This window comes from Streptomyces sp. NPDC053542, from assembly GCF_044544685.1.
In the GTDB taxonomy this organism is placed as follows: Bacteria; Actinomycetota; Actinomycetes; order Streptomycetales; family Streptomycetaceae; genus Streptomyces.
Genome location: NZ_JBITXL010000013.1, coordinates 167,566 through 211,553, shown reverse-complemented (window position 1 = coordinate 211,553; position 43,988 = coordinate 167,566). Strand labels below are relative to the sequence as shown.

The 43,988-nt window shown below is 69.4% G+C and carries 39 protein-coding genes (1 of these 39 running past the window's edge); 17 read left to right on the top strand and 22 right to left on the bottom strand.

Annotation, left to right across the window (positions count from 1 at the left end; all coding sequences use genetic code 11):
* Positions 1-549: 549 nt before the first annotated feature.
* Positions 550-2,943 carry a Helicase associated domain protein gene (locus ACIGXO_RS31635; protein WP_399793724.1) on the top strand — a complete coding sequence of 798 codons (2,394 nt, stop codon included), beginning with the start codon at positions 550-552 and terminating at the stop codon, positions 2,941-2,943.
* Positions 2,944-3,103: 160 nt separating this feature from the next.
* Here ACIGXO_RS31635 and ACIGXO_RS31630 read toward each other — a convergent pair whose 3' ends face one another.
* Entirely contained in the window at positions 3,104-5,266 is a 2,163-nt protein-coding gene (locus ACIGXO_RS31630; RefSeq protein ID WP_399793722.1) for an ATP-binding protein, read from the bottom strand.
* Positions 5,267-6,487: 1,221 nt separating this feature from the next.
* Between ACIGXO_RS31630 and ACIGXO_RS31625 the strand changes: the two genes are divergently transcribed.
* On the top strand, positions 6,488-7,321 hold the full coding sequence (locus ACIGXO_RS31625) for a PIG-L family deacetylase (protein WP_399793720.1): 834 nt from the start codon (positions 6,488-6,490) through the stop codon (positions 7,319-7,321).
* Positions 7,322-7,642: 321 nt separating this feature from the next.
* Here the strand turns inward: ACIGXO_RS31625 and ACIGXO_RS31620 are convergent, their stop codons facing one another.
* The 4 genes from ACIGXO_RS31620 to ACIGXO_RS31605 form a co-directional block, all read right to left on the bottom strand.
* Complete coding sequence (locus ACIGXO_RS31620; RefSeq protein WP_399793717.1) at positions 7,643-7,924, bottom strand: hypothetical protein; 282 nt, start codon at positions 7,922-7,924, stop codon at positions 7,643-7,645.
* A 16-nt stretch (positions 7,925-7,940) separates the two neighbouring features.
* Complete coding sequence (locus tag ACIGXO_RS31615; RefSeq protein ID WP_399793714.1) at positions 7,941-8,366, bottom strand: hypothetical protein; 426 nt, start codon at positions 8,364-8,366, stop codon at positions 7,941-7,943.
* 60 nt (positions 8,367-8,426) lie between these two features.
* Complete coding sequence (locus ACIGXO_RS31610) at positions 8,427-8,606, bottom strand: hypothetical protein (RefSeq protein WP_399793712.1); 180 nt, start codon at positions 8,604-8,606, stop codon at positions 8,427-8,429.
* Between the two features lie 748 nt (positions 8,607-9,354).
* Complete coding sequence (locus ACIGXO_RS31605; RefSeq protein ID WP_399793710.1) at positions 9,355-9,744, bottom strand: nuclear transport factor 2 family protein; 390 nt, start codon at positions 9,742-9,744, stop codon at positions 9,355-9,357.
* A gap of 104 nt (positions 9,745-9,848) precedes the next feature.
* Here ACIGXO_RS31605 and ACIGXO_RS31600 point away from each other — a divergent pair, with 104 nt between their 5' ends.
* Entirely contained in the window at positions 9,849-10,427 is a 579-nt protein-coding gene (locus tag ACIGXO_RS31600; RefSeq protein WP_399793708.1) for a TetR/AcrR family transcriptional regulator, read from the top strand.
* 766 nt (positions 10,428-11,193) lie between these two features.
* On the opposite strand, the gene ACIGXO_RS31595 is transcribed toward ACIGXO_RS31600, so the two are convergent.
* Positions 11,194-11,643 carry an SUKH-3 domain-containing protein gene (locus tag ACIGXO_RS31595; RefSeq protein ID WP_399793706.1) on the bottom strand — a complete coding sequence of 150 codons (450 nt, stop codon included), beginning with the start codon at positions 11,641-11,643 and terminating at the stop codon, positions 11,194-11,196.
* A gap of 448 nt (positions 11,644-12,091) precedes the next feature.
* On the opposite strand from ACIGXO_RS31595, the gene ACIGXO_RS31590 reads away from it, so the two are divergent.
* From ACIGXO_RS31590 to ACIGXO_RS31565, 6 genes are all read left to right on the top strand, one after another.
* On the top strand, positions 12,092-12,289 hold the full coding sequence (locus ACIGXO_RS31590; protein ID WP_399793745.1) for a hypothetical protein: 198 nt from the start codon (positions 12,092-12,094) through the stop codon (positions 12,287-12,289).
* Between the two features lie 23 nt (positions 12,290-12,312).
* Positions 12,313-12,705 carry a hypothetical protein gene (locus ACIGXO_RS31585; protein ID WP_399793704.1) on the top strand — a complete coding sequence of 131 codons (393 nt, stop codon included), beginning with the start codon at positions 12,313-12,315 and terminating at the stop codon, positions 12,703-12,705.
* A 614-nt stretch (positions 12,706-13,319) separates the two neighbouring features.
* Positions 13,320-13,523 carry a cold-shock protein gene (locus tag ACIGXO_RS31580; protein WP_399793702.1) on the top strand — a complete coding sequence of 68 codons (204 nt, stop codon included), beginning with the start codon at positions 13,320-13,322 and terminating at the stop codon, positions 13,521-13,523.
* Between the two features lie 337 nt (positions 13,524-13,860).
* On the top strand, positions 13,861-15,336 hold the full coding sequence (locus ACIGXO_RS31575; RefSeq protein ID WP_399793700.1) for a DEAD/DEAH box helicase: 1,476 nt from the start codon (positions 13,861-13,863) through the stop codon (positions 15,334-15,336).
* Positions 15,337-15,442: 106 nt separating this feature from the next.
* Positions 15,443-15,760, top strand: a complete 318-nt coding sequence (locus ACIGXO_RS31570; protein WP_399793747.1) for a hypothetical protein — start codon at positions 15,443-15,445, stop codon at positions 15,758-15,760.
* A gap of 45 nt (positions 15,761-15,805) precedes the next feature.
* A complete protein-coding gene (locus ACIGXO_RS31565) occupies positions 15,806-16,117 on the top strand; it encodes an SCO5918 family protein (protein WP_399793698.1) in 312 nt (103 codons plus the stop codon).
* A 715-nt stretch (positions 16,118-16,832) separates the two neighbouring features.
* On the opposite strand, the gene ACIGXO_RS31560 is transcribed toward ACIGXO_RS31565, so the two are convergent.
* Together ACIGXO_RS31560 and ACIGXO_RS31555 are read right to left on the bottom strand one after the other, a co-directional pair.
* The gene (locus ACIGXO_RS31560) at positions 16,833-17,177 is read right to left on the bottom strand and encodes a MerR family transcriptional regulator (RefSeq protein WP_399793696.1); all 345 of its coding nucleotides are present in this window, start codon (positions 17,175-17,177) and stop codon (positions 16,833-16,835) included.
* A gap of 727 nt (positions 17,178-17,904) precedes the next feature.
* A complete protein-coding gene (locus ACIGXO_RS31555; protein WP_399793694.1) occupies positions 17,905-18,360 on the bottom strand; it encodes a DUF6192 family protein in 456 nt (151 codons plus the stop codon).
* A 938-nt stretch (positions 18,361-19,298) separates the two neighbouring features.
* Between ACIGXO_RS31555 and ACIGXO_RS31550 the strand changes: the two genes are divergently transcribed.
* Positions 19,299-19,742, top strand: a complete 444-nt coding sequence (locus tag ACIGXO_RS31550; protein WP_399793692.1) for a hypothetical protein — start codon at positions 19,299-19,301, stop codon at positions 19,740-19,742.
* 138 nt (positions 19,743-19,880) lie between these two features.
* A complete protein-coding gene (locus ACIGXO_RS31545) occupies positions 19,881-20,054 on the top strand; it encodes a hypothetical protein (protein WP_399793690.1) in 174 nt (57 codons plus the stop codon).
* Between the two features lie 553 nt (positions 20,055-20,607).
* On the opposite strand, the gene ACIGXO_RS31540 is transcribed toward ACIGXO_RS31545, so the two are convergent.
* On the bottom strand, positions 20,608-20,832 hold the full coding sequence (locus ACIGXO_RS31540) for a hypothetical protein (RefSeq protein ID WP_399793689.1): 225 nt from the start codon (positions 20,830-20,832) through the stop codon (positions 20,608-20,610).
* Between the two features lie 106 nt (positions 20,833-20,938).
* Entirely contained in the window at positions 20,939-21,133 is a 195-nt protein-coding gene (locus ACIGXO_RS31535) for a hypothetical protein (protein ID WP_399793686.1), read from the bottom strand.
* Between the two features lie 585 nt (positions 21,134-21,718).
* Between ACIGXO_RS31535 and ACIGXO_RS31530 the strand changes: the two genes are divergently transcribed.
* Positions 21,719-22,036 (top strand): hypothetical protein, encoded by a 318-nt coding sequence (locus tag ACIGXO_RS31530; protein WP_399793683.1) that lies wholly within the window; start codon positions 21,719-21,721, stop codon positions 22,034-22,036.
* 603 nt (positions 22,037-22,639) lie between these two features.
* Here ACIGXO_RS31530 and ACIGXO_RS31525 read toward each other — a convergent pair.
* Positions 22,640-22,780 (bottom strand): hypothetical protein, encoded by a 141-nt coding sequence (locus ACIGXO_RS31525; protein ID WP_399793681.1) that lies wholly within the window; start codon positions 22,778-22,780, stop codon positions 22,640-22,642.
* A 496-nt stretch (positions 22,781-23,276) separates the two neighbouring features.
* Here ACIGXO_RS31525 and ACIGXO_RS31520 point away from each other — a divergent pair, with 496 nt between their 5' ends.
* Complete coding sequence (locus ACIGXO_RS31520) at positions 23,277-24,620, top strand: endo-1,4-beta-xylanase (protein ID WP_399793679.1); 1,344 nt, start codon at positions 23,277-23,279, stop codon at positions 24,618-24,620.
* On the opposite strand, the gene ACIGXO_RS31515 is transcribed toward ACIGXO_RS31520, so the two are convergent.
* From ACIGXO_RS31515 to ACIGXO_RS31495, 5 genes are all read right to left on the bottom strand, one after another.
* Positions 24,615-25,595 (bottom strand): acetylxylan esterase, encoded by a 981-nt coding sequence (locus ACIGXO_RS31515; RefSeq protein WP_399793677.1) that lies wholly within the window; start codon positions 25,593-25,595, stop codon positions 24,615-24,617. The genes ACIGXO_RS31520 and ACIGXO_RS31515 overlap by 6 nt on opposite strands.
* A gap of 115 nt (positions 25,596-25,710) precedes the next feature.
* Complete coding sequence (locus tag ACIGXO_RS31510; RefSeq protein ID WP_399793675.1) at positions 25,711-28,104, bottom strand: glycoside hydrolase family 3 N-terminal domain-containing protein; 2,394 nt, start codon at positions 28,102-28,104, stop codon at positions 25,711-25,713.
* An 8-nt stretch (positions 28,105-28,112) separates the two neighbouring features.
* Positions 28,113-28,934 carry a carbohydrate ABC transporter permease gene (locus ACIGXO_RS31505; protein ID WP_399793672.1) on the bottom strand — a complete coding sequence of 274 codons (822 nt, stop codon included), beginning with the start codon at positions 28,932-28,934 and terminating at the stop codon, positions 28,113-28,115.
* A complete protein-coding gene (locus ACIGXO_RS31500) occupies positions 28,931-29,818 on the bottom strand; it encodes a carbohydrate ABC transporter permease (RefSeq protein ID WP_399793670.1) in 888 nt (295 codons plus the stop codon). The genes ACIGXO_RS31505 and ACIGXO_RS31500 overlap by 4 nt, the downstream gene beginning before the upstream one ends.
* 31 nt (positions 29,819-29,849) lie before the next feature.
* Positions 29,850-31,157: an ABC transporter substrate-binding protein gene (locus ACIGXO_RS31495; protein ID WP_399793668.1), complete on the bottom strand. Its 1,308-nt coding sequence runs from the start codon at positions 31,155-31,157 to the stop codon at positions 29,850-29,852.
* 141 nt (positions 31,158-31,298) lie between these two features.
* Here ACIGXO_RS31495 and ACIGXO_RS31490 point away from each other — a divergent pair, with 141 nt between their 5' ends.
* Positions 31,299-32,327 (top strand): LacI family DNA-binding transcriptional regulator, encoded by a 1,029-nt coding sequence (locus tag ACIGXO_RS31490; RefSeq protein WP_399793666.1) that lies wholly within the window; start codon positions 31,299-31,301, stop codon positions 32,325-32,327.
* 648 nt (positions 32,328-32,975) lie between these two features.
* On the opposite strand, the gene ACIGXO_RS31485 is transcribed toward ACIGXO_RS31490, so the two are convergent.
* Complete coding sequence (locus tag ACIGXO_RS31485) at positions 32,976-33,767, bottom strand: SDR family NAD(P)-dependent oxidoreductase (protein ID WP_399793664.1); 792 nt, start codon at positions 33,765-33,767, stop codon at positions 32,976-32,978.
* A 163-nt stretch (positions 33,768-33,930) separates the two neighbouring features.
* Here ACIGXO_RS31485 and ACIGXO_RS31480 point away from each other — a divergent pair, with 163 nt between their 5' ends.
* A complete protein-coding gene (locus ACIGXO_RS31480; protein ID WP_399793662.1) occupies positions 33,931-34,545 on the top strand; it encodes a TetR/AcrR family transcriptional regulator in 615 nt (204 codons plus the stop codon).
* A 154-nt stretch (positions 34,546-34,699) separates the two neighbouring features.
* Here ACIGXO_RS31480 and tpg read toward each other — a convergent pair whose 3' ends face one another.
* The 5 genes from tpg to rph form a co-directional block, all read right to left on the bottom strand.
* The gene (gene tpg, locus ACIGXO_RS31475) at positions 34,700-35,257 is read right to left on the bottom strand and encodes a telomere-protecting terminal protein Tpg (protein ID WP_399793660.1); all 558 of its coding nucleotides are present in this window, start codon (positions 35,255-35,257) and stop codon (positions 34,700-34,702) included.
* A gap of 8 nt (positions 35,258-35,265) precedes the next feature.
* Entirely contained in the window at positions 35,266-37,407 is a 2,142-nt protein-coding gene (gene tap / locus ACIGXO_RS31470; protein ID WP_399793658.1) for a telomere-associated protein Tap, read from the bottom strand.
* Between the two features lie 14 nt (positions 37,408-37,421).
* Complete coding sequence (locus ACIGXO_RS31465) at positions 37,422-37,805, bottom strand: hypothetical protein (RefSeq protein WP_399793656.1); 384 nt, start codon at positions 37,803-37,805, stop codon at positions 37,422-37,424.
* A 177-nt stretch (positions 37,806-37,982) separates the two neighbouring features.
* A complete protein-coding gene (locus ACIGXO_RS31460) occupies positions 37,983-38,354 on the bottom strand; it encodes a VOC family protein (RefSeq protein WP_399793654.1) in 372 nt (123 codons plus the stop codon).
* 31 nt (positions 38,355-38,385) lie between these two features.
* Entirely contained in the window at positions 38,386-41,130 is a 2,745-nt protein-coding gene (gene rph, locus ACIGXO_RS31455; protein WP_399793652.1) for a rifamycin-inactivating phosphotransferase, read from the bottom strand.
* A 612-nt stretch (positions 41,131-41,742) separates the two neighbouring features.
* On the opposite strand from rph, the gene ACIGXO_RS31450 reads away from it, so the two are divergent.
* Together ACIGXO_RS31450 and ACIGXO_RS31445 are read left to right on the top strand one after the other, a co-directional pair.
* Complete coding sequence (locus tag ACIGXO_RS31450; RefSeq protein ID WP_399793650.1) at positions 41,743-42,570, top strand: endonuclease/exonuclease/phosphatase family protein; 828 nt, start codon at positions 41,743-41,745, stop codon at positions 42,568-42,570.
* A gap of 233 nt (positions 42,571-42,803) precedes the next feature.
* Positions 42,804-43,988 carry the 5' portion of a lipase family protein gene (locus ACIGXO_RS31445; RefSeq protein WP_399793648.1) on the top strand. It continues 282 nt past the right edge of the window, so 1,185 of the gene's 1,467 nt are visible here — the first part of the coding sequence; the start codon lies at positions 42,804-42,806; its stop codon lies beyond the right edge, outside the window.

The window sequence follows — 43,988 nt, the reverse complement described above, 5'->3', positions numbered from 1 at the left end:
CCCGCGGAGCGGGTACCCCAGCGCTGGCGCGCTGGGCAGTGAAACGACTCCGCTAACGCTCCGTCAAATTCCCGCGCAAGCGCGGGAATTGAATTCCGCAAGCGGAATTCTGAAAGGAATCAATTCGCGCAAGCGCGAATTGATGGATCCCCGCAAGCGGGGATCCTGACGGCTGGCTGCGAGGGAGGATGCATCGCGTCCGTACCCGTGTAAACCCTGGAATTCCGGGCCACACCCCCATCGAGCCTCGGGGCCCGGACCGGTGCCGGCACCCACCCGAAGAGAACCGGCTCCGCTGCGCTCCGCCTCTGAGGCGCGTACCCCACTCGAGACCCTGAGACACCCAACAGTATGCACCTCAACGTCCCATCGACGCGCGTGAACTGGTAGTGCGTCACCCCAACGATCCAATCTCGCCGAATCGGATTCACCATAGCTGATGCAGTGTGTAGAGTTTGGTACCACACTGCATCACCACCCCGAGCCCGCATCACACCCCGGGAACCCTTCGCTGAATGCGCTTCTCATTCCCTCTAAGGAGTACGGGAAATGCCCGTGAAACTGCGTGACCATCAGGTCGAGGCCGTAGATGCCATCGTGCGCGGCCTCGACATTCCGCCGGGCAAGAGGATTCCCCGCGATGGCCTGCGCGGGCAGGTCATCGCTGCGTGCGGGACGGGCAAGACCATCATCGCTGCCTCCACGGCGCGGCGTCTGGTGCCGCACGGCCGGGTTCTGGTGCTGGTGCCGACGCTGGATCTGCTGACCCAGACGGTGCGGGCCTGGCGCGAGGTCGGGCACACCGGGCCGGCGGTCGCGGTGTGCTCCCTCCAGGACGACGGTGCGCTGTGGAGCATGGGCGTACGCGTCACCACCAGCCCCGTTCAGCTTGCCCTGTGGCACGGCCAGGGGCCGGTGACCATCTACGCCACCTACGCCTCCCTCGGTGTCCTCGCCGAAGCCTTCGAGGGCACCTACGGGCAGCAGCTCGCGCCCGTGGACCTCGCCTGTGTCGACGAAGCCCACCGGACAAGTGGCTCGCTGGGGAAGGCGTGGGCGGACATCCACCACCAGGACGTCATCCCCGCGGTGCGCCGGCTGTACCTGACGGCGACACCGCGGATCTGGCAAGAGCGAGGGCCGTCCGAGGAGCAGCGGGAGGGGTTGCGGCGGGATCCGCTGCCCGAGGAGCTGGCGGCCTCCATGGACGACGAGAGCATCTTCGGGCCCGTGCTGTACCGGCTCACCCTGGCCCAGGCGGTGTCCCGCGGCCTACTGGCGCGATACCAGATCATCGTGGTCGAGCTCCAGGACCCGGTGGTCACGCCGGAGCGGTTGTGGGGTGAGCAGCGGTATGAGGAGGAGGTGCGCGGGGAGCGGCTCGGTGCGTTGCAGGCGGCGATGTTGCGGACTGCGGCGGAGCATCAGCTGCAGACGATGATCACGTTCCATCACCGGACGATCGAGGCGCAGGCGTACGCCGAGGGGTTGCCGGCGGTGGCGGCGAAGCTGCATGCGGATGATCCGCAGAAGTACCCGCGGCGGATCTGGGCGGACTGGCTGTGTGGCGAGCACGAGGCCGAGCACCGGCGGCGTGTGCTGGGTGAGTTCGCGACCCGGGCCGGACGGGCGTTCCTTTCGAATTGTCGCGTTTTGGGGGAAGGTGTTGACATTCGAGCGGTAGACAGCGTTGCCCTCCTAGATCCCAGAGGCGCGCCGCACGACATCGTGCAGGCCATCGGCCGGGCGCTGCGGCAGCAGCCGGGTGAGGGGAAGCTCGCCTCGCTCATCGTCCCGGTGTTCCTGGCGCCCGGGGAGCGGCCGGAGGACATGTTCACCTCCGGCAGTTATCACCCGTTGATCAAGGTATTGCAAGGGCTGCGTGCTCATGATGAAGAGGTCATCGAGCTTCTTGCCATTCCCCAGGAAAATCAGAAGCGGGTCGTGGATCCGTCTGTGAGTATCGGGCCGGCGCCGGAGGAAGGGGAAGAGGAATCCCGTCTTCTGCTGCGATTTGCCGCGCCGCGGGACCCGGTGATGGTCGCGGAATGGGTCTCCTTCAACGTCATCGACACCGAGCGGCAGGACTGGGCGCGGGGCTACGCCGCGCTGAGGCGGTTCGTGGAGCGGAAGGGACACGCGCGGGTGCCGTATGACCACAAGGAGCCGCCCGGGCCGTATCCGCTGGGACAGTGGACGGCGGAGCAGCGACGCGCGTACGGGGCCGGGACCATGTCGGGTGCGCGGGCGGAGCGGTTGGAGAAGCTCGGGATGGTGTGGGACGCGGCGGATGCGGCGTTCGAGGAGAACCTTGCCGCGGCGAGGGTGTACTTCGAGCAGCATCGCACGCTCGCCGCGCCGCGGCCGGCCACCGCGCTGGACCGTCCGGTGGGGCAGTGGCTGTCGAACATGCGCCGCCCGGGTGCACTGGACGGGCATCCCGAGCGGGCCGCCGCCTTGGCGGCGATCGATCCGGAGTGGAACCCGGCGTGGCCGGTCGACTGGCAGCGGCACTACGCCGCCGTGCGGGAGTGCCTGGCCGGCGGGGCCCGGGTGGAGGATCTGCTGCCCGGTGTCACCGTCAGCGGCGCTGACATCGGGCGGTGGCTGGCCCGGCAGCGCGAGCACACCACTTGGAGCAAGCTGTCGGCCGGGCAGCGCGAGCGCCTGGAGCAGCTCGGCATCGAACCGCTCCCCGCGCCCAAGGCGGTCGGGAAGGGCCGTAAGGGCGGTTCTGGGGCGTTCGAGCGGGGGGTGGCGGCCCTGGCGCAGTACAAGGCCCGTACGGGCTCTGTGACCGTTCCCAGGGCTCATGTGGAGGTGCTGGGGGACGGTAGGGAGGTGAAGCTCGGCATCTGGTTGTCGAACACCAGGAGCCGGCGTGCCAAGCTCGCCGCCGACCAGCTCGCGCAGCTGGCCGACCTCGGGTTGGAGTGGGCGTAGGCGTTGCCGAGGATTGTGTCCCGGTCATCGAGATGCTGCGGTGGGCTGGAGCGCCTTCGATGCAGTGGCGCATCGCGGCGGGGTCGTCTTTGGGGAGCGCTGGGGTGGGTTCTTCGGTGGCGTGGGGAGGGATCGGTGGATGGGGCTTGGGGGGGCGGGGTCAGCCGGTGGGGTCGGGCTGTGCGGGGGTGTGTGATGGGGGGCCGGGCGGGGTGAGGGCTTCGGCGATGCCGGTGTCGGGGGCGGTGGTGCAGCCGGTGTGGAAGGCGGCCTGGTAGGCGTCATCGCCGATGAGGCGGCGGGCCGTTTTTTCGCACGCGGTGCGGGCTGCGATGAGTTCTGGTGAGCCCAGTTGGGGGGTGCCGACGGTCTGCCAGATCTGGTGGGCCAGGCCGAGGATGCGGGCGCCTTGCTCGGCGTGCCCGGAGGCGATGGTGGCGGAGGCGAGTAGGTCGAGGGTGATGGCGATGCCGGTGCTGTCGTGCAGGCGGTGTTTTCCGGCGATGGCGCTGCGGGCGTGGGTGGCGGCTTCCTCGGGCCGTTGTCGTCCCTGGGCGGCCAGGGCGCAGATGTAGTCGCCGTAGGTGCGTACCCAGGTCTCGCCGTGTCCGGCGCACTCGTCGCGTCCGGCGGCGGCAGCCGCCGCGGCGTCGGCGAACCGGCCGAGGTGGATGAAGGCGTAGGCGCGGGTCATCCAGGCCAGGATCCAGGCGGCGTCGTACCGTCCGGCTGTCGGCCGGGTGTGCAGTGTCGCGTCGAGCATCTCCACGGCCGGGGCGGGTCGGCCGCTCAGTGCGAGGCTGGCGGCCGTCAGGAAGGCGGCGGCGACCGGTGCGGTCTGGTCGGCCTCCGTTGCCACGGCCGTGCGGAAGGCTTTGGCGTAGTGGAGGCTGGTTTCGGTGTCGCCTTGGCCGTAGGCGGCCATTCCGCAGGCCCACAGGGCCTTGGCGTGGACCGGTCCGGGCGTCGTTTCCCGCGCCAGTGCCCGCTGCAGGTAGTGCTGCCCTTCCTTGCCGAAGCCGCAGGCGTGCCAGAAGAACCACAGCGTCCCGCCGAGCTCCAGCGCGGCCGGTGGGTCTTCCTCGGCGAGGCAGTGGTCGAATGCGGCACGGAGGTTGGCGTGTTCGGCGACCATCCGTTCGTACCAGGTGATCTGGTCGGGTCCCATCCAGGCGTCCTCCGCCTGGTGGGCCAGGTGCAGGTAGTGGGTGAGGTGTCGGCGTCGCACTGCCCGTTCCTCGCCCAGGCCGCGCAGCCAGTGGGCGCCGTATTCGCGCAGGGTGTCCAGCATCCGGTACCGCTCCTCGGCCCCGGTGGGCACCCAGGTCAGGATCGACTTCTCCGCCAGGGCGGTCAGCAGGTGCGGGACCTGGTGGGCGGGCAGGTGCTCGTCGGCCAGCACCTGGCGCGCCGCGGCGGTGCCGATGGTGCCGGCGAAGACCGACAGCCGCGCCCAGGCCAGGCGTTCGGCCGGGGTGCACAGCTCGTGACTCCAGCCGATCGCGGTGCGCAGCGCCTGGTGCCAGGGGGGTCCCTCCCCGCTCGAGCGGAGCCGAGAGCTTGGGGGCGGGGTGGCGCCCAAGTCCTCGCCGTTGGTGTTGCCGAGGATGGCGTAGCGGTCGTCCAGCTGCTTGTTCAGCTCGGCCGGGGGCATCTCGCGCAGGCGGGCCGCGGCCAGTTCCAGGGCGAGGGGCAGTCCTTCCAGGCGGCGGCACAGGGTGGCCAGTTCGGTGCGGTTGGCGTCGGTGATGGCGAAGCCGGGCACGGTCTGCGCGGCTCGGTCGGCCAGCAGCACCACCGCGTCCGCCGCCTCGTCGGTGTCGGTCTCGGGGAGCGGGAGCGGGTCGAGGCTGAGCATCTCCTCGAGGTGCAGGCCGAGCGGGCGGCGGCTGGTGGTCAGGATCCGCAGGCCCGGCGCGACGGTCAGCAGCGTCGCCGCCGTCTCCCGGCAGTCCTGGAGGAGGTGTTCGCAGGTGTCCCACACCAGTAGCAACTGCCGGGCCGCGAGGTATTCGGCGATCACTTCGATCATCGGCCGGGTGGTCTGGTCGGCCAGCGGCAGCGCCTCGGCGATCGCGTACGGCAGCGTGCTGCCGTCGCGCAGTGGGGACAGTTCCACCCACCATGCCCCGTCCGTGAAGCCCGGCTGCAGCTCGGTTGCCGCCCGCTGCGCCAGTCGGGTCTTGCCCACGCCCCCGGCCCCGGTCACGGTCACCAGCCGCGACCGTCCGCACAGCCGGGTCACCTCGGCCAGCTCCGCCCGCCGCCCGACCAGCCGGCTGGTTTCGTCGGGCAGGTTGCCCACCCGGCGCTCTGCTGCCATCGCGACCACCTCCCTTCCGATCCCCTGCGGTCTTGGGGTCTGCGGGTCTCGGTGGTAGCAGAGGGCCGGGCCCCTCCGCAGGGCTTCGGCCGTTTCGCCGCGGTCCCGCCCCGGGAGTGGGAAAGTGCTGCCTGCCTGCCTGCCTGCTTGCCCGCAACGGCGGACAAGCATGGGTTCGTTCGGCCCCTGCTGCTCATCCCACCGAGCTTGCCGCCGGTGTGCAGCACCGTCAGCACGACCTCGGCGATCGGTTTCCCTCCGGGCAGCACGTGTGATGCTGTGCTGCGCCGGTGCGCCGGTGCGCCTGCCAGGGAGTCGGTGGCGGGTCCGTTGCCGGAGGAGCTGGTGGCGTCGATGGATGAGGAGAGCGTTTTCGCCTGGTCCGCCTCACGGCGCCGGGCGTCGGCCGCCTGTACCGCGTCGGTGCAGGGCTGCTCGGCTTCGTACGGGCTCTGTGATTGTCCCCAGGCCCACGTAGAGGCGTTGGGGGGCACTGGGACGGAGACGGCAGCGCAGCGGTCGAGGTCCGGCTGGGGGTGTGGCTGTCCAACGCCAAGGGCCGGCGCACGAAGTCACCGGCGACTAACTCGCCCAACTCGCCGGCCTCGGGCTGGACTGGGCGTAGGAGTCGCCGGGGTGTCTGTACCCCTGGGTCACAGTTCTGGGCGACGGTGGCAGGCGTAGCAGTGGCCAGGCGGAAGATTTTGCCCGGTCGCTGCTGTCTGCGGTCCTCTTCGCAGCCCAAGGGTCGAGTGAGCCGCGGTTGACCAGGCGCGTCGGCGTCCTGGCGTCGGCGGTTCGGCCGTCATCGAGTGGAAGGCGCCGCATGGCCGTTCATCTTCCAGGTAACGGTCGGCACGGCCTGCTGTATCGGCCTGCTGTATCGGCGTGCTGTTCGAGGACATGACGGGGCGCCGGCTGTCGCTGAGGCGCACTGATCGCTGGCGCCGGACGGGAAGTCGGATCCGACGTGGCGCTCAGACGTGAAGGTCGCCTGTACCTCGTTCGCGTGGAAACGCCGACACCCGGAAGGCAGGCCACGGGCGCGCCGGGAACAGCCGGCCCGATCGGCACTGTTGCATCAGCCGAGGCACCGACACCGCACGGACGGGGAACACGGAGACCGCAAGGTCGTCCGCCCCGCCAGGAACCGGGCCTCGGGATCGCGGAACGCCCGCCGCACACTCGGGCCACGACGGATTTCTGCAGGAGGACTGTTTCATGACCGACCGGCCCTTGACGCTCATGGCCGTGCACGCCCACCCCGACGACGAGGCCACCTCGACCGGAGGGATCCTCGCGCGGTACGCGGCGGAAGGCATCCGCACGGTTCTCGTGACATGTACCGACGGCGGCTGCGGTGACGGACCGGGAGGCGTCAAGCCGGGCGACCCCGAGCACGATCCCGCGGCCGTCGCCCTGATGCGCCGCCAAGAACTTCGGGAGAGCTGTGACGTCCTGAAGATCAGCGACCTGGAAATGCTGGACTACGCCGATTCCGGGATGATCGGCTGGCCGAGCAACGAGGCCCCCGGATCCTTCTGGCAGACCCCCGTGGCAGAAGGCGCCGCCCGACTCGCGGAACTCATGCGCCATTACCAGCCCGATGTGGTCGTCACCTACGACGAGAACGGCTTCTACGGCCACCCCGACCACATCCAGGCCCACCGCATCACGATGGCGGCGCTGGAGATGACCGCGCTGACACCGAAGGTGTACTGGACGACGATTCCCCGCTCGGGCATGCAGCGGTTCGGCGAGATCCTGCGCGAGTTTCATCCCGACATGCCCGAGCCGGATCCTGCCGAGACCGCCGCGATGGCCGAGATCGGCCTCCCCGACGACGAGGTCACCACGTGGGTGGACACCACCGCATTCAGCGGCCAGAAGTTCGACGCCCTGGCCGCGCACGCCAGCCAGGGCGAGAACATCTTCTTCCTCAAGATGGGCAAGGAGCGGTTCGGCGAGCTGATGGGCATGGAGACCTTCGTACGCGTCAAGGACACCACCGGCGCGCCCGTACCCGAAAACGACCTCTTCGCCGGACTGCGCTGAACCACCCATCCGACCAAGGCCCAAGGACCGAGGACCGAGGACCGAGGACCGAGAAACCTCATCGGCCGCACGGCCCCGACCGCAGGCACCCGATTGGATCCTTCCCTCCCTCACCGACGCACAGACGACGCACAGATCTCCGGCGCACCGGCTACCTGACGTCGGACTCTTGACCCAGCCTCTTCCACACGGCGCGACGGACAGCGAAGGCCGGCGCGGGCGGCCCCGGAGCGGTAACCCCGCTCGCCGCTCGTGCCGCCCTGTGCAGGCGCAGGGCGGTACGCGTTGGCAGGTGGACCGGGGCTGGAGACCCGGGGGCGATCAGGCGTCCGCGGCCCGGGCGGCCGGCAGCTGGGCGCGGGTGCAGGTGGTCGAGCCGTCTTGCGGCGTGGTGCACAGCAGCTCGAACAGCCCGCGCGGCGGCTCCGGCGCTCCGGGGCCCGCCGCTGGGGCGGAGATGTCCTGGAGCAGGATGTCTTGGAGCAGGATGTCCAGGAGCTGGGCGAGGTTGTGGCAGCCGGTGCCGAGGTAGCCCCAGCCCCCCCGCAGCCTTCGCGCTCGGGTGCGAACCGCAGCTGACCGTCCTCGGTGCGGATCCAGCACGTATCGCCACTGACAGTCAGGGACGCGAGCGGCGACGTGGTGGGCAGACGCTGCAGTGCGAAGGTGAAGATGTCTTCGTCCTCGGTTTCCGGCGAGCGGCGCAGCGCCGGAACGCCGGAACGCCGGTGACCGGGGCGCGCATCAGGACGTCGGTTTCGGCGTCGCGGGCGTTGTCCAGCAACTGGTGCTCCAGAACGGTCGGAGCCTGTTCACGGTCGGCCGGCACCAGGCGTTCGGCCCATTGCCGGGCGGTGGCGCAGGAGGCGGGCCGTACGCTCACAGCCGCGCCGGTGTGCCAACCCTCGCCGCCGTCCCACCGCATAGCGAAATCGACGACGCGGTGCGCCAGGACGGCGCGACGCTCGGTGAGAGACAGCCACCCCGCCCGGCGCACCATCTCCGACGGCGCGGTCGGCTCCGCACGGCGCAGCTCGGCCGGCACCGCACCAAGCGCCAAGCACCAAGCACCAAGCACCAAGCACCAAGCACCAGATGAGCACCGTCACCCCCGTCGGTTCGCGTTCTTGCGCAGCTCGGCGATATGGCGGGTCATCGAAGCATGGTCGCGGTGACGGACATGCCGTGAGAGGTGCCAGCACAGTTCAGCGGCCGGTGAGCCGTCCGGCTCATCCGCGGCGAGCTGCACCAGCGCCGTGACCGGGTTGGTGACAGTTGGTGACATGGCAGGCCGGCACCACCACCGCCGGCGGCGCGCCGGGGCGCCACGCGGCGAGCGCGTCGCGGTCGCGCAGGGCAGAGAACCAGTACGGTGCCGTCTCCCCACGGTCCTTGTACGGGGCCGGGACGGCCGAAGAGGGGGCCTGTTCAGCGGCAACCGACAGACGGCGGATCGGGGCTGCGGGGCTGGGCGCGTGGCTCGCCGCAGGGCTCGCTGCGGGGCTCGCTGCGGCCGTGGCGTCCGCCGGCGTCAGTGGGGGGGGCGGTGGTCATCGCATCCTCGGTTTCTCCGGCCGAACGCGGCCGGATCGGTGACAGGTCCGGCCCGCCCGCGCGAGGCGTACGGGCCGGGACCACCGCGAGGAAGCACCCCTTGTCCGCGGTCTGACGGTCACCGCCGACGGGTGCCCGTTTTCTCTGGACCGGGCCTGGACCGGGCGGGTTGTCCGTGGCAGGAGCCACACTTCCTGGCGCCGGGTCAGAAGCTATGTCATAACCCTGATCTGCCGAGGGCTGCAGTGTGTGGGCCCAACGACTCAGTCTCAGAACGACTGCCGCCAACTCGGCTCCTGGGCAAACGCGTCGTCCTCTTCGGCGTCGTACGCCTCAGCCTCAGCCTCTGCCTCTGCCTCTGCCTCTGCCGTGATGCCTTCGCAGCGGCACTGCTCCAAGGAGGAGTCGAGAGCAAGGCAGTCGTCGTAGTGCCGTAGTGCCCCTCAGGCGACTTGCTTGCCCCGTCCAGCTGGGAGTCGTCAGACGAAGAAGGCGTTCATCCCGGGCACGTCGGAGAGGTAGGTCTCGATACTCGCGATCTTTCCGTCGCGGAGCCGGCAGACCGTGGCCAGGTATTCGTCCAGCACAGCGTCCTCCCGGTGCGCGGTGTTGTGCAGGGAGAGCGCCATGTTCTCCCTGCTGACCAGGAGATGCAGCAGCTCGAAGTTGAGGCCGTATGCGGCAATCCGCTGAGCGCGCTCCACCACTGCGTCGGCGCCGTCGGCTGTGCCGGAGATGGTGTTGTCGCCGGGCAGGGTCCAGGTGGCGTCGTCGTGCAGCAGGGCCCGGATGCCGTCCCAGTCACCCGAGACAAGGGCCTGGTGGAAGGTGCGCCCGAGGGCGAGGGAGGAGGCTTCGTTGGTGGACATGACATTCCCTTCGCAATGCTAAAAGCAGTGATCTCTGCTTTAACGCGACCGTAAGCCCCTGCCCGCTAAAGCGCAACTCTTTGCTTTAAGGTGGAGGGGTGAACGTGAACGCTGACGCACCGACGAAGCGGCCCGGCGGCCGCAGCAGCCACGTCCGTGCCGCCGTGTACAGCGCCGTGGTTGCGCTGGTGAGCGAGCGCGGCGCCGACCAGGTGACCCTCCCCGCCGTGGCCAAGCGCGCGGGGGTCAACTCCAGTACTCTCTACCGTCGCTGGGGTACGCTCGCCGCGCTCCTGGCCGACGTCGCCAAGCACCACGGCGACGCCGACGCGCCCCCGCTCGTCGGCGACCTGCGCACCGACCTTGAGAACCAGACGCTCTGGACACTGACGGAGCTCTCCCGGCCCGGCGGCATCGCGTTCTTCCGCGCCGAGGTCGCGCCCGACATCGACGAGAGGCGCGACGGACTGCGTGAATGCCTGCACAGGGTCAGTGAGCGCTTCCGCCCCGTCCTCGACGCGGCGCGGGAGCGCGGCGACGCGCCCCCGTCCCTGGAGCAGATTCTGGACCGGATCGTTGCGCCGCTCTACTTCCGGGTGGTCTTCTCGATCCCCGGTACGGATGAGGCGTACGTCCGTGGCCTTGTCGCGGAGCTGCTCGGGAAGCTCCAAATGGAGTCTTGAGCTTCGCTCGACTCCCCGCTCCAGCGGAACCCGCCCGGACCCGCACACACCTCGGGCTTGTTCCTGGCGACCTCCCGCTCGGCCTCCGACGGCCTTCGGGGCGCGCACCCGGGGCATCCCCGGCCATCGGTCATCTTCCTGATGACCTCGCCCTTGCCGCCGTAGTCCTTGAAGCGGGCCCGGGCGGGTACCCGGGCACGCGGCCCGAATCGAGCCCCGCGGCAGCGGCACCGTCTTCTTCGCCGCGGTCTTCTTCGCCGCGGTCTTCTTCGCCGCGGTCTTCTTCGCCGCGGTCTTCTTGCCGGCCGGTTTCCCGCCGCCGGTCTTCTTCGCTGCTTGCGCCCGCTTGATCGCCTCGCGCTGCGCCTTGCCGGGCCGCTTCTTCCGCTGCTGCCCGCAGGCCGCTTCGGCAGCGTTAATGATGTGCCGGGGTCTGTCCCACGGCGGATCGTCGGGCCGTGCGCGCACCGGCGGCCGCGCGCCACGCGCGCCGGGATACGGCGCATCGACGCGCATCACCACAACCTCGGTCACCCGGCCGCCGGCTCGTTGCCCCGTCCGAACCGAGGGACGTCGGCCGGGGCGAGATCACTACGAGGGCGGAGCAGCCGGAGCGGGCGCCGCCATCGGCCGGCCCCGTCCAGCGCAACGTCGGCGCTGATCCCGGCGACCAACTCGGGGCGGCGACGAGGGGGACGTCGGGATTCAAGCTCCTCCACAAGCGCGTCCTACTCGCCAAGTAACCCTGTCACCAGACATGTTCCGGCTACCCGTGACCCTCGTCGATCCTGCGGGGCAGCACGCCGAGGATCAGATTCTCGAGGGCGTGCGGCATTGCCCCGAAGCTGGCGACCCAGGTCTCGACAAGATAGATCTCACTACCCTCATCGATGCCGAGAAAGAATCGGCCATGATCGAGCTCACCGAGCGGAAAGAGCTCTCTGCCCAGCACGGCGCTCCACTCCGAGAACCGGTCCTCCTCTCCCCGCGCCAGCTCCGGGTCGAGTTCGAACGGCTCGCGGGCGCGGCTGATTCCCGGGCCCCCGATGCTGACGGTCAGCCCTCCGATCTCCTGGAGGAATGCCTCCGCAGCATCGTGCACAACGATGCCGACATCTTCGAACATGGACCGCCAGCCAGCCGTGCCGACCCGTCTGCCAGGCATCCATCCCGAAGCCTCCAGGACCTCAAGCACCTCCGGCGACCATTCGCTCATGACCGACCACCCCAGCTCCCGCCAACTTGAAGTAGGCGCGGTCGTCTCAGCAGTCGAGCCGAGTGAGTACAGCATGTGACCACACCACAAGAAGGGGACCAGAGCCCGTAGTGGACTAGAGCCCGTATGGACCAGTGGACCAGAGCTCGTTCCTGGGTGCACAGCCACCCGTCCAAAGCTCGCACGCGCTGCTTTTGTCCCCTGGCAGAGGCGTGCCGGCGCTGTATGCCTCTCCGGCGGTCTGGCAGTTGCCCCAGCCTCCGAAGGCCGGCCCGGTCGGCGGAGTCGAGGTGCGAACGGGACTTGGGGGAGGTAAGGGCAGGCGATACGCCCCAGGAGATGGCCTGCTCGATGCGTCAGCACGTACACGCTGCAATCCGGCCGGCGCGCCCTCCTCACACCCGAGATCTGAGCACGGCACGGCGCTGCCGCTGCGCTACAGCCCCAGATCCAGGGCGACATCCTCGCCGGGTTCAAGAAGGACCACACCACCGTTTTGTTCCTGCACTTCACCGACGCGGCCAAGGCCCGCGGCTGGCTGAAGGACCTCATTCCCAAAATCGCCACCACTGCCCAGGTCACCCACTTCAACGAGGAGTTCAGCACCCACCGCCGGGCCGGCGGGGCGTCGACCCAAAGCATCTGAAGGTCACCTGGCTGAACTTCAGCGTGACCTACCCCGGCCTGCAGATGCTCACCGGCAAGGAAGAGATCTTCGAGGACGCCCCGGCCGAAACCACGCTGGGCGTCTACCGGCAGGGCGCCGCCGCCCGCGCCGAGAGCAACGGCGATGTCGATGGCAGCGCTCCGGAACGCTGGTCCTACGGCGCCGGCGACGGAGTGCACACCCTCCACGGCGTGCTCACCCTGGCCTCGGACGATGACGAGGAACTCATCCACGTCATCGAAGCGCAGAAGAAGACCATCGCCCAGGCAGCCGGCACCGTGGTCTTCCACCAGCGCGGAGCCGTCCTCCCCGGAGACGCCCTGCAGGGCCTCCTGCGGTGCTGGACCGGAACCTGCACCACCTGCGGCCGCCCCCTGACCGGATCCAGAACCTAACGAAGCACTACTAGGGCCTCTCGTTCGGATCACGCCGGGCTCGCGGGCCCGGGCACCGCACCTCGCCGCGTTGTCGTCGGTTGCCGTGGCTTCTTCCCAAGCTCTCGGCTCCGTTCGAGCGGCGGCCTCGTCTGTTGTCCGGTTGTGCCCGGAAACTGCGCGCGCTCGGATTCGTCCTGCCTCGTGGCCCGCCTGGACCGACTTACGCAAATGCCCGTACTCGCCCCACCCAGCAGCAAAGTCCTGGTCAGGGCCTCGGAGGGTTGCGTGCGGAGGTGATTATCCGCTCTGAACGCGCTCGCCGCTCTTCCCGAAACGTTGCGCTTCAGATAATCAATATCTGTGCCCGCGGGATGAGGGTTTGGCGGGCCGCGTGGAGAGGGTTTTTATCCCGATGGTCGGGATGAAATTATTCGACGTACACAGGCCGTTGCGGCGTGCTACTGTCGGTCTCGGTTGCAGTTGTGGTTCCCAAACTTCAAGCCCCCCTGGTCGGATTCTGTGCCGTCGGGAGGGCTTTTGTATTCCGGTCTTTTCCGGTCGGGGCAATCATCGCGGCGACACGGGGTCCGCGCAGCGCGGATCCCGGTGTACTGCCCCAAAGGAGAGATGACATGGCTGCTGGTACTGTGAAGTGGTTCAATGCGGAAAAGGGCTTCGGCTTCATCGAGCAGGAGGGCGGCGGCGCTGACGTGTTCGCCCACTACTCGAACATCGCCGCCCAGGGTTTCCGCGAGCTGCTCGAAGGCCAGAAGGTAAACTTCGAGATCGCACAGGGCCAGAAGGGCCCGATGGCCGAGAACATCGTTCCCGCCTGACGCTGAATGCGACTTCGCAGCTGGGGCCCGCATCTTTCGGGGTGCGGGCCCCAGCTGCAAGCGTCTCCCGCGCCGGGTTCACCGGCGGGGTGCCTCATCGAGATTCGCACTCCCGCCGCGCACGGATCCTCCTGGCGGGCTGCAGGCGTACCCGTTCAGGGTTGCGCGCAGTCAATGCCTCGGCCCCCGCGGGTCCCCAAGCCGACATCTGCGCCGCACGGCGCTCCTGTCAGGCTCATTCGCATTTCGCATTCCATTCGGCTCATTCTTGCGATTCTCCATGCTGCTCATTTCTGCGGGAATTCCTTGATATGTGTCGTATCGAGGAAGGTTCCGCATGAACCGCACACGTATGAACGACCGATTCGCGCGCACCCGTAACGGCAGTGCCGAATCCGGTAGGGGCAGGAGCCGATTCGACTCATCAGCTCCGCGCCGTTCCGGTGGTCCCCGCAGTCGGCCTGTCGCTCCCCAGGGTGAGTTCGCTCTCCCCAGGACGATCACGCCGGCGCTGCCGGCCGCGGAGCACTTCGCCGATCTCGACATGCCCGAGCAGCTGCTGGCCGCGCTCGGCTCGGAGGGCGTGACCACGCCGTTCCCGATCCAGGGTGCGACACTGCCGAACTCCCTTGCCGGCCGTGACGTACTGGGTCGTGGGCGTACGGGTTCGGGTAAAACTCTCGCCTTCGGGCTGGCGCTGCTGGCCCGCACGGCCGGCCGGCGCGCCGAGCCCCGCCAGCCGCTGGGCCTGGTCCTCGTGCCGACGCGTGAGCTGGCGCAGCAGGTGACGGACGCGCTGGCTCCGTACGCCCGTGCGCTGAAGCTGCGGATGGCCACGGTCGTCGGTGGGATGTCGATCGGCAGGCAGGCCGGTGCCCTTCGCGGCGGCGCGGAGGTCGTCGTCGCGACTCCAGGGCGGCTGAAGGATCTCATCGAGCGCGGTGACTGCCGGCTGGATCAGGTGGGCATCACGGTGCTGGACGAGGCCGACCAGATGGCCGACATGGGCTTCATGCCGCAGGTCACCGCGCTGCTCGACCAGGTCCGCCCCGAGGGCCAGCGGATGCTGTTCTCCGCGACCCTGGACTGCAACGTCGACCTGCTGGTCCGCCGTTACCTGGCCGACCCCGTGGTCCACTCCGTCGACCCGTCCGCCGGTGCCGTCACGACCATGGAGCACCACGTCCTGCACGTCCACGGTGCTGACAAGCACACGGCCACCACGGAGATCGCCGCACGCGACGGCCGGGTGATCATGTTCCTGGACACCAAGCACGCCGTCGACCGCCTCACCGGGCACCTGCTGGACAGCGGTGTACGCGCCGCCGCTCTGCACGGCGGAAAGTCGCAGTCCCAGCGCACGCGCACGCTGGCGCAGTTCAAGACCGGCCACGTGACCGTGCTCGTCGCCACGAACGTCGCGGCGCGCGGCATCCACGTCGACAACCTCGACCTCGTCGTGAACGTCGACCCGCCGACCGACCACAAGGATTACCTGCACCGCGGCGGGCGCACCGCCCGCGCCGGCGAGTCCGGCAGCGTGGTCACACTGGTCACCCCGAACCAGCGCCGCGGCATGACCCGCCTCATGGCGGCCGCGGGCATCACCCCGCAGACCACCCAGGTCCACTCCGGCGAAGAGGCGCTGAGCCGCATCACCGGCGCCCAGGCCCCCTCCGGCGTCCCGGTCGTCATCACCGCACCGGTGGCCGAACGCCCCAAGCGCAAAGCTGCCTCCCGCGGCCGACGCCGGCCTGCTTCGGCGCCCCGGCGCAAGCCCGCGACGTTTTCCGCCACCAGCGCGGCGGCCTAGAACCTTCATGCTCGGGAAGCCGACCCATCGCTGTAGGAGACACCTTTTGATACCGGTTCAGGTGCAGCACCGCCCGACGGCACCCACCCCTATGGTGGTCGAGGCCATGAACGAGGTCGGACCGCAGGTCTGTGACGACATGACCGTCGAGGTGGCCCTGTCCGTCATGGCCGCCGCCCATACGGGGCATCTGCTCGTCTGCGACGCGGACGGCCAATGCACCGGCCTGGTCATCCAGGCCCAGCTCACCGCCGTCCGCGACGGCTGCGCGTACACGGACCGCGTCCGCCTGCGCGACATCCTCGGCGCCCCTCCTTTCACCACGATGACCGACGTGCATGCGACGCCCGGTCGTCGGCTTACGGCATCTCCCGTGACCGCCGAGCACGGCAGCGCTCCGGGCGTCCTGGCCTGCTCCCGCTGAACCATCCCGCCCGGTCGGACCGCCCCTTCTCCTCTGTGAGGCATCATGCGCTGTGTCATCGCCCGCTTCCCCTTCGACCTCACCAAGAGTGACGTGCTGCAATCGATGGAGGGCGCCGTGCCCGAGCCGGTCACCGGCGAGTCCGTGATCATCGGGCGGCGCACCTACCCCGCCAAGCAGGTGGGTGGGGTGATCACCGGGCAGGACCGCCGTGACTTCAGCGCCGGCGAAGTCGTCCGGGCTATGACCCGACTCGGCTTCACCTGCGTCGGCCTCCCCCAGCCGGCGGCCCCCACGCACACCCTCAGTCCCCTCCAGCGCGCTTCCGCGATGCTCGGCACCCCCCTGTCCGGCTGACCCACGGACAGGCGCAAGCAGCCACACCCGTCGGGGAAGCCACCCCCCTCCTCGGCCCCAGCGCGCTCGACCAGGCGTGTCTTGCCCACCCCGGTCAGCGTCACCAGCCGTCCTGTTCGCCCACATCCCGGCCGCTGTCGGACACGGCGTGGTCGTGTTCGACAAGTGGGCCTGGCGCCGGCCCGTCATTCATCGCTTCACCGGTCACCCCTGGGATGCCGGCCGGTGGCGCGTGGTGCCCCTCCCGAGCCCGGACAGTCGCATACCCGAGGGGGAAGCCGGGGCCCCATCACCGCGTATACGGCGATCGAGCAGACCTTCTCAAGCCTGCACGCCACACTCCGCACCGAAGAAACCTCCTCCCCGCCGAGATCAGGTTCCTGTACGAGAACACTCCGCGTATGAAGCACCAACCCCGCAGCCCCGCAGCCCCCGGCAGGAAGAAGCCTGCCGCATCTTCACCAGAGACTCACTCCCCGAGCTACCGCCGAGCACTACTACACCAGCCGATTCACCCTCGGCGATATGGACTTCACCCTGTCCAACCACTCCACCAACTACGGCACCTTCGCCGAAGCGCAGGCCGGAACGGCGAGGCGCAGCGACGGTCAGTTGCGCTGGTGCAGTGAGACGTCAGGTGGGTCAGCCGGCTGGCGGTTCGTTGCCCCGCGGAGCCACTGCACGAGAAGATCCTCCGACCGGAGGGGTTCTGCATTCAGGCCGGGGCCTCCGGCTGCGGAACGGCCGTGCGGGTACGCAGTTCCTCGTTGATGCGCTGGGCTTCTTCGAGCTGGTCTTCGAGGATGATGATGCGGCAGGCGGCTTCGATCTGGGTGCCGGCGTCGACGAGCTCCCGGGCGCGGGCGGCAATGCGCAGCTGGTAGCGGGAGTAGCGGCGGTGGCCGCCTTCGGAGCGCAGCGGGGTGATCAGGCGGTGCTCGCCGAGTGTGCGGAGGAAGGCGGGGGTGGTGCCGAGCATTTCGGCGGCCCGGCCCATGGTGTAGGCGGGGTAATCATCGTCGTCGAGCTTGTCGACGGGGTGGGTGCTGCGAGGGGGCATAGACCTCTTCTTCCGGGGATACGTCCGAGGGGCCCGGGTGCCGTACGGCACCCGGGCCCCGAGCGTTCAACACCATCTGCCGGCCTGCTTCATGCCGGCGTTCGTTTTCCGCTTGTCCGCCTGGGAGGGCGGAGCTGCGGGGATCGCGGATTCTTGACCGGGGACCACCTTCCGTTCCGGGGCCTGCGGTACCCGGGCGGACGCTTCCTCGCCCGGGCGATCCTGATGGTGTCTGCTCCTTACCTCATTCGGTGACAAGTTGCACTGCTCGTTCTTGCGGGTCGTGCATGCGGCCCCTGGTGAGCCGCTCGGCCCGGCAGCCAGCCACGGAACCCACCACTTCCGGCCCCGCCACTCCGCTGCCGTTCCGGTGCGCGGCAGGTCATCTCTGCCGCGCCCTCTTCGACTTGCTGAGTACGACGAAAACGCTACCTCCGCCACCCGCCCATGTCTACTGTCACCATCACAGATTTACTCCATCAGCAGGACAGACCAATCTGCCCCAGCCGCGTCCGGAACGCAGCCTCCCTCTTCGGCCACGCGATCCGCCACCGCACTCGGCGACTCCCCGCAACGAGCCGGTGAGGCTTACGCGGCCGTGCCGGCGCCGCCCTCATCGTCCCCGTTCTCGCCGTCCCCGTCCTCGCTCGCTCCGCTCCCATGGTTGTCGTGCAGCAGGCGGGCGAGTTCTTCGTCCATGTCGATCTCGTCTGTGACCGTGGTGTGCTCAACCCAGTCGCAGGCGGCGCGGAGCCGGGGCCACGTCCTGCGCGGTCACCTCCTGGACGTCCTCGGCCAGCTGCTCATCGCGCAGGGCCGGCACCAGGTCGTGCGTGGCAGTCAGGAGCTGGTGGCGGGCCTTCTTCCAGCCCAGGAACAGCAGCACCTTGTTCGTGGACCGGAGCGCCGGGGCGACAGGGGAGTTCGTCAGGGGATTGCAGGGGACGTCGTCGCTTGCGTCATCCGGCCACGCCTCTGCCTGGAGGTGGGCTCGGTGGAACAGTTCGCGGGCTCGGTCGTCGTGGGCGGCGTGGAAGGCGACCCCGGGGCGGCGCAGGAGGTCGGTCGCCACCTGCGCGGCGACCTGATCATCCACCGCCAGGTCGTGGATCGCCTCGATTTTTTCCTGCACGGTCTGCGGGTGTCCACCTGCCAGCCCATCTGCCGCTTGGCCGCATCGCACGTCCACCGCACCTCCCCGGTCCGTACCTCGGTGAGTGAGGCGAGACGGAGAGGGTGGTCATGTGTCCGTACTCCGAATCAGGAGGCTGACCTCTCGGAGCTGGCCGGCGATCGGCTTGGTAGTCCGGTTACAGCTTGCGGGTATCCAACAGCCGCACGAGTGAGGAGCGTTCAGCTTTCCATTTCGGGCTGCGGCGTCTGGCTCGTGAGCGCGCCTCCCGCGTCAGGAAGAGCAGCAGCCGCAGCGCGTGATCCAGCAGTTCTCGCAGGGCCTTTGAGTCGCTGCCGCCGGTGTGAGAGCGGCCAGGGCCTGCTGAGGAAAGCCGTGGTACTCCCGTCGCCGAGAGGGCTGCCCAGACGGCGGCATGCGTAAGGCGTCGGCGTGCAGTGGTTCCGGTCAAAACGCTCGCCTGCAGCCGCCACCCGCGGGCCGGCCGGTCTACCGGGACCACCCAAGAAGGATGGCGTCAGGCATGCGGCCCGGCTGCAGCATGCCGCGGCGGATTACCGTCCTGCCGTTTTGCCTCCCGTCCGCGGGCCCGTAAAAGTGGGCGGCTCTGGTCACCTACCGCGCGCACCGGTCAGTGATCGGGGCTCTCGTAGATGAGGAGAGGACGCCTGGAGCATGGCCCATCTCTTACCTCGCGCAGTGTTCCCCGACCGCCTCGTGCGCCTGGTGCTGGGGGCAGCCGGGCAGCTGACCACCCCGCTGCTCCCGGACGATTACCTGGCGTTGACCGATCCGCTGCTGTCGCGGCGCTGGCCGGCCGGGCGGGTGGAGGCGGTACGGGCGGAATCGGCGGAGGCATCGACTTTGGTGATCCGGCCCGGCCACGGCTGGCCGGATCATCATTCGAACCAAGCGGTACTCCCTCGGCTGTACGCCTGTACTGCCCGTGTGCAGCGCCGGCCTGCAGCGCAGCTGGTGAGGGCCCGACATTGCGGCCTGCCAACCGCTTCGACATCGTCGGCGGCGAAGGTGGACTCCTCGCGGCCGGCCTCGTCGGCGGCCTGACCAGAGGTGGCGCACACATCGCCATCGTCGACGACCCCGTCAAGGACATGGCGGATGCCGACTCCCCCACCATGCGCCAGCGAGCCTGGGACTGGTGGACCTCCGTCATCCAGACCCGCCTCGAACCGACCGGCGCCCTATGCCTGATCCAGACCCGCTGGCACGAAGACGACCTCGCCGGACGCTTCCTCGCCACCGAACGCGACGCCTGGTGCGTCATCGACCTCCCCGCCCTGGCCGACAGCCCGGACGCCCCCCTCGGCCGCGCATCCGGAGGGGCCCTGCGGCCCGAACGCTTCGACGCCGCCCACCACGCCAAGACCCGCAAGCGCGTCGGCGAAAGGTTCACGGTGTCGATGGTCTCGTAGCCGCATGGGTTGAACCGGTCAGCTCCGGCCGCGGCCGGAGCGGCCGCCCGTCCGGGCAGCCGCTCGCTGCCCTCGACCCCGCCAGGGCCGCGTCCTGCTGGTGGAGTCGGCCGGATCGCGGGGGCGGGGCGGGCGGCGGTGGTGAACTGGCGTCGCCGGCACCCCGACCTTCCCCTGGTCGCCGGCGGCACCGAGGTGCATCCCGTGTGCGACCGGCAGGCGGTCGTCGCCTGGCTCCTCGCCCGCGACGCCAACATCGCGGTAAGCCGTTGCTGGGGCGCCCTCGGCAGCCCCAGCAACGGCCCCAGGTGAGCTCCGCAGACCCGGCCCGAGCTCTCGCCGGGAAGAGCCGGATCAGGAAAGCCCGCCGGCAACCCGCTTCCCGGCAGCCCCGCGGTCGTGCCTGTACGCCTCGCTGTCTTCGGGTAGCGGCGACAGCGCGGGCGGGGAGCGGCTACCGCGGTCCCCGGCAGCGCGTCACCCCCTGTTGTCCTTGTTCCTGTTGAACATGTACTTGTTGTATTTAGTCGTGTCCGAGGATGCATTGCCGTCCCCCGGATCCTCGACCCCGCTTCCGCCGGTGTGTTTCACGTTGGGTTTCACATTCTCACGTTCGACTCCCCCCACTGATTAAGCAACCACTTCCTTCTTTCGGCGGTCGTCGTGTTTTCTCGGCGAATCAGATCGGACAGCTCCCTTGGGCCGTGGCAGGCCGTGATCTGATTAATCGAAGAGCCAACTAGGCCCATGCTGACCAGGTGACTCTGGATTTTCTCTGCCTGTTCATGGCTGCACCCAGAGGGGAGGCACCTCGAAAAATAGTCACTTTTCCCCTTCTCCCTGCCGAGTGCCTTGTTGGTTGCGGCTAGAGCAGCCCAGCCCGCGTTGTCCAGCCCCTACCGTCGGAGCCATCGCCGTCGGAGCCGTCGCCGTCCGCGTCGGAACCGTCACCGGCGTCACCGTCCGCATCACCACCGTCGAACCCGTTCCCAGCATCTCCTCCGCTGTCCCCGTCGAACCCACCACCGCCATCACCGTCGCCGCCATCGAAACCGCCGCCGTCTTCCCCGGTGTAGTCGTCGTCCGACATGAGCCCTCCCTTGAGGTGGCGTGTACGCATGAATGCCGCGTGGCGAGCCGGCCCATTGGCGGCCCGCCACACGGAGCGAATCAGGCGGCCGACGCCGCCAGCGGCATCAGCCGTTGATGGTGAACGAGCCGTCGAACGGCGCGGACTTCAAGCCGCCGAAGAACGACTGCGCGCCGCAGTTGATGCCTTCCTTGACCAGGTCGACGCGGAACTGGCCGTGCAGATGGGCGCCCGTGTAGGCGCCGTCGGTGACGGTGCCGTCGATGGTGGCGCTGTTGAACATCTGGCCGGAGATAGTCACCGACAGGGTGCTGCGCAGGGTCTTGCCTTTCTTGGTCTTCCACTCGATGGTGCCGGTGCGGGGGTGGGGACGTCGCCGCCCACCACGCAGGACATGGGGGCGTTGAAGGAGCCGTTGAACTTGGCCGTGGCGATTTCACTGCCGCCCGGGCTCATCCCGGTGCAGGTGCGGTCCTGCCCGGCGTACTGCACGTTGGTGTCGCGCGGGACGGGGAGCGGGAGCAGTCCCGGGGAGAAGGATGCCTGTCCGCCGGCCTGGCACGACACACCTGCGGCAGCAGCTGCTCCTGGTGCGGCGGCCTCCGCGGCAGGTGCCGACAGGCACGCGGCGGACGTGGCCGCCAGCAGGGCCAGGACACGGAGGGAGGTGACGGGTGGTCACGGATGTGGACGCACGGACAGACACGAGGTTTTCTCCCCAGGTCAGGGGAATGAGTTTCCCAGCGCCGGCACCAGGGCCGGTGGGATCACTTGTTCCGGCAGCACCGTCGTCCGCTACAGCCCACCACTGAAAAGCAAGCCCCGGACCACGACCGTCCAGACCAACACCTCCTATGGTCCCTGCCTCCTGTCCAGCCAGCCCAACGTGACCTCGGGCACCCGCACCGCTACGGTCACCGGCCAGCTCTCCTGCCAGGCGCTGCTCGCCCCCACGACAGTCGCCTTCACCATCACCTGGAATACCGGCCAGACCTCAACCGTCCGCGCCAACGTGCAGTCCAGCCTCGTGGAGGGTACGACCTTCGTCGTCCTCCTGACCGGGACCGTCACCGGCGGCCTGTTCAACGGCAGTACGTTCACGCAGGCCAACACCGGAGCCGCCGGCGGCATCCGTGATTGTCTGAGCGGCAGCGGTGACGGCCTCCCCGGCATCTACACGACCACCCTGCTCAGGATCGGCTGAGAAACCCCGCCGGCTGTGCTGCCGGTCTTCGATGAGGCCAGCGGGTCCGATGCGCCGGCCGTCGTCTGTTCCCAGGCGCCTTGACGTCGCTGCTGCGGGCGGCAACCTCCGCACCCCCCATGCATGCTCTTCCACAGCTGCCCGCACAGTGCGTTCGTCTCGTTCGGTACTCGTGTGAGTGACCGCCGAACACGTCATTCTCAGACCGCGGTGGAGGTCCTCAACTCAGGTACCGGTTTTGTGGGGCTGGGTGCCACGGCTTCTGCCGTTCTGTGGCGCTTCTGGCTCACCTCCCCCGAAGTCGAACTGCTGGGTGGCAAGGAGAGCCATGTCGCGGTGGGTTTCGATCGCGGTGCATAGGGCGGCAGCCAAGACATCGGGCGGGAGTGCATCGCCCTGGGGGGGGTGGCGGTGCCGGCGAAAAAGCGGCGGTCGGTGGTCTTCGGTGGGGCGGTGGGCAGCTGGTGGTCGGCATCTGCCGTTCGGTGACAGCCGGGCGCTCGAAGAGGGTGTGAGTGCTGGGGGCGTCGAGGGCGGCGCAGGCGGTGACGTACTGGGCGAGGGCGGAGAAGAGGTGGACTCCGCTGGGGTCCCAGTCGGAGATCACGAAGATGTGCACGGTGCGGTGGTCGGCGGCGGCTGCGCGCTGGGCGGCGGCGCGTTGCCGGTGACGCTGTTGAAGCCGGAGTGTGAGTAGACCGGTATGCCGTAGGGGTCGGCGGCCGCGGCCGGCTGCGGCACCATCCCGGCCGTCTCCGGCCACGCGTCAGGACAGGCCGGCTGTCCGGCCTGCCGGTCCAGCCGGAAGGCTTCGGCCGCCTGCCGCTGGGCGGTGCGGAACTCCTCCGGGCCGTGGTCGGCGATCGGTGCGGCGACGGACTCGGTGTCATCCCGCAGGGTCCCCGAGGGATGCGGCCGGAGCGGCGGGCCATGCCGAGGGCTTCGAACAAGCGCTTGTGGGTGCGCTCCTCCTTGGTCGGCACCGGCCCCGGGGAGAACGGATTCGAAAACTTTCGACTGTTCATCGGGATTGTTTCGAAGGCATATTGTGCCCCAGGATCTGTGCAGGCTCCTGGCCCCCTGCTTGAAGCTCCGCACTGGCAGCCACTGGGCATGCCCCACCATGCTCACGTTCGGTTTCTGTACTGGCTGCATTGGCAGGTGCATGCCATCCGGCAGGAGGCAGGCCCCCGCTCCTCACCGAAAGTTCTCGACCCCTCACTGTAGAAAGAGGTCAGTCATGAACAGCAGAGCCTCCGGCATCGCCCGCCGGGTCCTGGCGCTCAGTACGACGGGGATGCTCGCCGCGACGGGCGTCGTCGCACTCTCCGGCTCGGCGCAGGCCGCGAGCACCCTCGGTACGGCGGCTGCCGCCCAGGGCCGCTACTTCGGCACGGCGGTGGCCGCGAACCACCTCGGGGAATCACCGTATGTCAGCACGCTGGACGCCGAGTTCACGTCCGTGACACCGGAGAACGAGATGAAGTGGGACGCCGTCGAGAGCTCTCGCGGCACCTTCACCTTCGACGCCGCGGACAGGATCGTCTCGCACGCCCAGGGCAAGGGCATGAAGGTCCGCGGCCACGCCCTGGTCTGGCACTCCCAGCTGCCCGGCTGGGTGGGCGGCCTGTCCGCCACTGACCTGCGTAGCGCCATGAACAACCACATCACCGAGGTCATGCAGCACTACAAGGGCACGATCCACTCCTGGGACGTCGTCAACGAGGCGTTCCAGGACGGCAGCAGCGGGGCGCGGCGCAGTTCTCCCTTCCAGGACAAGCTGGGCAACGGCTACATCGAGGAGGCGTTCCGTACCGCACGGGCCGCCGATCCCAACGCCAAGCTCTGCTACAACGACTACAACACCGACGGCGTGAACGCGAAGTCCAATGCCGTCTACGCCATGGTCAAGGACTTCAAGCAGCGCGGCGTCCCCCTCGACTGCGTCGGGTTCCAGAGCCACTTCAACAGCGATTCCCCCGTGCCGGCGGACTACCGGCAGAACCTACAGCGCTTCGCCGACCTCGGGGTCGACGTGCAGATCACCGAGCTGGACATCGAGGGCTCCGGCTCCGCACAGGCCACCAGCTACGGCAATGTGGTGAAGGCATGCCTGGCGGTGTCCCGCTGCACCGGCATCACCACGTGGGGCATCACGGACAAGTACTCCTGGCGCAGCAGTGGTACACCGCTGCTCTTCGACGACAACTACGGCAAGAAGCCGGCGTACTACGCCGTGCTGTCCGCGCTCGGCGGCACGAGCGGCGGCGGGGGCACCCGTACCTGCACCGTCTCCTACGCGAAGCAGGAGGAGTGGGGTGACCGCTACAACGGCAAGGTGACCGTGACGGCCGGCCCGTCCGGGATCAGCGGCTGGAGCGTGCCGGTGACGGTCGCCTCCGGGCAGAAGGTCTCCGCCACCTGGAACGGCACGCCGAGCTGGGACAGCACCGGCAACGTCATGACGATGGCGCCGAAGGGCAACGGCAGTCTCGCGGCCGGTGCGTCGACCAGCTTCGGGTTCACCGTCATGACCAACGGCAACACCGCGCCGCCCACTGTCGGCGCGTGCACCGCTTCATGACGCGCGCCGCACCACCCGCAGGCGTGCGCGCAGGAACCGCAGCGCCGCCTCGTCGTCATCGGCAGCACCGCCTTCGTGGCCGTTGTACCGCCAGACGTCGATCTCCTTGGGGCCGCCGTACTCGTGGTAGGCGGCGAACACCGTCGAGGGCGGCACGATGTCGTCCATCAAGGCCACCGAGAAGCGGGCCGGCACGCGGGCCCGGCGGGCGAAGTTGACCCCGTCGAAATAGGCAAGCGTCCGGTGCACCTGGTCCTCGCGGTCGCGATGGACGGCCAGGTAGTCGGCTATCTCGCGGAACGGGGCGGCATCGGTGACGGTGACGGCGCGCGGGAAGTCGCACAGGAACGGCACATGGGCGACGACCGCGGCGAGGTCGGGGACGAGGGCCGCGACAGCCAGTGCCACTCCCCCGCCCTGGCTCCGCCCGAGCACGGCGACGCGTCCGGGATCGACCGCGCGCAGGCCCCGCGCGGCGTCCACGGCACGGACCGCGTCGGTGAACAGGCGCCGGTAGTAATAGGTGTGCGGGTCCTCGATACCGCGCGTCATCATCCCGGGCACCTGCGGACCCGCGGCGCAGCTGTCCGGGGTGTCGCCGCGGGACCAGCCGGAGCCCTGGCCGCGGGTGTCCATGTGGAAGTGGGCGAACCCGGCGCCGGCCCACAGCAGGTTCTCCAGGGCGTGGCCGCGCCCGCCGCCGTACCCGACGTACTCGACGACGGTGGGCAGCGGCCCGCTCGCCCCGTGCGGCAGGCGCAGCCACGCCTTGACGGGCTCGCCGCCGTGACCGGGGAAGGTGACGTCGTAGGTGTCGATGGCGGTCAGGCCCGTGTCGACCGGGTTCAGTGCCGCCTCGGCGGGACGTGTTCCGGCCTCGCTCAGGGTGTCCTGCCAGAACGTTTCGAAGTCGGTGGGGTTGCGCTGGCGGCTGCGGTAGGTCCGGAGTTCCGGCTCGGGAAGGTCGTGGTGCACGGTCGTCTCCTCGGTGGCATGGGCATGTGCCCGGCCGCCGGTCGGTCCGGCAGCCGGGCACCTGACGTTGCGTGGGTAGGTCCTCGCCGTGCCTGACGTTGCGTTGGGTGGGTCCTCACCGTGCCTGACGTGGCGTCACGCGCAAGTCCGGGTGCAGCCGGCGCCGGTGGTCCACCGTGCGCACCGGGCCGGTGAGCCGGACCCGGGCCGTCAGGCGGGCGTCCGTGCTGGAGGCGCCGAACCGCAGTTCCAGGTCGCCCGGTTCGACGATGCGGTGTCCGTCGCGGCCGGTGAAGGACGCCAGGTCGGCGGGGACGGTGGCGCGTACCTCCGCCGCCTCGCCCGGCGCGAGGTCGAGGCGTACGTACCCGATGAGGCGCTGGAGGGGCTGGACGACGGAGGCGACGGGATCGTGCAGGTACAGCTGGACGACCTCGGTGCCCGGCCGCTTCCCGGTGTTGCGCACGGTGCAGGCCGCCTCGAACTCGCCCTCGGTATCGGCCTCTTCGTGCGCGATGACGAGTCCGGACCAGTCGAAGGTGGTGTACGTCAGTCCGTGGCCGAAGCCGAAGGCGGGGGTGGGGTCGATGCTGGAGACCTCGGTGGAGTGGCCGAGGCGGGGTGCGAGGTAGGTGGAGGGCTGCGCACCCGGGAGCCGGGGCACGCTGACGGGGAGCCGGCCCGTCGGGGCAACGCGTCCGCTGAGGACGGAGGCGAGGGCCGTCGTCCCCTCCTCGCCGGGGAAGAACGTCTGGACGACGACGGCGGCCTCGGTCGCCGCACGGCCCAGGGCGTACGGCCGGCCGGCGAGCAGGGTGACGACGAGCGGGGTGCCGGTGTCCAGCAGCGTGTCGAGCAGCTGCTGCTGTACTCCGGGCAGGGCCAGGGAGCCGGCGTCGCAGCCCTCGCCGCTGCTGCCGCGGCCGAAGAGACCGGCCCGGTCGCCGAGTGCGGCGATCACCAGGTCGGCGCCGCGGGCCAGCTCGGCGGCCGCGGCGAAGCCGTCGGTGCCGCTGCCGTCGACGGTGGTACCGGACGCGGTGACGATCTCGCTGTCCGGGAACTCGGCGGCCAGTACTTCGCGCAGGGTGGGCAGTTCGATGCCGGCGGGCACCTCCGGGTGCTGGCTGCCCACGTGCACGGGGAAGGAGTAGCAGCCGAGGACCGCCGTCGGCGTGTCGGCGTTGGGACCGATCAGCGCGATGCGCGCCGGGGCCCGGCCGGGTCCGAGGGGCAGTGTGCCGTCGTTGCGGAGCAGGACGACGGCCTGCTCCGCGACGCGGCGGGCCAGGGCGCGGTTGTCCGCCGTGTCGAGGTCGACCGTGCCGCGCAGGTCCGCCGCGTCCGTGTCCGCATCCGTTCCGGCGAGGGCCGCCGGTGTCGGGTCCCAGCCGGCGTCCAGCAGTCCCAGCTGGGCTTTCTGGATCAGGACGCGGCGCACGGCGCGGTCCACGGCCGCCTCGGGCACCAGTCCCCGGGCGAGCGCTTCGCGCAGTGGCGCTCCGAACGCCTTCACGGTGGGCAGTTCGACGTCGACGCCCGCGGTGAGTGCCGCGGCGGCGGCTTCGCCGAGACTGCCGGCAACCCCGTGCAGAGTCTGGAGGAAGGCGATGCCGAAGTAGTCGGCGACGACCGTTCCCTCGAAGCCCCAGGTGTCCCGGAGCAGGCCGGTGAGCAGCCGTTCATCGGCCGCGGAGGGAATGCCGTCGGTGTCGGTGTAGGCGTGCATCACCGAGCGGACACCGCTCTCCCGTACGGCCATCTCGAACGGCGGCAGGATGACGTCGGCGCGTTCTCTGGAGCCCATGCCGACGGGCGCCAGGTTGCGTCCCGCGCGGGAGGCGGAGTATCCGGCGAAGTGCTTGAGGGTGGCGACGACGCCGGCGGACTCCAGGCCGCGTACGTAGGCGGTGCCAATGGTGCCGACGAGGTAGGGATCCTCTCCGATGGTTTCCTCGACCCGCCCCCAACGGGCGTCGCGCACGACGTCCAGGACGGGGGCGAGGCCCTGGTGGACGCCGACCGCTCGCAGGTCACGGCCGATCGCCTGCGCCATCTCCTCGATGAGTACGGGATTGAAGGTGGCGCCCCAGGAGAGGGGTACCGGGTAGGCGGTCGCGCCCCAGGCGGCGAAGCCCGCGAGGCATTCCTCGTGCGCGAGTGCGGGGATGCCGAAGCGGTTCGCTGCGGCGATGCGGCGCTGGGTGCGCAGCAGCGACAGCGCGCCGAGTGCGGGGTCGACGGGGGTGGTGCCGAAGGGCCGGGTCAGCTGGCCAAGACCGTAGGGAAGCAGGTCTTCAAGGAGTACCGGCTCTTCCATGTCGTGCTGGTGCGGGGCGACTTCGGCTCCCTCGGCGGAGGCGCCGACCCAGACCCCGAAGAGCTGGGCCGTCTTCTCCTCCAGTGTCATCTCGGCGAGCAGCGCGTCGGCCCGCTCCGCCGGATCGCGGGCCGCGTCCTGCCACAACGGGACCCGGGTCTCTTCGGTTCGTTCGGTCTGTGCGGGCATGTGGCCGGTCACTTTCCTCCGACGCCCATCAGGCCCTGGACCAGGGCGCGGCGGGCGAACAGATAAACGAGCAGGATGGGGAGCATGGACAGGACGACCGCGGCGAGCAGACCGGGGATGTCGACCCCGTGCTCGGTCTGGAAGTCGTAGAGGCCCATGGTGATGACCTTGGTGTCGGCGGACTGTGTGAGCACCAGCGGGAAGAGGAATCCGTTCCATGCCTGCAGGGCGGAGAAGACGATGATCGTGGAGAGGCCGCTGCGGGAGAGCGGCAGGACCAGTTGGAAGAAGACGCGCCGGGAGGACGCGCCGTCCATCGTCATCGCCTCGTACAGCTCCGGTGTGATGTCACGCATCACGCCGCTGAGGATCAGGGCGCACACCGGCATGGCGAAGGCGGCGGTCGGCAGGATGACGCCGATGAGGTTGTCGTAGAGCCCGGCCTCGCTCATGACGTAGAACATGGGCACGATGACGGCCTGGGAGGGGATGGCGAGGCCGAGCAGGAACAGCCGGAAGACCGTGTGCGTCACCCTGCTGCGGCTGCGCACGATGGCGTACGACAGCGGCGGCACGAGGAGCACGACGATGCCCACGACGCACACGGTGACGAGGGCGGTGTTGAGGAAGTAGTGCCCGAAGCCGCTCTGGAAGTCCTTGATGTAGTTGTCGAGCGTGAAGGTCTTCGGCAGGGCCAGCGGCCCGTTCGCCCCGTAGTCGGCCCGCGACTGGAACGTGGCGACGAGCATCGCGTACAGCGGCAGTGCGACCAGGAAGAGCCAGATCAGCGAGCCGAAGCCGGCGAGGTGGTTGGGGCGGCGCTTGCTCACAGGCCCTCCATCGTGCTGCGCATCCTGTCGTAGCCCGAGAGACGCACCACGATCAGCGAGATGACCGTGGCGACCAGGACGAGCAGCACGCCGATCGCCGAGGCCGTCCCGTAGTCGAAGTTCTTGAACGCCTTCTGGTACATGTAGTAGGCGCTGATGGTGGTGTCCGTGCCGGGGCCGCCCTGCGTGAGGATGAGGACAGTGTCGAAGGTCGTCAGGCCGCCCACCACCATCAGGATCGTGGACGTGATGATGCTGTTGCGCAGCTGCGGCAGGGTGATGTGGAAGAACTGCCGGACCCTGCCCGCGCCGTCGATCTGGGCCGCCTGGTAGAGGACTCGGGGTACCGCGCGGGCCGCTCCTTGGTAGATGAGCGTGTGCAGCGGTGTGAACTGCCAGGCGCTCACGAAGACGAGGACGCCGATGGCGCTGCTCTGCGCACCGAAGAGGTTGCCGTCGCCGAAAAGCCACTCGGCGTGTGCGGGTACCCCGAAGTTGGGGTCCAGGACGGCGCGCCACAGCACGGACACGGCCGCCGCCGACAGCAGCAGCGGAACGAAGTAGATGGCGGAGAGGACGGCCCGGTTGCGCTGGGGGCCCGCCGCCCAGACGCCGAGCAGGATGCTCAGCGGCGTCTGGACGGCGACGCCGAGGCCGGTGAGCAGGACACTCAGCCCGAGGCTCTTGAGCATGACGGGGTCGTCGAACAGCTTGCTCCAGTTGTCGAGCCCGGTGAACCGCGGAGCGCTCAGCCCGTCCCAGTGGGCGAAGGAGAGCACGGCGACCAGGACGAGCGGGAGGAGCGCGAAGAGGCCGAAGAAGACGGCGGCGGGTGCCGCCCAGGCGAAGCCCGGCCGGCTGACGCCGGTGGCGGTGGGGGTCATGAGAGGGGTCCAAGTCGGGTGGTCGGCGCGGTCAGGACGTGGGCAGGGCCTGCATGGCCTTGATGAACCCGTCCTCGTCGAGCCCACCGTTGAGGAACTGCTGAACGGCCTGGTGCATGCCGACCGTCGCCGTCTGCGGGTACGCCTGGTCCCAGGAGAGCTGGAAGGCGGGTGCCTTCTCGACCTTGTCGTACTGGTAGCGGGCGAAGTCCGGGTCGGCGGCGGTGTCGAGGAACTTGTCGGTGGTCGTGGTGGTGGGCAGGTTGCCGATGCCGAGCTGGGCCTTGACGAACTCGTCCGAGTACTGGAGCTTCAGGAACTCCGCGACCGCCTCCGGGTGCTTGGTCTTCTTCAGCACCGAGTAGAAGTTGTTGGTATTTCCGACGAGGTTGTCCGGGTCGCCCTTGCCGCCGTCGACCGACGGGAAGGTGCCGTAACCGAGGTCGTGTGCGGCGAAGTCGGGGTGGCTGTCCTGCTGGGTGGAGTACTCCCACGAGCCCATCAGCTCGAATCCGGCCTTCCCCGTGGCCAGGAGGGTGGGCGAGCCCTGGTCGGTGAATTTCACCGAGTCGTAGTTCGTGCCGAAGGCTCCGGCGTCCACCAGGTCCTTGAGCATGCCGAGGGCCTTCTTGCTGTCGGCGCTCGCCCAGGCATCCTTGTCCCCGCCCAGCGCCTTCTGGAACAGGCCGGGGCCGGCCACCCGGTCGTAGAGGTACTCGAACCACATGAGCGTGGGCCACTTGTCGCCGCCGCCCAGGGCGATCGGCGTGACGCCCTTTGCCTTCAGCTTCCCGACCGCCGCCAGCAGGTCGTCCCAGGTCTTCGGCGGCTCGACACCGGCCTCCTTCAGCACCTTCTTGTTGTGGAACAGCAGCACGGGCTGGGTGCCGCGCATGGGGACGCCGTACGGCTTCCCGTTCACCTCCGCGCTCCGGAACACTGAGGGCAGGAACTTGTCCTTGAGGTCGGGATCCTTCGTGATGAACTGATCCAGCGGCATGAGGAGTCCGGCATCGACGAACGGTTTGATGCTGCCGCCGCCCCAGTTGAAGAAGACGTCGGGGGCCTGCTTGCTGTTGATGACGGTCTGCAGCTTGGCCTGGTAGTCGGCGCCCGGGATGGTGTCCAGGACGGCCTTCACCTTCGATGTCCTGTTGAAGGTGGCGATGATCCGCTTCTCCACCTTGTTCGCGCTGTCGCCGTAGACCAGGACGTGGATCTTTCCGTCGTCCCTGCCCGCCGATGCGGCGCCCCCGCCGCACGCCGACAGGGTGAGCGTCAGGCTCAGTACGGCACCGCCGACAGCGGCGTTCCGCAGGAACCGTGCGCGTCGTCTCATCGCCCCCACCTTTCGAAACTTTTTCGAAGCTATTTCCGAAACTTCACGCGTCGGGACGCTAGGACTCCCCGCTTGGGCGGGTCAACCCTCGGTCGGCGAGTTATCAACTTGTGACGCTGCGCCCGCAGTTGGCGGTGCTCTATGCTCCTCACCATGCGCGATGACGAGGAGTCGAGCCGTGTCACCCTGGCCCAGGTGGCGAAGCAGGCCGGGGTTTCCCTCTCGACAGTTTCGAAAGTCCTCAACGGGCGGCAGGACGTCGCCGCACCGACCAGGCTCAAGGTGGAACGCCTGCTGGAGGCACACGCCTACCGGCGCACGACCCGCTCGGCTCAGGAGGCACCACTCATCGAGCTGGTCTTCCACGAGCTGGACAGCATCTGGGCGATGGAGCTGATCCGCGGAGTGGAGAACGTGGCCAAGGCCCACCGGGCCAGCGTCGTCCTCACCGAGAGCGGAACCCGGCAGGCTCCCGGTCCCGACTGGATCGAAGGGGTGCTGCAACGCCGGCCGCTCGGCGTGGTCCTGGTCTTCTCCGCCCTGCCGGCGGAGGTCAAGCAGCAACTGCGCTCGCGCGCCATCCCCTTCGTCATCATCGACCCCGCCGGCGATCCCGACCCCGACGTCCCGTCGGTGGGCTCGGCCAACTGGAGCGGCGGGCTCGCGGCCACGCGCCATCTCATCGACTCCGGGCACCGCCGCATCGGCATCATCACCGGCCCCGAGGACATGCTCTGCTCGCTGGCACGCCTGGACGGTTACCGCTCGGCAATGAGCATGGCGGGCCTGGAGATCGACCCCGATCTCGTCCTGTACGGCGACTTCCACGTCGAAGGCGGTTACGAGGGGACCAAGAAACTGCTATCGCTCCCCCGGCCACCGACCGCCATCTTCTCGGGCAGCGACCTGCAGGCCCTCGGCGCGCTGGAAGCCGCACGCGTCAGTGGCCTGCGCGTCCCGCACGACCTGTCCGTGGTCGGCTACGACGACGTGCCGGTCGCCCGCTGGTCCAGCCCTGCGCTGACCACCGTGCACCAGCCACTGCGGCGGATGGCCGAGGAGGCGACCCAGATGCTGCTGCGCATACGGGCGCAGGCACCGGTCACCACCAGACTCGAACTGGCCACCAGCCTCGTCGTCAGACAGAGCACGGCCCCGCCCCGCGACTGACTACGGCGTGCCCGTGGGCGGTGCCCGTGCCCGATGCCCGCCTGACTATGGCGTGCCCGTTGGCGGCGCCCGCCAGAGCAGCAGTACGGGACCGGCCAGGCCAGTGCCGGTACGGCAGCCAGGACACACCGGAGGACATCGGACGGCAGGTCCGGGCCGCCGCAGCCCACCGCCCAAGGAGCCGGCCATCCCACGGTGCAGTAAGCGCGTTGCTCCCTCCGTGCCCGGAGAGACCGTGAACGTCGATCCTGGCGAGGCTGCCGCGTCGGTCGCGCGGGAGCTGCTGAAGGTGGTCGCCGACGACGGCGAGGAACTACAGCGTCGCTACCGGATCGAGCACGAGGACTACCTGCCTCACCGGGCCGTGCGCTCTCGCAGGGTGAACACGGAGCCCCTGGCCCCCGGCACCCGCCCGGTGCCGTCGCCGGAGGGACGGCCGCTGGCCGGCCTCCATCGAGGCGAGGTCGCTCCCGAGCTCGAGTCGGCGCTGCTGGAGAGCGGACTGGCTACCGTATCGAGGCGCAACTCTGTTGTCCGTGCGTCGGGCCACGAGTGGCTGGGGCACACTGAAACCCGCACCACCCGGCGCACGGTCATGCGCGCACACCGGGCAGGAATCACAGCCGGCCCTGTCCAGCGGGTTCGGCGTCAGGCGCTGGCGCCGCCGTCGGCGACCAGGTCATGGCCGACGACGAAGCTCGCCGCGTCGGAGGCCAGCCACAGGACGGTGGCGGTGATCTCGTCAAGATCGGCGGGGCGGCCGAGCGGGATGGTGGCCCCCAGGCGCTGATCGCGGTCGGCCTCGGTCTCGCCGGGCCGCATCGACATGGACGTCCGGGAGGCGCCCGGGCTGACGGCGTTGATGCGTACGCCGTCCTCGATGTGGTCCCGGGCGGCGGCCCGGGTCAGCGCGGAGACGGCGGCCTTGGAGGCCGCGTAGGCGCCCATGCCCCGGTAACGCAGGTGGGCGCCGATGTTCGAGGCCGTATTGACGATGGCGCCGCCGCCGTGCGCGCGCATGTGCCGGATCTCGTGCTTCATGCAGAGCAGTACGCCGGTGACGTTCACGGCCAGTTGCGTGTCCCACTCCGCCTCATCGACCTCGGCGACCGGGCCGAGTGCGGTGAGGACACCGGCGTTGTTGTGGGCGACGTGCAGGCCGCCGTGCCGGGCGACGACGGTCGACACCAGCCCCTGGACCGAGGCGGAGTCGGTCACATCCGCGCGGACCGCGTCCGCCGTCCCACCGTCCTTCTCGACGAGCCGCACGGTCTCGGCGAGCGCGTCGGTGTTGCGGCCGGCGGCCACGACGGTGGCGCCGCGTGCGGCGAAGGCAAGTGCGCTGGCCCGGCCGATGCCGGAGCCCGCCCCGGTGACCAGGACGACCTTGCCGTCGAAGCGCGGACTGCCGTCGAAGCGCGGGCTGCTGGACGTAGACATACGGGACCCCTAGAAGTGTCGTCGGCGCCGATCCCATTTCTGTGTCGACCGGCACAGAAATCATGCGTGCCGCACCCCCGGTGGTCAAGCGTTATATTTGCCGAGCGTTACAGAAATTGTTGCCGGCCCGCCCCGGCAGCCCGGCGGCAGCGGGAGGGAAGCGATGGCGAGCAGAGGGCGCCCCCGCGGCTTCGACCGCGACCAGGCCCTTGAACAGGCGCTGCGCGTCTTTTGGGAACACGGCTACCAAGGCGCCTCGATGACCGCGCTGACCACCGCCATGGGCATCAAATCCCCCAGCCTGTACGCCGCGTACGGCTCCAAGGAGGAACTCTTCCGCGAGGCCCTCGCCCTGTACGCGGCCACCGAGGGCTCCTACACCCAACGCGCCCTGGACGAACAGCCCACCGCCCGCCGGGCGGTCGACGCCGTGCTCCGCGACAACGCCGCCGCATACGCCGATCCCGCCACCCCGCGCGGCTGCCTCGTCGTCCTGGCCGCGCCCCTCGCCACTCCGGACAACGCTGACGTCGCCGACTTGCTCGCCGGTCTGCGCGCCAGGACTCGCCAGGCCGTCCAGAGCCGTATCGAGCGCGGCATCGCGGACGGCGACCTCCCCACCGGCACCGACGCCGCGGGACTGGCCGCCTTCTACACCACCGTCCTCAACGGGCTCTCCTTCCAGGCCCGCGACGGAGCCTCGCTCGCCGCGCTGAACATCGTCATCGACCACGCGATGCGCTGCTGGCCGCAGCCCACGCCGACGCCCGGGAAGTAAAGAACCTCGGAAAGCGGGCCCGGCGCGGTCACCAGGACGGTGGAGAGGTGGGATCGGGCCGCAACTGGCTCCTGCGGCCAGATACCACCCTGCTCAGTACCCCTCTGGGACACTGGGCCACAGTCATCGGGGCGGAACACGCGCCCCGGCTGGGTCAGAAGGAAACGTCGATGTAGTCGATGTCGGTGAATTCCACTTCCAGGTCATCGGCGCGGCGGCCGCCGTCCTTGAAATAGATTTCCTGGAGCCCTTCGGCGACGATGCCGCGCAACTGCTGGTCGCCGGCGCCCTGTTGCTGGGCGTCGAAGAGGCGGGCGGCGTAGGCGGGTGGGAGGTGGACGGTCAGGCGGCGGACCCGGCCGTCGTCGGTCGTGCCGATGGGCGCGGTGTAGCCGAAGCGGGCGCGGGTTTCGATGGTGATGCCCGCGGTGGTGGCGGCCTGCTTGCGGCGGCGCTGGCGTACGCGCGGCTGCCATACCTTGGGCACTTCGCGACGCAGTGCGTCGGCGAGGCGCTTTTGCGGGGTCTTGCGCTGCCCGGCGAGGTAGCGCTCGATGGTGCGTTGGGAGACGCCCAGGCGAGCGGCTACCGCGCGCGTGGAGCCCTTCTCCGCGCGGACCAGGAGGCGGATCTGGGCGAGCGGGGTCTTGGGTGGCTGGCGGGTGAATGCCTCGCGTTCGGCGCGGTCCAGGGCGTCCTCGATGTCCCCCACGGCCTACCTCACTCTCCTTCGTCCAGGACGGCGTCGCCGCCCTTGATGTGGCGGGCCGGGTTGTAGTGCTGCTCCATCACATCCACCGCCCAGGCCATGGTCTGCACGCCCTCGACCTTCGCCAGGCCCGGGGTGGGGCCCAGGCGGAAGGAGCCGGGGTAGGGCTTGCCGTCGGCGTCGCGCGGCAGGAAATCCAGCGGGGACGGGCCGGGGCTGGGGTAGACCACGCAGTCGGAGAGGACAGCCAGGGGGTACAGGCCGACCGCCTCGGCGGTCTTGCGCATCTTGCGGTGCATGTTCACCCGCGCCTTGGAAATCACCGCCGCCCGGATGTCCGGGCGCCAGGTGGGGCGTTCCAGGGCCGGCCAGCGCTCCCCGTCACGGTAGTGGCGGCCCTGCGGGCGCTCGCGCAGCTTGCCGATGCCGCCCTTGACGGTGGACTTGATCGCCGCCAGGACGGCCGCCAGGCCGGGGTCGGTCTGCTTGTGGTGTTCCATCGCGGCGAGGAAAGCGCGCTCGTCGAGGTCGCTTGTGACGCCGAGGTCGGCGAGGGTGTCGACGTAGGCGGTCTTGAGGCGGTCGTGCCAGGGGTCCAGGTACGGGCCGGTCTCCCGGCGCAGGTACGCCTCGATGGGGGTGATGTCGTAGCCGAGCTCGGCCGCGTACGCGACGGTGGGGGTGGCGTACCAGGCCGGGCCCTCCGGACGCCGACCCGACGGCGTGAAAGGCGAGGGGAGGCGCGGGTCCAGCTCGATATGGGAGAGGTCCACCAGCCAGGAGCCGGGGATCTTCTTGTCGAACACCGGGCGCCGCACGTACTCCGGCTCCCCCAGGCCGACGCTCAGGCGCGCGGCGGCTGCGAGGAAGGCGGTGTTGATGTCGAGACCGATCGCGTGGGGCAGCAGGCACTCCTCGTCGGAGAGCAGTGCCACCTCGCGCACCCACTGGTACGCCTCTTCGTCCAGGAAACCGCCGTCCCAGCCCTGGGCGACAGGGTGCTCGGGGGTGGCCTCCGGCGGGGCCGGGTCGACCGGGGCGGTCAGCGCGCCGGGATTCGGACCCGACACCCAAGCGCCGGTCGTGGCGTCCTTGACCGGGCGGGTCGGCGGCCGCAGGGCGGTCATCAACTCCAGGCCGGATACAGCGGTGGAGCCACGCGGGGTCAGCACCCGGGTGGCGTAAGTCCCCAGGACGCGGGCGAGTTCGGCCGGTGGGAGGTCGGCGGCGCCGGGCCAGGCACGTGTGTCCAGGGCGTCCCAGGGCAGGATCGCCAGCTGGACACACTGCCGCTGACCGGCCTTGGCCGGGCGGTAGATCCGCGGCCACGGGCCGAAACCGCGCTGGGTCAGCTTCCACTTCGCGCGGGTGATCTGTTTGAGGACCGGATGGTCGTCGGGCAGGCGCAGGGAGCGGCGGGCTTCGGGGCCCTCCAGGCGCTCGGGCAGGCCGAGGCGGACGGCGGCCGACGCGGTCAGTGCGATCAGCGGGTCGGCGTCCTTGCCGTGCCGGTGCAGTCGCGGTGCCCCGAGACCCGACTCCTTGAGGGTCCACTCGACCAGGGCCGGCACGGTCTTCGCCGGGCACTCCAGCATCAAGCCGTCAGCGCAGTAGGCAGTGCCGTCACCGTCCAGGACGGCGAGTGGCCCGTGGGGGAAGCGTGCATCGGCGGCCGGCTTCTTTGTTGCTGTCTTCTTCGCTACCGGACGCCGCGGTGCCGGGGCCCTGTTCGTACCGGTGGCCGCGAGGTGCTGCGGGTAGGCGTCGGCGTCCGCCGGGACGGAGGCCGCCTGGGGCGCGGGAGCCACAGGCGGCGCGGAAGCCGACGCGGTCGACGGCTCAGGCGGGGCCGTCGACTGGGGGGTGGGAGGCGCGGCTGGGGCAGGGGCAGGGGCTGGGTAGCGCTCGGCGAGGCCCTCGAGCAGCCTGCGGTATGCCTCCAGACGTTCCGCCTTGGGCTCGGCGCGGCCGGCCTCCCACGCCTGAATACTGTGCACACGCGCCCCAAGCGCCTGGGCGACGGCGGCCTGGGTGAGCCCGGCCGCCTCCCGCAACCGCACCCGCTCCGCCGGCGCGGGCAACACGGTGCCTTCGTCGACGGCGGCCAGCAGGGAGTCGATGGCGTCGAAGAGTTCCTCGGGCTGATGGTTCATCGGTACTCCCTTTTCTACCGGACGCCCTGGCGGATCTCTTCGAGCCGGGTCATCAGCCGCTGATAGCGCTGCGAGGCGGCCTGGGAGGACTTCATACCCTGGTACCGGGCGATCTGCCGCCAGTCCAGGCCGCGGCGCCGGGCCTCGATGATTACCTGGGTCTCCAACCGGTCCAGCTGACTGCGCATGTCCTCGAACAGGCTGAGCGCCGCGCCGAGATCGTCGGGAGCCACGTCGGGAACCGGCCGGTCACCGTCCCCGTGACCGGCGGCGGTGAGCAGCCGATGGAGCAGGGCGGCATCCCGCTCCAGGCGGCGTGCCTCGGTCTCCTGGAGGGTGGGATCGCCTGCCAGGGCGGACAACCGTTCGCGGGCCTCGTCCCGAGCGTCGCATGCCATACGGTCACTCTACGCTACGGGGACAATGAAACAACATGTTGTTGTCTCGTTGTCTTCGGGCGGTCGGTCTACCGACAGGCCATAACAGCCACTGGGAAGACGACCGAGCCCTCACCCATCATGAGCGCCCGACTCTGCCCGACTCCCCCAGCTTCACCATTCCCTCGACGTCAGCGTCTACCGGCTCCTGACCAGGCAGAAAGGGTGCCCGGCCGGGTCGATGAGAACGCGAAACCTGGCCTCATCCGGCTGGTGGCCCGGCTTGCTCGCTCCCAGCTCGAGCAGCCGGGTCTCGGCTTCCGCCAAGTCATCGACCTCGAAGTCGATGTGCAACTGCTGGGGACCACTCTGATCGGGCCAGCGGGGAGCCCGGTAGTCATCGACCCGTTGGAAGCCGATGAAGAACCCGTCCGCACAGTTCAAGCCGGCGAACTCGGCGTCCGACTTCGGATGCAGTTCGAGGCCGGTGGCCTGCTGATAGAACGCCGCCAGAGCCAGCGGATCAGGGCAGTCGAGAGTTATCGCGCACGCCTTCATCTGCAGCGGCATGGCACCTCCGAGGAGATCATTCGGTGGTCGGTCAAGGCAGGATCTCGACGTAGCCGTCGGTTCCGTGTACGCGGATCCGCTGGCCGTCCCGGATCAGGCGGGTGGCCTGGTCCACACCCACCACGGCCGGCAAGCCGTACTCGCGGGCAATCACCGCGCCATGGGTCATCAGACCGCCCACCTCCGTCACCAGACCCGCGATCCCGACGAACAGCGGCGACCAGCTGGGGTCCGTGAAGGTCGTGACCAGGATGTCGCCCGCTTCGAGATCGGCGTCCGCCATGTCGAGGATGACGCGGGCCCGTCCCTCGATGGTCCCGGCGGAAACCGGTAGGCCGACCAGTGCGCCGGCAGGCGCGTCGTCGCGCCGGTACGCCCCGGCGAGGGCCTCGCCGTCCGAGGTGAGCACCCGGGGCGGTGTGAGCGCGTGGTACGAGCGGAACGCGTCCTTGCGCTGCTGGATGAGCTGCTCATCCACCTGGTTCGAGGGGTTCAAAGGGGTCAAGTGGTCCGAGTGGTGCGAGCGCACGACGTCGTGGAGTTCCTGGAAGGTGAGGTAGAAGATGTCCTCCGGGTCGGAAAGCACGCCTGCCTGCGCGAGGCGTTCGGCCTCGCCCAGCAACGCCTGCTTGTAGACGAAGTAGCGGCTGATGATGTTGTACTTCGGGTACTCCCGGTACCCGATGAAGGTCCGGACGCGGTCGATCATCCGCTTGGTCTCGTCGGCCTTGCGGTCCCCGTCCGGCAGGGCCCGCAGGCGTGAGAGCACGTCCTGCTCCTTCTTCAGCGCTTTCTGGCGGCCTTGCTCGAAGCGTCGCTCGGCGGCGCCCGGCTCGAAGTTCCTGACGTTGTCGAGGATCACGGGTACGAGCGTGGTGGGGCGCTCGCGCCAGCGCGGTCTCGTGATGTCGATCTCGGCGACGCAGCGCATGCCGTACAGGTCGAGGTATGCCTCGATGGCGTCGCGCGCTTCCGTCCCGCCCGCGACCTTCGCCAGCTCGTCCAGGAAGTCCCCGTCCTCAACGCCCTCGAAGCCCTCAGCACTCTCGGCGCCGTCAACTCCCCCGACTCCCTCGGCGCCCTCGACTCCCCGCAGGAAGGCCACCACCTCCGGGTGCGGGCGGATCACATCCGCGACGTCCAGCAGCGCCAGCCCCATCTCCGAGGTGATGTTGTCAGGGGCGGACAGGGTGAGCGTGTCGGCCGCGTTCTTCTCTCCCAGCCACTCCTGCAGCTTGTCGTTGAGCCACCACGTGGCCTCCATCCCCGCCATGATCACCTTCATGCTCAACGGATCACCGAGGACGCGCTTGTGCTCCTCGAAGGCATCCAGCAGGAAGTCGAACAGTGCCGGTCCGCTCTTCGTGGCGATGTCGCGCTCCAGGGCGGCGAGGGACTCCTGGCTGCGCTCGATCAGCTCGGTGACGATGGCGGGATCGGTCTCGATCGGGGCGGGCGCGCCGCCCGGCGGGGGTCCGCTGGGTGCCGCGTCCGGGAGCGAAGGGACGAAGTCGCCGCGGTCGAGGACGGTCTCCAGCGCGTCTCTGGTCAGCGGATCGCCCTTCCCGATGACGTCGAGGAGGGCGGCGCGGCTCGCGGGCGAGGCCAGTCGCTCGGTGACCTCGACGAAGAGCCTGCCACCGGCCTCGTGCATCGGCACCATCGCCGTGAGCTGCCACAGGGACAGCCCCAGCGGCTTCATGGGATCGGTCATCATCTGCTGATGACCGACGGAGACGTAGACGTGGTTCGCCTCGTTGTCGGCCTCGGGGATGGGGAAGAGTGTGGTGATCGGCCGGCTCTGGACGATCCGGAAGGCACCGAAGCCGTCATCACCATCGTCGTCGGTCAGGCACCATTCGATGTCCTGCGGGCGGCCGAAGTGTGCTTCGATCCGTCGCCCGAGCTGTACGAGCTCCACGACCTGCGCATCCGTCAGCGCCGGCTGCTCCTGCCGCTGCGCATCGATCGCCACCTCCTGCGTACCGCCGGCCGGCAGGGCGCGAACGGCACGCTGTTTGGCGGCGATCGTCTTGGCGACGACTTCGCCGTCTCGCACCTTGAAGACGTCCGGGTTCACCAGACCCGAGACCAGGGCTTCACCGAGGCCGAAGCCGGCGTCCACGGTGGCGACCTTGCGATTGCCCGTGATCGGGTCGGCCGTGAACAGGATGCCGGACGCGTGCGGGAAGACCATCCGCTGCACGACCACGGCCATGTGGACCGTACGGTGGTCGATGCCGTTGCGCTGGCGGTAGGTCACGGCCCGCTCGGTGAACAGCGAGGCCCAGCACTGGCTGACGTGCTGGAGGATCGCCGTCGGTCCCACGACGTTCAGGTACGTGTCCTGCTGGCCGGCGAAGGAGGCCGTCGGCAGGTCCTCTGCCGTCGCACTGGATCGGACGGCGTACGCGGCTTCCTCGCCGAGCCGGGCCAGCGCGCCGGTGATCGCCGCCGCCAGATCATCAGGGATGACAACCTCTTCGATGGACCGGCGGATCCGCGCGCTGAGCGTGCGGATCGACTCCCGGTCCTCCCGGCCCTCCCGGCCCTCCCGGTCGTCAGGATTCACGCGCGACAGTTCATCGAGCCGGTCGTCGAGCGACGGCACTTCCGCCATGATTCGACGGAAGGCGTCCGTCGTCACGCAAAAGCCATCCGGCACGCGGATGCCTTCGATCCCCGACAGCTCGCCCAGGTGCGCGCCCTTGCCGCCAACGGCCGCGACCTGCCCCTCGTCAATCTCTTCAAGACCCAACACGTACTGCTCAGTCATTGCGATACCTCCCGATACCCCCAAGGCAGCCGTGCTGCGTTGCATTGCGGTGGCCGATCGAATCACCGGCGCCGCCTCCCACCCTGTCGAACCGCTGCCGGGTACGGCCGCATCTCCGGTGATCTTCCCCCTGACGAGTCAGCCGACCGTACCGCCCAGCCGGGCGGCGGCCCTCCATACGTCGACAACACACGCACCTCATACACACGCACTCGTGCCCCCCGTTTCCGCAGATTGTGACCTCGGCCGACGATTCTGCGCCCTGACCAGGGCCTTGCGGCAAGCCCCCCAGTGCGCTATAAGTTGAGAGTGGCAAGGAGAGAGTTCTCCTTGCCTTTGTTTTTTGCCGCGTGCAGCGCCTCCCGCCCCGGTCCCGCCCCGACGGCCCTCACGTTGCCTTCGCTTACATGGCCTCCGCGTATCGGCTGCTCTCGGTCGGTACGGAGTGGTGGGGGCGGTGGAATCAGGGGCGTCCCCAGAGCGCGGGAGCGCCCCGCCCCAGACTCCGTGTGCCACGCTGAAGTGGTAAATCGAGCGGTGAAGGAAGCGGTGAGGAAAGCGGGAAGTGAAGCAGTCCGTGGTGAAGAAGTCCGCGGTGAAGCAGCCCGCGGCATGCGGCTGATGACCATGAATGTGCTGGCACCGCAGTACGCCGACGGACCGAGTCGGCGGGCGGTCCTGGCGCAGGAGCTGCGGCGCCTGGGCCCGGATGTGCTCGCGCTCCAAGAAGTGACTCGCGGGGACGTGGAAGCCCTCCGCGAAGAGGGCTGGCATGTGGTTCCGCATCCGCGGTGGTCTGCCGACGGTGTGGGAGCCGTACTGGCTGCTCGCCGCCCTTTCGGGCACACCGCAACGGACACGCTCGAGGTGACCGAGCGGACGGCGCGTACCGACTGGTGCGGAGTCGTTGCCGCTGAGCTTCGGCTCCCCGAACCCCTCGGAACCGTTCTCGTCGTCCATCACAAGCCGAGTTGGCCCTATGACTACGAGCATGAACGGGAACTACAGGCCCTCGCCGCCGCCCGCCTCGCCGACCGGGCCGCCGCCGAGCGCCCCGTACGCCACACCGTCCTGCTCGGCGACCTCGACGCAACGCCTCAAGCGGCCAGCCTGCGGTTCCTGCAAGGACTGCAGTCGGCGGATGGTCTGAGTACCTGCTTTGAAGACGCCTGGTCGACCGTGCATCCCGACGACCCGGGTCCCACTTTCAGTCCCGACAACCCGCTCGTACGGCAAGGTGACATGCCCGAGGCGTCGGATCGCCGCATCGACTACATCATGCTCCGCTGCGGCGCGTACGGCCCCACCCTGCGTATCACCTCCTGCCGACGGGTCCTGGTGCAGCCGGCGAACGGCGTACAGGCGAGTGACCACTACGGCCTGGTCGCCGACCTGACGCTTCCCGGCCATCCCCCAGGCCGCTGGAAAGAACAGGGCTGAACGCCACGGATGCGCCACAGAGTGCCGCCAAGGCACGGCCAACGCACAGCCAACGCACAGCCAACGCACGGCTGAGGCAAGGGAGTTGGGCAAGAACACGAGAACTTCCCTCGAGCCGGAACACCGGCCGTCGGCGCCGCCACTGCCGCCGTTGACGGCGGGTCGGGGCGGTGGTGTGCTCGCAGTCCAGTCGCAACACCGCGGCCCTGGCCCGATTACGGCGAGGGGGGACCATGTATCAGGACAAGGCGAAGGCGCCCTCGTACGACCAACTCCGTCCGCTCAAGCCCGGCCGCGCGGAGGTGCAGGCGCGAGGGAGTTTTCCCGTCTATCCCGGCCTGGCGGAGCATCTGGCCACGGCCAAGGAGCACCCTGACGCTCCCGGCATCATCCCGCATGTGATGGCCACCTGCGCCGCGTACTCCTACGCCGGGTACGGGCTGCAGGCCGACGCCACGACCGTCGCCATGATCATGGAGCGGATGGGGCTGGAGCAGAACCGCTGCAGGGCGTTCGCGCAGCGGGTGGACGCGATGTTCATCGCCTCCGCGGCGTATCTGGTGCAGAGCCAGGACCGCCGGGTGGCGATCCTGTGCTACCGGGGCACCCAGCCGGAGGACATGATCAGTGTCCTGACCGACGCCGATGTCGCGCCGGAGAGGCTCTCCGTCGAGATCGGCGGTGCCACTCACATGGTCCACGCCGGCTTCTACCGCAATATGCGGGCGACCCGGCATGCGGTCATCACCGCCCTGAACCGGGCCGTGGAAGGGCAGTCCATCCTCCCCGAGGACGGCGACGACCGCGGCAATCCGCTGGAGCGTCTGTACATCACCGGGCACAGCCTGGGCGGTGCCATGGCGGCGCTGATGGCCGTCGTCCTGGTCAACGAACCGGACTACGAGAAGATCGCCGAGAAGCTGGAGGCGGTCTACACCTTCGGGCAACCGCTGCTCGGCGACCGGGGCTTCGCCCTGGCCTGCGAGCGCACGGTCGATGTCCGGGGCCGGCGCTTCCTGCGCGACCGACTGCTGCGGTACGTCTACTTCCGCGATGTCGTACCGCATCTCCCGCCCCGGCCGGTCGGTGAGTACGCGCCCTTCGGCCGTGAGTTCCGTTACGACCGGGCCCTGCGCCCGCTGGACCTCGCCTTCTCGCGGTTCGGGCAGGCCCTGGAGGACCTGGCCTCGGTGCCGAGCGACATGACCGAGCGGCTGGGCCGGCTGCTGGCGCAGTTGCAGGCCCCGCCGGTGCCCCCGCCTGGCACACCGCCGGGCGAGCCGCCATGGGGCACCCGGACGACTCAGTTGGCGTTCGACGTCCCGGCCTCGGCGGCACGCGGGCAGCTCCGCGATCTGGCGGCAGCACTGCCCCGGCGGACGGCCACGATGGTCAACGACCTGGTGACCGGCCTGCCG

What these genes read in the sequence shown, in the direction of transcription:
- ACIGXO_RS31635 (WP_399793724.1), top strand. Translation starts at nt 550, where the DNA reads ATGCCCGTGAAACTGCGTGACCATCAGGTCGAGGCCGTAGATGCCATC.
- ACIGXO_RS31630 (WP_399793722.1), bottom strand. Translation starts at nt 5,266, where the DNA reads ATGGCAGCAGAGCGCCGGGTGGGCAACCTGCCCGACGAAACCAGCCGG.
- ACIGXO_RS31625 (WP_399793720.1), top strand. Translation starts at nt 6,488, where the DNA reads ATGACCGACCGGCCCTTGACGCTCATGGCCGTGCACGCCCACCCCGAC.
- ACIGXO_RS31610 (WP_399793712.1), bottom strand. Translation starts at nt 8,606, where the DNA reads ATGTCACCAACTGTCACCAACCCGGTCACGGCGCTGGTGCAGCTCGCC.
- ACIGXO_RS31605 (WP_399793710.1), bottom strand. Translation starts at nt 9,744, where the DNA reads ATGTCCACCAACGAAGCCTCCTCCCTCGCCCTCGGGCGCACCTTCCAC.
- ACIGXO_RS31595 (WP_399793706.1), bottom strand. Translation starts at nt 11,643, where the DNA reads ATGAGCGAATGGTCGCCGGAGGTGCTTGAGGTCCTGGAGGCTTCGGGA.
- ACIGXO_RS31580 (WP_399793702.1), top strand. Translation starts at nt 13,320, where the DNA reads ATGGCTGCTGGTACTGTGAAGTGGTTCAATGCGGAAAAGGGCTTCGGC.
- ACIGXO_RS31575 (WP_399793700.1), top strand. Translation starts at nt 13,861, where the DNA reads ATGAACCGCACACGTATGAACGACCGATTCGCGCGCACCCGTAACGGC.
- ACIGXO_RS31570 (WP_399793747.1), top strand. Translation starts at nt 15,443, where the DNA reads ATGAACGAGGTCGGACCGCAGGTCTGTGACGACATGACCGTCGAGGTG.
- ACIGXO_RS31565 (WP_399793698.1), top strand. Translation starts at nt 15,806, where the DNA reads ATGCGCTGTGTCATCGCCCGCTTCCCCTTCGACCTCACCAAGAGTGAC.
- ACIGXO_RS31560 (WP_399793696.1), bottom strand. Translation starts at nt 17,177, where the DNA reads ATGCCCCCTCGCAGCACCCACCCCGTCGACAAGCTCGACGACGATGAT.
- ACIGXO_RS31540 (WP_399793689.1), bottom strand. Translation starts at nt 20,832, where the DNA reads ATGTCGGACGACGACTACACCGGGGAAGACGGCGGCGGTTTCGATGGC.
- ACIGXO_RS31525 (WP_399793681.1), bottom strand. Translation starts at nt 22,780, where the DNA reads ATGGTGCCGCAGCCGGCCGCGGCCGCCGACCCCTACGGCATACCGGTC.
- ACIGXO_RS31520 (WP_399793679.1), top strand. Translation starts at nt 23,277, where the DNA reads ATGAACAGCAGAGCCTCCGGCATCGCCCGCCGGGTCCTGGCGCTCAGT.
- ACIGXO_RS31510 (WP_399793675.1), bottom strand. Translation starts at nt 28,104, where the DNA reads ATGCCCGCACAGACCGAACGAACCGAAGAGACCCGGGTCCCGTTGTGG.
- ACIGXO_RS31500 (WP_399793670.1), bottom strand. Translation starts at nt 29,818, where the DNA reads ATGACCCCCACCGCCACCGGCGTCAGCCGGCCGGGCTTCGCCTGGGCG.
- ACIGXO_RS31495 (WP_399793668.1), bottom strand. Translation starts at nt 31,157, where the DNA reads ATGAGACGACGCGCACGGTTCCTGCGGAACGCCGCTGTCGGCGGTGCC.
- ACIGXO_RS31490 (WP_399793666.1), top strand. Translation starts at nt 31,299, where the DNA reads ATGCTCCTCACCATGCGCGATGACGAGGAGTCGAGCCGTGTCACCCTG.
- ACIGXO_RS31485 (WP_399793664.1), bottom strand. Translation starts at nt 33,767, where the DNA reads ATGTCTACGTCCAGCAGCCCGCGCTTCGACGGCAGTCCGCGCTTCGAC.
- ACIGXO_RS31480 (WP_399793662.1), top strand. Translation starts at nt 33,931, where the DNA reads ATGGCGAGCAGAGGGCGCCCCCGCGGCTTCGACCGCGACCAGGCCCTT.
- tap (WP_399793658.1), bottom strand. Translation starts at nt 37,407, where the DNA reads ATGAACCATCAGCCCGAGGAACTCTTCGACGCCATCGACTCCCTGCTG.
- ACIGXO_RS31465 (WP_399793656.1), bottom strand. Translation starts at nt 37,805, where the DNA reads ATGGCATGCGACGCTCGGGACGAGGCCCGCGAACGGTTGTCCGCCCTG.
- ACIGXO_RS31460 (WP_399793654.1), bottom strand. Translation starts at nt 38,354, where the DNA reads ATGCCGCTGCAGATGAAGGCGTGCGCGATAACTCTCGACTGCCCTGAT.
- rph (WP_399793652.1), bottom strand. Translation starts at nt 41,130, where the DNA reads ATGACTGAGCAGTACGTGTTGGGTCTTGAAGAGATTGACGAGGGGCAG.
- ACIGXO_RS31450 (WP_399793650.1), top strand. Translation starts at nt 41,743, where the DNA reads ATGCGGCTGATGACCATGAATGTGCTGGCACCGCAGTACGCCGACGGA.